The sequence below is a fragment of the Shewanella sp. UCD-KL12 genome, assembly GCF_001957125.1.
GTDB lineage: Bacteria > Pseudomonadota > Gammaproteobacteria > Enterobacterales > Shewanellaceae > Shewanella.
Map to the genome: position 1 here is coordinate 1,152,743 of NZ_MPHJ01000001.1, position 57,671 is coordinate 1,210,413.

A 57,671-nucleotide genomic window follows, 5' to 3' on the forward strand; every position below is an offset into this window, starting at 1 on the left:
GTGAGCTTGCAGAGGCTGGTTTAGATTACTACAACCATAATTTAGACACATCGCCTGAGTATTATGGCGATATCATTACCACTCGAACCTATCAAGATAGACTCGATACCTTGTCCAATGTTCGCGCTGCAGGTATGAAGGTCTGCTCTGGCGGGATAGTAGGTATGGGGGAGCAAGCAACCGATCGTGCAGGTCTTTTGCAGCAGCTGGCCAATATGGAGCAGCACCCAGATTCTGTGCCTATCAATATGTTGGTAAAAGTGGCGGGAACGCCATTTGAAAACCTTGATGACTTAGACCCTCTTGAGTTTGTGCGTACGATTGCTATCGCGCGCATCACCATGCCTTATTCGCGCGTTCGATTATCTGCTGGCCGTGAAAAAATGACCGATGAGATGCAAGCTATGTGTTTCTTCGCAGGTGCAAACTCCATTTTTTACGGCTGTAAACTGCTGACGACGAATAACCCGGAAGAAAATGAAGATATGACCCTGTTCAAGCGTCTGGGTTTGCATCCAGAGCAGGGGAAATATGCCACGGTTGAAGATGATAAAGCCGTGTTTGAAAAGGCGACGGCGAAAGGTCGTGCCATTGAAGATAAGAAGAGTGCAGCCTTTTACGATGCTGCGGCGCTCTAACTTTTATGTCTGAGGCGCATTCATTAACGGACAAGTTGGTTAAACACAATGCAAAGGTAAAGCAGCTTGGCTTGTTAAGAGAGCGTAAGCGCGTGAATACCTGCGTACATGAAGCGCAAGGCGAAGGCTCTGATAACAGCTCTGTGTCTGGAAAGCTGCCGAGCAAGATGCAGTTTACTCATGAGGGAAGGGAGTATGTGAATTTCAGTAGCAATGACTACTTAGGACTTTCACGCTCTGCGCAATTAATAGAAGCACAACATCAGAGCGCAATAAGCCATGGTGTTGGCAGTGGCTCTTCCCCATTAGTGACTGGGTACAGTGATGTTCACTTAGAGCTAGAGCAGGCGCTTTGCCAGTCTACTGGTCATGAAGCAGCATTACTTTTTTGTTCAGGTTTTAGTGCTAACACAGCGTTAATGAAAACCCTTTTTGGCAAAGGGGATTTTGTTGTCGCAGATAAGTTAGTTCACGCATCAATCATAGATGGCTTAAAAGATAGCGAGACTCAGTTTAAACGCTTTATTCATAATGACATGGACAGTGCCAAAGCTTTACTGACTAAGCATAAGGCACAAGCAATAGTGACTGAGAGCATTTTCAGTATGGACGGTGATATTGCGCCTCTATCTTCACTTTCTAAGCTGTGTCAACAACATGGTGCCTGGCTTATAGTTGATGATGCCCATGGATATGGCATTTTGCCCACTTCACTTATCAGTGCTGAAACTGTTGATGTGCAGGTCGTGACTTTTGGCAAAGCCTTAGGTTGTCAGGGGGCCGCGGTATTAGGCAGTCAGGTGTTAATTGATTTTCTCGTATCCAATGCCAGAGAGTATATCTACTCAACCGCGCTATCACCAAGTAGTGCTGCTACGGCATTGGCTGCAGTACAACTTGTTTCACTAGATAAGAGTCGGGCAAGTACCCTGAATGAGAATATTCAGTATTTTAGGCAGCAATGCGTTAACGCAAACCTTAAGTTGAATGATTCAACAACTGCCATTCAGCCGTTGATCATTGGTGAAGCAGATGACACCTTACGGGTTGCTAATCAGCTAAAGTGCTTAGGTATTTGGGTGGGAGCGATAAGACCCCCGACAGTGCCAAAAGGGACGGCGCGATTAAGAGTCACTTTAACAGCATTACACACTCATCAAGAGATTGATCGACTCATTAATGGCTTGAAGCAGGTGATGTGCCTAACTTAACGACATTTTATCTTAAAGTAAAAATGAATTGATGGAGCCCAAAGAAGTGGTAAATGGGGTAGCACAAAGTGTCAATGATAATCGAGTTGCCGAGGGCTTTTCTGCAGCGGCAAAAAATTATCATCAACATGACAGATTACAAAAAATGTCAGCGGCATGTTTATTTGAAGCGATGCAGCCCACTGGGACTTTATTGGATATTGGTGCAGGGCCAGGTACTGACTTTAGCCAATTCGAACACATAAATCAGGTTATATCGCTCGACCTTGCGCTAGGAATGGTTGAGCAGGTAAAGCTGTCGTTTCCTCAGTATCAAGCCATCTGCGCTAATGCGGAAAAGCTGCCATTGGCAGACAATAGTATCGATAGTGCATATTCAAACCTTGCGCTGCAGTGGTGTAGCGATCTTAGTGCGAGCTTTACCGATACCGCCAGAGTGATGAAGCCTAACGGGGAATATCATTTATCTATAGTGGCGAAAGACAGTTTAGCTGAGCTTGATACCTTAGGGTTCAGGGTTAATGGCTTTCGCAGTAAGGATGAAATATTAACCCATGTCGATACTGCAAAGTGGCATATTAAAGCGGCTAGGGTTCAAGAGATCACTGTTTACTTTCCAAACTTAAAAGCACTGCTGTATTCGATTAAAGGGGTTGGTGCCTCGATTAATGCTAATCAAGTCTCTACTGATAAAATTCGTGGTAGAGGTGATTGGCAAAAAATAATGGCGCGTGCAGAGAAATTACGTTGTGAGCAGGGTATACCTTTAACCTATCAAGTAGCCCAACTTTGTTTGATGAGAATATCTGATTAAGCGTTAAATGATGCTACCTGTACACCAGTACAGGCATTATACCAATCAGCATAAGAAAGTGATCTACTCAGAGTGTTTTTTGGCAACTAATTCAAGGCGAATTGGTGATGGAATGGTTATTCCCTTGTGAGGCTATTCAACGAAGAAGTAGGCAGCCAAAAACACGCCTGAAAGGCGAGTTTTAGCGCTTCATATGCTGTGTTAACGAGCTAGAACGTAGAATAACTATGCCCTTCACTCATTGCAAAGAACATGGATGTTCTGAATGTCATTAATGCACGATTATATGGATATAGGAGGTAGGGTAACGCAGGAGCGGTTACCGAGGAGCAATTAATGACCTTGCCTCTGAAGCGCTAAACTCTCGCTGAGCGATCACATCTTTATGCTGATTGGTATTAGATAGTGTTCCACTTGTATTTAAGTATTTTGATAAGAGACTGATAAATGAATTATTTTGTGACAGGTACCGACACAGACAGTGGTAAAACGCTCATCTCATCAGCCATTCTTTGTAAGCGTCTGCGCACTAGCCCTAAGCATAATACCTTAGGGTTAAAACCTATTGCTTCAGGTTGTGAAAAAACCGCTGAGGGGTTAAGGAATTCAGATGCGCTTAACCTTATCTCACAATCTAGTATTAAGTTGGATTATCAATTCATTAATCCATTTTCTTTTTTGCCTGCAATTGCGCCGCATATAGCTGCAGAGCAGACTGAGATAGATATTTCACCTGCTGAAGTATTAGCTCAACTTAAGTTAAGTTTACAAAGCGCAGAGCTCGCCTCAAAGGATACCTGTTTAATAGAGGGGGCTGGTGGGTGGCGTCTACCGCTTGGGGAGGGGAAGTTTCTTTCGGAAGTTGTCGCCGCTCTGGATTTGCCTGTGATTTTGGTTGTTGGTGTTAAGCTGGGTTGCCTCAATCATGCCGTGTTGACTCAGGAGTCCATACTCGGTGATGGGTTAAAGGTTGCTGGTTGGGTGGCCAATATTGTTGAGCCAGATACAGCTTGTTTAGAAGAGAACTTAGCCAGCCTATCAGCGTTAATGCATGCCCCTTGTTTAGGTGTCGTGCCTTATCTGCAGGATGCTAGTGCTGAAAACGCCGCTGACTTTTTAGAGTTGGAACATGTTTTTTTTGATGACTAAGGTTAATCAATAGCTAAGTTCATTCGAAAATAAGCTCACTGAAAATCTAAGTTCATTCGAAAATAAGCTCACTGAAAATCTAAGTTCATTCAATAGCTAACTTCATTCAATCCCTAAGGTAAACAGCGCATTTTTCATCAACTCCTCCTGTTCAATTAAAAATTCAGTTAATTGCGCTCCTTCAAGAAAGAGGGGTTGCCACTGGTAGCTTACTCTTTTCTCTTGCCATTGCTTTGACTGGTTGAGCTGCTCGAGCATAGCTTTATAATGCATGATTTTATCGGCAGGGGTACTTGCATTGACAAAAAAACCTCGCCAATTTGAAAACTCGACATCTATGCCTTGTTCTAAAAATGTTTTAATTTCGGGAAAGCTGTTTAGTCTTTGGCTACTGGTTATACCTAGTATCTTAACCTCTCTGCGTTTATAGGCGCCGATAACTTCCCCAAGTCCGCTGATTAGCGCAACGCCTTTCTCTCGTTTTAGTAACTCCATGGCATCACCGCCACCATCGGTTGGAATATAGCGCAGTTTGGGTATTGATAGTTCTGCTGTATTGGCAATCAATGCCAAAGTGATATGATCTAAGCTGCCCATCGATGAACCGCCCAGAATGGGGTTGCGCGCAGGCGAATTAGCCAGCGCTTCAATAAGATCTGAGACTGTATTAAATTTTGAATCTGAAGGTACTACGAGTGCCTGGTACTCGGCAATCAATGTGCAGATGGGGATCACATCTCGATACCCAAGATCGATAACACCGGTTAAATTTCTTAAAAGAAGAGGTGTTGACTGTATCATTAAGGTATTGGGGTATTTATTTGGACTTTTCACAAAATCCATGAGTGCACGCCCACCTCCCGCGCCCACATAATTATTAAAAATAACGCGCTTTGCAATCCCTGTGGTTAATAATGCATTGCCTGTTACTCTTGCTGTGGTATCCCAGCCACCCCCTTCGCTACCAGGAATTAAAAATTGCACCACCTCATCGTGAGTGACTGAAGCAACACTATGAGCGCAATGAAGTATCAGCAAGGTAAGAATGATAAAGGTTTTGCAATAATGTATTACAGCATTACCTGGTTTCACTTTCTGCTCCATGCTGATAGCTTGCTTCATTTTAAAGGCATCATAATGAGTGACTGATTTACAAAGTGTAGCGCTTATTTAAGTTGGCTAGTTTTGATTGAGTGACTATCTTTCAATTAGAGGTAAGTGAATGAACAAAGATTAATTGGATCTTCAGCCATCATTCAGCGACAGCCTCCTTTTTTAATATTGACTTAATGTAAGCCTCCTAGACTGCATCTCCTTAATTTTTTGTGAGTTTAAAGAGAGCCCGAATTGAGTTGAATTTGTTCAGTTGTACATTTTTTTACTTTTCTCCCCTTGTATTCTCGCTTTTCGGACATATTATGTCTTTAGAACGCAACATCAGGTACCTAAGTACCACACAGGAGTTTATTTAATGCGAATTTTTCTATTGATTGCGACCAATATGGCAATCTTACTTGTGGCCTCTATTGTGATGTCACTACTGGGGGTTAATACCTCTACGATGGGCGGACTACTTGTCTTTGCCTCGATTTTTGGTTTTGGTGGCGCATTTCTTAGTTTAGCAATCTCAAAGTGGATGGCTAAAAAGACCATGGGCTGTGAAGTGATCACAACCCCACGTGATAACACAGAACGTTGGTTGGTTGAAACCGTTGCTCGCCAAGCCGACAAAGCGGGTATTAAGATGCCTGAGGTGGCTATCTATCAATCTGAGGAGCTGAATGCTTTTGCTACAGGTCCAAGTAAAGATAATGCACTTGTTGCTGTAAGTAGTGGCCTTCTTTACGGCATGAGCCAAGATGAGATTGAAGGGGTACTTGCACATGAAGTGAGTCATGTCGCCAATGGTGATATGGTGACTCTGACACTTATTCAGGGTGTTGTTAACACCTTCGTTATTTTTGCGGCCCGAGTGGTTGCAGGGATCATCAACAACTTCGTAGCTAGTAATGACGAAGAAGGTGAAGGTTTAGGTATGTTTGCTTACATGGGTGTCGTTTTTGTTCTCGATATGCTGTTTGGTATTCTTGCCTCAATGATCGTTGCTTACTTCTCACGTATTCGTGAGTTCAAGGCCGATGAAGGCGCTGCCCAACTTGCAGGTAAAGAGAAGATGATTGCAGCACTTGAGCGTCTACGTCAGGGACCTGCTACCGGTGCTATGCCTGCACAGATGTCAGCGTTAGGCATTAATGGTAAGAAATCTATGTCTGAATTGATGATGAGTCATCCTCCGCTAGAGAAGCGTATCGCTGCTTTACGTGCGAGCTAATCACTCGGTAAGATAGCAAGACATTGAAAACGGGAGCTTAGGCTCCCGTTTTTATTTTTAGTTCTGCACGCTATTCTACTTCTACTTCTACTTCTACTTCTCCAGCATAGTCACTTGTTACTCAACCGCTCTTTACTAAGAGTAGTGAAACATTCTAGTTGCTATTCGCTTATCGATTATCTAACCGCAAATGCTTTTAGTCATTTAGGTTGATCTTATGGGGAGATGCACCATAGTTAATTAATAGGAGTGGCATTAATGTGTATGGGCAATGGGTTAAGGTAACGGTCTTAAATCTCATAGTTAATGAGTATTGTTATCATTAACTATGAAAATATTCTGCATAATTATGATTGTTTTTTAAACTGTGAGCTTAGCACTTAAAAAAGTCCGCCTATTCAGTTTCGCATAAGGTTTATGTGATAAGGCTCACTATATGACTGAATTCAGTACATAAGTAAGAGCGTAATTTGATTAAGCTCACAGTTTATTGCTTGTTTTGACGCTATTCTCACTTCAAGAAAAGTTGCGTATTTGCAGTTCCTTAGCTATTTTATGCAATGTCGTGCTAAGACTGTTGAGAGCAAGATGGGGTTAATCAATAAATCTCCACTATGCTGTCTTTAAAAGAGGATATGATTGTGAGCAAAAAAATACTAAGTGCATTATTTGGCGCTGCTATGGCAGCATTGGCATTATCACCAGTTGCTATGGCTGAGCCACAAGAGCTTGCAGAGATGCATGCTGAAATGGATGGCTGTGAAGCTTGTCACGCTGATGGTGAGCCTTCTGCAGATGGCGCCTATGAGTTTGAACAGTGCCAAAGCTGTCACGGTACCCTAGCAGAGATGGACGGTGTTCACCCTGCACATGATGGCAACTTAATGTGTGCTGATTGTCACGCACCACATGACATGAATGTTGGTGATAAGCCAACATGTGATAGTTGTCATGATGATGGTCGTACCGCAGACTCTGCTCAGTAGAGAATATGTGTTGACTAGCTAGTTATACTAGCGCTATCGACTCAAAAAAACGCCAGCAATTGCTGGCGTTTTTGTGTATGGAACACTTATGAAAATTTACCATGGGTCCTTGATGTTCCTGACATCAACTGGACATTCCCTACGTCCGTGTAGGTCAAGGTATTAAAATTTTCGTTGTGTCTGGCTCTCTCTTGTAAGGAGTTATGCTCAAGCTTATAAAGAAGACCAAGGGTCCTTAATACTCCAGACATAACTAGACATTCCCTACGCTCATGTTTCCTCCCCATTGCCCGATCTTGGTGCAAACTCTTGCACATTGTGAGTTCATTCTCGAAAAGATAAAATAATTAAAATAACTTTACCGTTTAATATCAGTGGCTTAATTGTTGGCGCGCCCGTTGCACTCTAGAAAAGATAGTTATAAGCAGACTGGTAGGTAACTGATGAAAAGTGCTGAAATTGTTGAGTTGAAAGATGCCATAAACACCAAAGAACTGATCTCTTCGAGTAAGCATGCTCATCTGCAGAAAGTTGCAATTGTGGGGGCTGGCTGCGGCGACATTGAATTACTAACAGTCAAAGCTACAAGACTTATCTCAGCTGCTGATGCCATTATCTATGACAGCTTGGTCAGTGAAGATATTCTTGATTTAGCATCGAGTGCCTGTGAGATGCACTTTGCCGGTAAACGCTGTGGGCAACCTAGCGCTAAACAAGCTGATATTAATCAACTAATACTAACCTGTGCAAAGCGGGGCTTGAATGTGGTCCGGTTGAAAGGAGGCGATCCTAATGTATTCGGCCGTGGCTGTGAAGAATCGCTATTTCTCGCACAACATGGTGTTGCCAGTCATTTTGTTCCAGGCGTAACCGCTGCACTTGGCTGCGCTGCGAGTGCGGGGATCCCGCTAACGCACAGAGGTGTCGCTAGATCTGTCACTTTGGTAACAGGAACGGTTGTGGATGGGGCCGCTAAAAATGGTGTTCATTGGCAAGCGCTTTTATCGATTAAATCGACATTGGTGTTTTATATGGGTAAAGAGCAGGCAGCTCATATTGCTCATAGCTTATTAAGTGCAGGTGCCAGTACTGAATTACCTATGGTATTTATCAGCAGTGGAGCTCGCAGTGAGCAAAAGCTCACTTTTGCTGATTTAGGCACTATGAGTGATGCTGCCAGGCAGCTTGAGGTGCTGGGTCCTACTTTGATGATCGTTGGTGAAGTGGTCAATGTCGGTCAAGGGTTAGCAGAGCTACTCAGTCAGATTGAGCCGCACAGTCTGACTGATAAAGCTTTATGTGAGTCGGCTTAAGCGCACGATGAATAGGTATAACTACAAATGGCTGTAGACGCTATGAGCAAAGCATATCAAGGACTAGTAAAAGCATTAGGTCGTGGAGAGAAGGGGTCTCGTGCTTTAACCATGAAAGAATCTCAATTTCTCATTCAGGGTTTTTCTCAAGGTATAGGCACTAAGGCTCAGCTTGCTGCGGCGTTAATGCTGATGCGAGTGAGGGGGGAGACCTGTGAAGAAGTTGCAGGTGCAGCATTAGGTATAAAATCAACAATCAGCGAGCAATGGTCAAATCTTGATGTGAGTATCGACTGGCCCTGCTATGCCGGTAAACGGGAGTTATTGCCCTGGCTTCTGCTTGCAGCTAAAGTGCTGGCCGGTCAAGGTGAGAGGGTATTACTGCATGGCGACCCTAAGTCATTAAGCCATAGAAAACATATTGGGGCTTATGTTGAGGCTATTGGGATCCCTAAGGCTACTACACCTGTTGAGGCCAAGTTGGCATTAGAGACTAGCGGGATCTGCTATGTCGATGCTGACAGTTTTACCCCTTTGGTTGCACAATTTCGAGCGTTGCATCAAGAGTTAGGTCTTAGAAGTTTATTCCAGACTGCAATTCGTTGCACCAACCCGGCGAATGCTGCTGTGAGCTTACGCAGTTACTTTCATCCAGGGGTCGATACCATGCATCTAAACGTCGCTAAATTGATGGCGAAGGTGTGTTTAGACCCACAGCTGATATATAGCGATGAAGTTGACACAAGCCAAACTGATATTTTTGCAGTTAAGAGCGCTGAAGGTAAGCGTACGGAAGGTAAGATCACTGAGGGTAAGAGAACTGAGGCTAAGAGCGCTGAGATTTGCAGTGAGTCTGAGCTAAGTCAGCGTCGATACGCTGTGCAGGCATTTGCGCTTAACGGCCGAGTCGGTATTTTTAAAGGGGTACAAGGTGAAACTGAAGTTAACCCACGTATTTCAACGCATTTTAGTATTACTTCAAACCAAAAGAGTCTAGGTATGTTGCTTCCTACACGACTCGAAGGCTTGGTAGGAATTAGTACATTATCATCATCGCTAACGCTTTTACCCAAGCAAGGGAGTCAATTATTGAGGCAGATATGGGATTCAGATTCTGATGAGGATTTACGTGTTCTTGCTGACGGTGAAGCAAATTGTACGAGCGATAATGAGATCGCCCTTTGTGATGCGACCCTAAAAAAGCTGAGATGTATTGCCAAAGCGAGTGTTATTAGTACCTTGACAGCGGTTTATCTGCTGCAGGCAAAAAGTCAGTCCGTAGCTGAAGCTGAATCGTTGGCGGAGATGGCATGGAGAGAGAGATGACACTTTTTACCTGCTTCACTGAGCAAACTGATAAGTTTCTTATCACTGATACATTCAATGAGTATGACGTTACTCATTTAATTAAGTTACAAGATATTGAGCGTATGACACTTTCAGATGAGGAAGATGTGCTTATTTTTACCTGTGTTGAAATAAATGATGTCGCTCTTCAACTACTGTTACGTATTATGAAATTCGCCCCCATTCCTATCATAGTTCAGGCTCAAACTTATCAGCAAGAAACCTTAATGAGGTTACTTAAATGTGGCAGGGTAACATTTGAATTGGCAGACTTAGATCTAGCAAGCGTAGATCTCGATAGGTTAGCGCAGCGCATAGAGCTAGCCAAATTAAGGTTCAGCGTTGCACATGTGCAGCAACAGAAAATTGAGCAACTAGAGTCAGCTCTTGATGCACAAAAACTAATTGCTAAAGTAAAAGCAAAATTGCAGCTAAATGGCTTAACAGAACCTCAAGCCCATAAACTGTTGCAAAAACAAGCGATGGAAGCTGGCATTTCTGTTGAGCAGTTCATACTTCAATTCCCCCTAAACTAATTCCCACCCAAATTGGTGCAATGGCGCCTTGCTTGTGCGTTTACTCGGCTTTATCTCTCCTAACCAATATTGAATCCATCATTAAAACAGTGGTTTACATCATTATTGTTTTTGGCATAGTCACTGCAATGTAAACAATAAGTAAAATAAAAATTTATGTTCTGACTGGCAATGGCGCCATGTTCTCTTTTGAGAGCATGGCGCCTTTTGCTTTTAAAGATAGGTAAGTTTAAAAGAGATAGGAGTACGTTATGGGGTGTGCAAAAACAGATTTGGAGCGTAAGCCTAAGCTTTTGGTCGTGGGAAATGGCATGGTTGGCCATAACTTTATAGAGCAACTGTGCGATCTTGGGATTAATGACCACTTCCAGGTAGACGTATTTGGCAGCGAACAACTTGCCGCCTATGACAGGGTGCAACTGTCTAAATACTTCGATACGGGCAGTGCCGATAGCTTAATGTTGGCGAATGCTGAGGCATATGCCAAGCAGGGAGTGACCTTACACCTTGGCAAAGAGGTGACAAGGCTCGATACAGATAACAAGTGTTTACACACACAAGATGGTGACTTCTGGTTTTATGACAAACTGGTGCTGGCAACCGGTTCTTACCCATTTGTACCACCCATAGAGGGTAAAGATAGGTCACAATGCATGGTCTATCGCACAATTGATGATCTAAAGCAGATACAGCAAGCCGCAGAAAAGTCGACATCTGGAGTGGTGATAGGTGGTGGTTTATTGGGGTTAGAAGCCGCTAATGCCTTATTAACATTAGGGTTAGATACTCATGTGGTTGAATTTGCACCTCAACTTATGCCTGTACAACTGAACGATAAAGCTGGAGACCTGCTTTGTGAGAAAATTGAAGCACTGGGTGTTTCGGTACATACCAGTAAGGCTACAACAGGGATAATCGCAGGTGAAACATCACTCCATCGGATGAACTTTAGTGATGATACCTATCTAGAAACTGACTTGATTGTCTTTTCGGCAGGCATAAGACCTCAAGACCGTTTAGCAAAAGAAAATGGCATTGAAGTGGGCGAGCGTGGTGGAATTGTTATTGATGATAACTGTCTGACCTCTGCCGATGACGTCTACGCCATCGGGGAATGTGCACTTTGGCAGCACAAAATATTCGGTTTGGTGGCACCGGGTTACCAGATGGCGAGAGCCGCCGTATCTCATATTGCGTCGAAAGCAATTAAAGAAGAACCATCAAGTGCTCTGGTTACGTTCGATGGGGCAGATATGAGCACTAAGCTTAAATTGCTTGGCGTTGATGTCGCTTCAATCGGTGAAAGCCGTGGTTTTGACAATGCACAATTTGTTGAACTTACCGATAATCAAGCGGGTACCTATAAGAAGCTATGGCTTGATGAGTCAGGCCGCTACCTGAAAGGGGCTGTGTTGGTCGGTGATGCGAGTGATTACAGTGTCTTGCTCAATCAATATCTATCAGGTGATGCACTCGATATACCTGCAATAGACTTGTTGCAGCAAGAAGAGGGCGCGAGTCTAGATATGAAAGATGATGCGATTATCTGCTCTTGTCATCAAGTGACTAAAGCAGACATAGTGGCAAGCGTCGAGGCTGGGTCTCACAGTCTGGCTGAAGTGAAAGCCTGCACCAAAGCGGCTTCAGGTTGTGGCGGTTGTAGTGCTTTAGTTCAAACCGTGATCACTCAAGCCATGGAAGCCCAGGGACTAGAGACCGAGAAGGGGATCTGTTGTCATTTTGAATATGATAGGCAGGAGCTATTCCACCTCTGTCAGCTAGAAGGGATAGGCGACTTTAATACGCTAATTCAAACCCATGGTCATGGAGACTCAGGTGTATTGGGGCTAGGTTGTGAGATCTGTAAACCTGCAGCAGCCTCCATTTTTGCCACTTTACATAATGAGTATGTACTCAATATTCAACATGCCAACCTACAAGATACCAATGATGCTTACTTAGGCAACCTACAAAAAGATGGCTCTTACTCTGTGGTGCCTCGAATTGCTGGTGGTGAAATTACGCCAGACAAACTTATAGCACTCGGGGTCATCGCTAAACGTCATGATCTCTATACCAAGATCACTGGCGGTCAACGTATTGACTTGTTTGGTGCCCAACTATCTGAGCTACCGATGATCTGGCAAGAGCTGATTGAGCAAGGATTTGAGACTGGGCATGCTTACGGAAAATCATTGAGAACGGTTAAGTCTTGTGTTGGAAGTACTTGGTGTCGTTATGGCGTGCAAGATTCAGTGGGCTTAGCTATAGATCTTGAGAATCGTTACAAAGGTTTGCGCGCCCCTCATAAGATTAAATTTGCCGTGTCTGGCTGTACTCGTGAGTGTGCCGAGGCCCAAAGTAAAGATATCGGTGTGATAGCCAGTGACAAAGGTTGGAACCTCTTTGTTGGCGGTAATGGTGGCATGCGTCCAAGGCATGGTGACCTGTTTGCGACTGACCTTTCAACCTCTGAACTTGTTACTTACATAGATCGTATTTTGATGTTTTATGCCAAAACTGCAGCCCGTTTACAGAGAACCTCTGTATGGCTTGAGACGTTGGAGGGAGGGCTTGATTACCTTAAGTCGGTGGTTATCGATGACTGCCTTGGCGTTACCAATGAGCTGGAAGCACAGATGGAAAAAGTGGTCGCAACTTATCAGTGCGAGTGGCGAACAAGTCTTGAAAGTCCCGAGTTCCTTTCTCGTTTTAGTGAGTTTGTTAACCCTGAGAAAATGCCTGACGTCGATGTCGAGCAATATCGTTATAGTCGCGGACAAAAGTTCCCAGCAGCTGCTATTGGCAATATTGAGGTTATTAACCTGCCAGTAGATGCCATCGTTGAAAATACAGATGAATTAGTTAAGTAGGGCCATTGGCTTAAAGGAGTTTTAATATGAATTGGGTCATTATTTGCGAAGAGAAAGCACTGCCTAGTTTTGGTGGGGTAGCGGCTTGGTTTGAGAACAGAGCGATTGCCATTTTTAACCTAGGCGAACGGGGTTTATTTGCATTGGATAATACCGATCCCGCCACTGGAGTGAGCGTGCTGTCACGGGGGCTTATTTGCGATCTTGAAGGGGGGATATTTGTCGCATCTCCGCTGCATAAGCAACATTACAGCTTACATAACGGCTCCTGTATCGAAGATGAGTCATTACGCGTCAACGTCTATCAAGTCAAAAGTGAAGATGGACGGGTATTAGTGAAAAGTGCTGGTAAATAGTCATAGATATAAGGTGGTAATGATGAGTTCTGACAAGTTTAATATATTTTCTTTCTCGGGAAAGATGAAAATCATGCACTTGAGTTGGATGGCATTTTTCATCAGTTTCATGGTGTGGTTTAATGCCGCGCCATTAATGAGTGTGATAGCCCAAAGTTTAGGGCTGACCAATGAGCAAATTAAGACATTGCTTATTTTAAATGTGGCACTAACCATCCCTGCGCGGATCATTATAGGCATGGTGACGGATAAGTTTGGTCCAAGACTGACCTACTCGACATTGCTTATCTTGTGTAGCTTTCCCTGCTTCATGTTTGCGCTAGGTAATACCTTCGAGCAACTAGCGCTAGCTCGCTTTCTACTGGGTTTTATTGGTGCAGGCTTTGTCATCGGTATTCGTATGGTGAGTGAGTGGTTTCCGGCAAAAGAGCTAGGGACTGCAGAAGGTATTTACGGTGGATGGGGCAACTTCGGCTCCGCAGCTGCAGCGTTTACCTTACCAGTAATTGCACTTGCTTTTGGGGGAGAGGATGGCTGGCGATATGCCATAGGATTTACAGGTATTTTGAGCTTTATGTTTGCCTTTGTCTATTATTTTAATGTCTCAGACACGCCAAAAGGTTCAACCTACTTTAAGCCCAAAAAAGCCGGTGCACTTGAAGTGACCAGTAAGGGAGATTTAGCGTTACTGATAGTGATGAAACTCCCCATGTACGCAACCTTAGCACTGCTAGCTTGGAAGTTATCACCTGCTGGTGTGAAGATGTTCACTCAGGTGGAGGTCTACGGAATATACGCTATCTTGGTTGGCGTTCTTATGGTTGACCTGTATCAAACTTATCAGGTGAATAAGCATATATTTTCAGGCCCTGTGCCTGAGTTTGAGCGCTATCCTTTTAAGCAAGTCGCTGTATTAAATGTTCTGTATTTCTCAACATTTGGCTCTGAGCTGGCGGTTGTTTCTATGTTGCCTCTGTATTTTGCCGAAACCTTTGAGCTAGGACTCGCTCAAGCAGGTTTGCTGGCTTCAAGTTATGCTTTTATGAATTTGGTATCAAGGCCTGGTGGTGGCTGGATAAGTGACCGATTTGGTCGTAAGCCAACCTTGATGATTTTGACTGCGGGTTTAGCTTTAGGATACTTTGGTATGGCACAGATATCCTCTGACTGGTCATTGCCTCTGGCCGTATTGATGGTGATGACGTGCTCTTTCTTTGTTCAAGGCGGCGAGGGGGCAGTATTCGCTGCAGTCCCTTTGATAAAACGCCGTTTAACTGGACAAATTGCAGGAATGACAGGTGCCTACGGTAATGTCGGCGCGGTATTTTTCTTAACCGTGTACTCTATGGTTTCAACGCAGGTATTCTTTTATGTGATTGCAGCGAGTGCATTACTTGGCCTGGTGAGCTTACTGTTTTTAACTGAACCCAAGGGGCATATCGCTGAAGTGAATGAGCAAGGTGAAGTGACCTTAATTAATGTGAATTGATAAACATTAATTGAGCAATCTATACCGACCTTTGTTCATTACCATAGCGCCTAGGCCAAAGGAGTTAGGTGTTAGATTCTAGCTGCTAGGCGCTAGATTAAAGAATATCCGGCTAAAAAAGGAAACATTAGATGTCATCAGCGATTGGGAGTACAGCTTTAGAGGAGGTAACGGCCAAGTCTGCTAGTGCTTCGGCTGCATCCCATAATGGTCAACTGGCAGTGAATTCAGACTTGCCTTTGAATGGAGAGCTTGGAATTGCTGCGGGGCAATTTTCAGCTCAAGGGGCTAAGTCGACCAATGAAGATGCAATCGGCATTCGTATTCCAGATGGCATGATGCTGACAACCAAAGGTGCAGTATCAATAATTTGTGACGGTGTGAGCGCCGCAGAGGCCGCTGAAAAAGCCAGTTATATCAGTGTCAGTAATTTTATCTCGGATTACTACTCTACCCCAGATACCTGGAGTGTTGAAAAGTCCAGTAGCCAAGTACTCACTGCTTTGAATCGTTGGCTATATGGCCTAGGTCAAGATTATCGAGAAGCGCAGCGGGGTTATGTGTGTACCTTTACGGCTTTAGTTTTTAAATCTTGCAGTGCTCACTTGTTGCATGTGGGGGACTCAAGAGCCTATCGATTCAGAGCTGGAAAAATTGAGCGACTCAGCCGGGATCATGTCACCGTACTTGGTAAAGGCAAACGCTATCTGGCAAGAGCGCTAGGTTTAGATGTTAATCTGGATGTTGATTACCAAACGTTTGAGCTACAACAAGATGACCTGTATCTGTTGACGACCGACGGGATCCACGATGTTATTAGTGATCAAGAGTTAGCGGCAAAGTTATTGAGGTTTAGCCGTCAAGCTGTCTCAATGAGAGACTTCGATCAATTTTGTCAGTCATTGTGCATTCAAGCTACCGATGCAGGTAGCTTAGATAATGTCAGCTGCCAGCTGTTATCTATCGATATGCTGCCTAAGCAAAATATCGATGATCTCTATCAGCAGTTATCCAAGTTGCCTTTTCCACCGCCTTTATCTGAAGGGATGAGGTTAGATGGTTATACCGTTGAGCAGGTACTGCACCAAAGTCAGCGGAGTCAGGTGTATCTAGTATCAAACAGCGAAGGTAAAAAGCGATGTATTAAAACCCCCTCGGTTAATTACATTGACGATGGCGCTTATATCGAGCGGTTTATGCTCGAGAGCTGGATAGGCCACAGAATAAGTAGCCCTAATGTGGTTAAGTTATTGGATAGAGAGCGGGAAAAAAGTGCGCTGTATTATGTGACTGAACATCTTAATGGCATCTCATTAGCCACTTGGATAGCGCGTAACCCTAAGGCGTCGGTGCAGGAAGTACTCTTGCTGTTAAAACAGATAGAAACAGGGGTGAGGGCATTTCATCGTAAAGAGACTATTCATCAAGACTTAAAGCCTGACAATATTTTACTGACTTATGAAGGGCAAGTAAAAATTATCGATTTTGGGTCATGTTATATCAAGGGCATTGCCGAAATAGCCACGCCGCTCGAGCGAGACATTATTTTAGGTACTGCAGACTATTCTGCCCCTGAGAGTGTACTTGGATACCGAGTCACGAATAAGGCTGATCTGTTTTCGATGGCAGTATTAACCTATGAGATGTTGACAGGTCAACTCCCCTTCAAAGGTAAGCTAGCACAATGCCGAACTAAATCTGATTATCTTAACTTAGAATATGTGCCCTGTTATGAGCTCAATCCGTTAATCCCATTATGGATGGATCCCCCTATAAAGAGAGCACTTAATTTCGATCCCTCAAGTCGTCAGGATGATACCAGTGAACTAATTTTTGAGCTTAAGCAACCCTTAGCTAATTGGGATAAACCTGAGATGGGACGTTCATTGTTAGAAAGAGACCCGGTTAGGTTCTGGCAAGGTATGACACTCATTTTTGGCATCACCACATTGCTGTTATTACTCAACTAATCTTATAACCAACTAACCTTATAACCAACTGATTATATGCCAATTAAAGCCACTAACTATACTAAGGGATACTTGCCAGCTTGGGGTTTTTAATATAGGTTATTCTTAAATTAAGTTGATTTTGTACTAATAAATACTCATGGAGTTGGAGTTCTATTATGTGTCGTACTGACCGCAGTAGCTTAAGATGGAGTTTAACTCTGCTAGTACTTATATTACTGACAGCATGTTCAAGTTCGCCTTCTAAAAAATTAAATCTAAAACCGCAACTCCCACAAACCAATCAACAGCTTTTTCAGCTACCTGATGAGCAAGTTCCATCACTTAGCCAATTAACCTCTCTTACTCCAATACAAGTGCAAGAGATTGAGGTATTCGTATCTCAGCCTGACATCAGAAAACTACCGAAAAATAAGCAAGTATTTGAATATTTATCAAAAAAATTGGTGAACTTTAATTATGAAGGCGTCAATTATACAGCGAGTGAAGCGATGGATAATGCGGGTGGGAACTGTATGTCACTAGCACTATTGACCTTTGCTGTTGCAAAACAGCTCGGGGTAAAATCGGCATTTCAAGTAATGCATACTGAGCCTATGTTGCTTGAGGTAACTGAAAATATTGCGGTGACCTCTGATCATGTTCGAACCTATCTGTATGAAGAGAGTAATGAGGTACAAAGTGCCACGACTCTTTTTTTTAACCGAGACTATGTAATATTAGATTACTTCCCAGGACGTTACGATAGAACCGGCAAAGTTATCAATGAGCAACAGTTTTTTGCTATGTTTTATAGGAACCTTGCTGCAGATTCACTATTAGCGGGAAACTTTGACCTCGCCTACCAACTATTGGAGAAAGGGCTGAGTTATGATGAGTTGTATGCACCTCTTATCAATATGATGGCGATAATTCATAGGCGCAAAGGTGATGAAGATACTGCAGAACGGATTTATCAATATGGTCTCGATGTAACGGATTCAAAAATTAGCTTATTGAGTAATTATTACTTCCTATTATCAAAACAGGGCAACACTTTAGCCGCTGAGGAAATTAAGAAACAGCTGTTACAACTTGAAGATAGCAACCCCTATGATTGGTATCTGATAGGGAAAAGTGCAATGAAAAATGGCGATTTTAAAAGCGCTGAAGTCTATTTTAATAAATTTTTGAATAATACCCCCTATTATCATCAAGCTTATTTTGACTTGGCTAAAGCACAATACGCCATGGGTAGAGAAGTATTAGCGAAGAGTTCAATCAAGTTAGCGTTAGAATACGCTGAGCTACCACAGAGCCAAAAACAATACCTAGCAAAACTGAACTGGCTGGAGCAGATGTAAGTCTGGTTAGTCGATGTTGAGTTGAAGCTTGATAAAAGTCATCATTCCAAAGCGTTAGTCATTTATTTCCTCTTTTATAGCTTCTAGGCTTGTAGGTATAAAGTTTTATAAGCCCTAGTTGTTTAGTCTATTCCCCCCCCTCAAAAACGATCCCTTTGGTTAAGAGTTGTTAATACTCTAGAGGGATGATGTTGACCTGTTTACTCCTCATAATAGCCTGCAATTAAACTTGATAATCATAATTAGACAGGTTGAATATAGCGAGATGATGGGTTTAACCTTCTTATTTTACTATCAAGTTAATTATGTTTGGAAGTAAGTATTTCAATATGTTGTTTGTCTAGATAATGATTCGGTATGACCTAGTGAGTTCGCTACATAGTGATAACGCTTTGTCAGCCATTAACTAAGCTATGGAAAAGGAAGTCAGGGAAATGAAACATTCTAAAATTGCGCTATTAGTTTCGGCTGCACTATTTGCATCATTCGGAGCAAATGCAGACAGTACTGAAAACAGAGCTACTGTTGACCAAAATGGTACAAGTAACTCTGCAACAGTCACACAAGTTGATGAAAGTGTTAATAATGACGTGACAATCAATCAAATTGGTACAAGCAACGTTGCAAACGCAACCCAGGCTCGTACTTCTGAATCTACCGCAGATATTGACCAAGATGGTGAAAGAAACTTAGCAACTGTAGAACAGTCAGATGCAACTCAAACTTCTGTTGCGACAGTGGATACTATTGGTTCAGACAATAAAGCTTATGTTACACAGAAGCTAAATAACGCTCTTGCTGCTACTGCAACAGTGACCCAAAGAGGTGATACAAATACTGCAACAATTACTCAGAATAACGGTGATGCAGCGGTCTCTACTATCACTCAAAATGGTAATGGTGATATTGCAGAAGTTGATAACTTCTGGTCTGATAATGCAACCGCTACAATCGAGCAAAACCTAGGTACGGGTAATAGTGCGATTATTTCTCAAAATGATTCAGATTCAGCAGCGGCCGACCTAACTCAAACTGGTGCAGGCAACATAGGTTCAATTACTCAGAACACTGGCAACGGAATGCATAGCGCAGGATCTGATACAACTAACGCTTCATTAACTCAAACTGGTAATACTAACAATAGTACTGTTAGTCAGACTGCTATGTACAACAGCGCTGTTGTACTACAAGAGGGTGACTTAAACACGGCTAATGTAAAACAAAGTGCTGAATCAAATAGCGCTGATGTCTTTCAAGGCGGTAATTCTAACATAGCTAACGTTGACCAAACAGCTACAGCTAATACAGCTGATGTTGATCAAGATGGTAATGAGAATGAAGCTGATATTGACCAAACAGGTGCCAGTAACAGTGTGACTGTTGCGCAAACAAGCTCAGGCAGTTTTGCAAAGGTTGCTCAAATAGGTGAGAGTAACGGAGCGACTGTGGCGCAATCAGGCGCTGATCACAAAGCGACAATTACTCAAAGTGATTTTTCGAATATAGCTGGTGTGACTCAGTCAGGTTTGAATAACTCACTGACTTTAGTTCAAAGTGGTAGCGATTTAGGCTTAGGTAATACTGCTACAGTCTCTCAAGGTGGTACAAATGATATTGCGACGCTAAGTCAGATTGGTAACTCAAACCAAGTGGTTATAGCACAAGGGGCCGATAGTCATGATAATACTATCTCTGTTAGTCAATCTGGCCAAGAAAACTATGTGGGTGCAGCAAGTTTTGGTGGCGGTAACAGTGTAACAACAATTACTCAAACGGGTGATAGAAACAGTGTTTCTGAAAACCCAAATGCAAGTAACATACACGGTAGTGGTGTTGGTTCAGCTACTTATGGTTCAGACAATACGTTAAATATAGCTCAGAGTGGTGATGACAACACGGCTTATGCAGACTCTTCAAATGACGGCTCTATAGTAGATATTGCACAAGATGGTGAGTTTAATGATGCTGCAGTAGAATCTTGGTGGGGTAGTGATAACGAGATATTTGTCTCTCAAGTTGGTAATAACCATATAACTGATGTGTTTGTAGATGGTGGAAGTAGTAATCATGTTAATGTGACTCAAACTGACTCATACAACACTGCAACTGTTACCAGCGTTGGTTCTTCTAACAGCGTAACAATCACGCAGGGAACTGTTCCTACAATATAAACTTTTTTATATTGAGGTAAAAAAAGGGCTTCGGCCCTTTTTTTCTGCCTTAAACATCTTGTATAGAGAGTGGATATGAACTTATTACTTATCTCTATATCAGAGCAATGTCAGTTTTATAGTTAACTCTGAGAATTAAGTGGGTATTGGCTATCTATACTGTTTGTCTTTTTTATGGGAGTAGGTTGCACTGCTTTATGTTTGTAGTTCTGTTTTTTACACTGAAATCAATAAGTTTGGTGGAATAATTTAATAGTATAAAAGTATTATTTCAGATCGAAATATACAACTTTATGATGTCTGGGTTAATACTTTGAGTGGACGCTGCTAGTAATTTATCCCTACATAATCAACACCATTAATAAAACACTGGTTTATGAGTTTTGTTTATGGACAAGCATTCGCACGGACAGCGTAATCAAGGATACCCCCTAAAAGCTAAAGCGCTAACTCGTTTATGCTACATCTTCGTGTTCTTTATGCTTCCTTTCTACATCCATGCTAATCCAGATATAAGTTCCCATGATGAGCTATTTAGTCAGGATAACTCAGTCTATAGCGTACAAACCGGTAGCAATCTAAATACTTGGGTTGACCAAAATGGGCAATCTAATCGAGCGTTTGTATCGCAACAAGGCTCGGTGAGTTCATTTGTTGTTGAGCAGCAAGGGCTCTCAAATCAAATTTATTCAAGCCAAACTGGTGCCCAAATCGAAGCGCATATCTTACAGAGTGGAATTGGTAACCTTGTTATTTCGAGTCAAACAGGGACTGGATTAATGCTTGATGTTTCACAAATTGGTTATGGTAATCAGGCATACATAGCACAAACAGGACATGAAAATTCAATCCTCATTCAGCAGTACGGTACTGGTCATACGGTCAGTGTTGCTCAGTGGGGGAGTTCGCAAACAGCGGTGGTGACCCAAGGTCAAGCATCGGATTAAAGAAAGGGAATAGGGAAATGAAACATTCTAAAATCGCACTATTAGTATCGGCAGCCTTGATGGTATCAACAGGCGCTTTAGCTGAAGGCAGCACAGATAATTTAGCAACCGTTAATCAAGATGGCACTGGAAACTCTGCAACTGTTACTCAATCGCTAGAGAGCTCACTTAATGATGTGACAATTGATCAGATTGGCTCTGGTAACATTGCTTCTGCGACACAATCTAATACCCAAGATACAAGTGCAGATATTGATCAAGATGGCGCGGATAATAGAGCTTATATCACACAAAAAGATACCGCCGATACATCACTCGCAACAGTTAATACAGTGGGAGATGGTAACTTAGCAACAATTCTTCAGGAAAATGGCACTGAAGAGGGCGCTCATGCCTTGATCACTCAAAATGGCAGCGGTAACGTCGCTGAAGTTTCTCAGAACAGTGCCGATGCATCGCTTTCTAGTATCGATCAAAATGGTAGTGGTGATGAGGCTAGAATTAATAATCAGCAAACTGATAGGGCTGTTGCAACCATTACCCAGAATATTGGAGGTGGTAACTACGGCTTTATTGGTCAGACAGATTCTGACTATGCATCAGCAATTGTCACACAAACAGGTAGTGGTAACTCCGGTATTATATTTCAGACAACGACCGCTGATGATTGGTCAGAAACTGATGATACTCAAGCGACAATCACACAAACTGGTAATAATAACGTTGGTGATATAGAGCAGAACGCTAAACATAATGACGCGACAGTGACTCAAAGTGGTAACGGTAACTCAGGCACCATTGCACAAAATAATGAGAGTAATCTTGCTGAAGTCACTCAAACGGGTGATAGAAATATCACTTATGTTACACAGTCAGATGGTAATACTGCACAAGTCAATCAAATTAGTGATGACAGTAAGGTGTTAGTGATGCAGCTCTCTGCAGATAATCTAGCAACTGTTGATCAGTCTGGAACTTTCCAAACGGCTAATGTTTATCAGTATGGTGGTGGCAATAGTGCCGATATTGATCAAAGCAATAATGGTAACACGGCTAATGTGTCTCAAACGGCTACCGATCCTGGGTTTGGTAACTACTCGAAGGTTGAACAATACGGTGATAGCGACACATCATCTGTTGAACAAAACGGCACGAGTAACAATACAACGATTTATCAAGGTTTAGGCAGTCATGACAGTGAGATCACGGTTAGTCAAACAGGTGATGCTCACTACGCTGGTGTAGTTACCGCCTTTGGGGGAGATAACACTGTTAGTGTTACCCAAACTGGTGAAGGCCAATCTTTGACTGGTTCTATAGGTTACTCTGGAACTTTAGGTGACAGTAACACGCTAACAGTCAACCAACATGGCACAGACAATAGCGCAGAATCAATCTCCGGTTTTAGTGGTTCCAATGTTGATCTACTACAAGATGGGCAAGATAACTTTATCAGTGCCGTTGCCCTTGGTGAGCAAAACATGATTGATGTAGACCAGATTGGTTCAAATCATAAAGCCAATGTCTTTGTTGGGTATGGCCTAGGTAACAGTGCAACAATTCATCAATATGATGCAAGTAACACTGCAACTGTTTCGAGTATTGGTGCTGGTAACACGGTTGTAGTTACTCAAGGTTCAATTTAAAACGTTAACTCATATTTACCGACTAAATTGGAGAGGGTAAGTACCTCTTCAATTTAGTTTTACCCCTATCTCTTTCACTTCCTTTTCTTATAGAGCTTGTGAGTCACTATTCCTATCGTTTGAATATAAACATGACTATTAGTGACTTAGTCGTTATCAACGAATCACCTAGTAATATATCCAAATCCTTGTCTGTGGGTGTCCTTTCAATAGAGCATATGAAGCAAAGTTGGCTATCCAGCTTTAGTGTCAACAGTACTGTCACTTTGGTTGTAGTAGTTAAGTATTAGTACACCATGCAGAATACAATCTTTGTGTCATTTCCCTTCATACTTTTGGTTGATGATGTTGAATCCAGTTAACGAGATACTAGCGCCAATTATTTGACTTAGTTCAAGCAGGATGCGAGATGTTAGCTAAACAGGGTTGTCAACGAAATGCTAAACAAAGCAAGAAGAACTACAGTGCGACTTTTCTTTTTGTAGGCCTACTTTTTTCTCCACTATCCCATGCTGATGAAGATATCAGTTCTTTCGATGAGCTGTCTGGCGGCGATAACCTAGCATCGGTTAGTCAAGTCGGCGATAGCCACTTTGCAACCGTAAGCCAACAAGGTCTGAGTAACGAGTTATACCTGAGTCAAAGTGGGTTTAATAACTCTCTTACTGCCAGTCAGCAAGGTGTCGGTAACGAACTTTTGTTACTTCAGTCAGGCTCAGATATCGAAGCTAGCATTGTTCAGATAGGATACGGAAATTTAGTTCAAGCTAGTCAATTAGGTACCGCTTTAGCGCTTGATGTGACCCAAAACGGTTACGACAACCAAGCCTATATTCATCAGACTGGATATGAAAATTCAGTTTTGATCCAACAAAACGGATCTGGTCATGTAGTCGGTGTGGCTCAGTGGGGCAGTTCACAAACTGCGGTTATCACCCAAGGCCATACATCTAACTAAGGAAAGGGAAAACACCAATGAAGCAGACTAAAATCGCACTTGTAGTATCAGCTGCAATCTTAGCCTCTACGAGCGTTTATGCAGAGGATAGTACTAATAACTCAGCCGAAGTCAATCAACTTGGCGGTGTTCAAAACACTGCCACTGTTACCCAAGTTGATGAAAGTTCGGATAACATTGTGAATGTATATCAGGAAGGTTCGAGTAATACAGCTACTGCGACACAAGCTAGAACGACTGAAACGGAAGCGCGTATAAATCAGCAAGGCGATGGAAACACTGCAACTGTAGATCAGCAAGATGCAACGTCAACGGCGTTAGCGACAGTTGATTCTATCGGTAATGAAAATACGGCTTCAATCGTTCAGAAGCTAAATAATGAGCAATCTGCGCACGCATCCGTTGCACAAACTGGTAATGAAAACACGGCGACAGTGACTCAAAATAATGCTGATGCTGCGGTTTCAGCCGTTATTCAAAATGGTAATGGCGATACAGCTGAAATTGATAATCACTGGTCAGATTATGCTACTGCGACTATTGAACAAAATACTGGTACAGGAAATAGCGCGTATATTTCTCAAAACCGCTCAGATGGTGCATCAGCCGAGCTTACTCAGACAGGAGCTGGGAACAAGGGCGATATTTTACAAGAAACGGGTAACTATGCAGAATCTGATAATGACATCACCCATGCGGCTATGGAGCAGTCTGGTAGTGACAATATTGGTTTAGTTCAGCAATTTGCTAAAAAGAATAGTGCTTCGCTTATTCAAGGAGGCGATCGAAATGATGGCCATATCCGACAAACCAAAGCAAAAAATACTGCGTCACTCGATCAGCTTGGAAATGATAATACTGGTTTTATTCGTCAAACAGCTAAGAGCAATACCGCTTTTGTAGTTCAAGGTGGTAACAGTAACGACGCTACAGTAAAGCAGAGTGCCCGCCATAATACTGCTGATGTTCAGCAAAGTGGCCTGAGTAATATCACAGATGTTCAACAATCAGCTAGGCATAATGAAGCTATTGTTAATACTGAAGGTGATGCTAACCAAGTTTACCTTGTTCAGTCTGATTCAGGCAATGCGGCCGAGATTAACCAAGTGGGTGATTTAAATATTGCCAATGTAGATCAAACTGCACAGGGGAATATTGCCCTTGTTGATCAACTCGGTAGTGGTAATACTTCTGATATCGACCAAACAGGGGCTGAAAACCTTGTTTCGATTGATCAAAGTAGCTTAGGAAGCTCAGTAACTGTACTTCAATCTGGCTCATTTAATGGGTCAGAAGTATCACAGACTGGTGATGAGCAGACTGCAAACGTGACACAAAATGATTTTTCTAACATTGCCAACATTGACCAAAGTGGCGCGAATAACTCGTTAACGCTTACTCAAGGTGGCAGCCTAGAAGGAACTGGTAATACTGCTAATATCAATCAAGCTGGATTAAATGATACGGCATTAGTGACTCAGTCCGGTAATTCAAACTCTGTGCTTATTGACCAAGCTGATGACAGCTATGGTAACTCCATCAGTGTGACGCAGACAGGTTCTGATAACTATGCTGGAGCTGCCTCTCAAGGTGGTAACGGTAGCGAAATTACTATCGTTCAGTCAGGTACAGGTAACCGTGTAACAAACAGTGATACTGCTAGCAACTGGTATGGTAATGACCTCGGTGCGGGTACGTATGGTAATGATAATATAATCAATATTACACAAACTGGTACAGATAACTTAGCTTATGCAGATGCGGCAGATAGTGGATCACACATAGATATCGCACAAACTGGTGAGTTTAATAGTGCTACTGTTGAGTCATTCACAGGGGCTGGTAACGACATAGATGTTGTTCAAAATGGCAATAATCATGTCACAGACATTTATGTGGAAGGTGGTGCTGGCAATATTGTAAACGTGAGTCAGTACGATGCACACAATAGCGCAAACGTAACGAGTTTTGGTTCCAATAACCAAGTAATGATTATGCAAGGAAGCGTACCGGAATAATCTGTTTGTTTAAATAAAAGGGTGCATCTGCACCCTTTTATTTACTTATGTATTCCTTAGTAAGCCATTTTTAAGTGAAATACATGGATACGTATGTTGTATTAATGTAACTTCTTGGTGGCTGTCATAAGGTTTTCGTGATTATTTAACTGTGTCGACATGGAGTCAGCCGTATGTTCAAAGTTATAAATTGGATAGTAGTTTCTCGCTCTCAAATGCTGAGTGATCTTTTGGACACTCGTTGGCCTCAAGAATTTTTGGTTAAATTGGTTAAGGTTACTCCAGAGCAAGTTGAAACAGAGATTAAGGAAGGGGTGTTTTCTCTTGTTGTTATAGACCTGTCAACTGTCGATGTTCAAAAAGCTTATCAAATCCAACGTTACGTTGAGAAGGAGTATGCTGCAAGAGTGGTATTCCTTCATTATCCCAAGTTGATAGATGCGCGTTTTCTGATACATCCAACGGTCACTGCAGGTATTTTTTATAGTGATGCTTCGCTAGAAGAGGTTGGGGAAGGCTTAGGAAATATTTTAAGAGGGAAATCAGTTATTCCAGCACAATTAACTCAGCCAAATAGTGATGATTTGGTGAGTGTTGAAGGTAGCGATAATCTGACGATTCGTGAGCGTGAAGTACTTCAAGCCTTGTTAAGTGGTAGTACTAATGTCGATATAGCTAACCAACTATTTGTTAGTGAGAGCACAATTAAGACCCACCTTTATCGTGCATTTAGAAAAATTGGGGTGTCAAGTCGAGGCCAAGCAATAGCTTGGGCTCAAACACACCTTCATGAGGTACACCAGTGAAGCACTACTGGTTAATTATCTTATTACCTCTATTGCTTATCTATGCAACAGATACTAGCGCAGAAGCACTGCGTGAGGCTGAAATAAAAGCTAAAAAAGCATTAGAAGCTCAAAGCATTAGTGATGCTTTACCAAAACAAGAAACAGACCTGGTTGATGGACTTATTCTAAATCGGGCAATGACGCGTGTTGGTCATCGTTTTTACCGTGAATTCGTTTCTGCTTATAGAGACATTGGTGGTTACTCATCCCATTCCGGTCTCAGTATTGTCGAGCGTGCTACTGCGCGTAGTGGTAGTAAAGTGACAATTTTACATAACCGAAAACCTATATACATCACTGTAGTTTCACCTGCGAGTCGAAATATCGACGGGCAGGCTGCTGCTGCAGCATCAAGAGTTAATCAGACTCTTAGGCAAAATAAGAAACAGGCAAGTTGGGCACAGTTTTTAGACCCAGACCTTGCACCAGATGAATTTTAGACAGGGATCGCAAATGAATAATTTCAAATTATTAGGAAGTGGAATCGGCTTATGTCTACTGGCTTTTTCCAGTAGTGCAACGCAATTAATCTATACACCAGTAAACCCCAATTTCGGTGGCAGTTATCTAAATGGCTCATACCTGTTAGCTAATGCGTCGGCTCAAAATGACCATAAAAGCAGCTCAGGTTACGTCGCTCCTACAGCACTTGAACGCATGGCTAGCTCTTTAGAGTCCCGCTTGATGAGTCAATTGTTTAATGATGCTGCTAATGGTGGTGAAGGTTATTTAAAGACAACTGATTTTGAAATTAATGTGGTCAATGAAGATGGTACTTTACTCGTGCATATTATGGATATTGCGACAGGTGAAACCACTGTGATTGAGGTGGGTGGCTTGGTCGACACGGGTACGGAGGGGGGCTAGACATGAAAAAGTTATTAGTAAGTGCCGCCATACTATTGTTATCTGGGTGCTCATCAACTGGAGAGTTTGACGACATCGAGTCATCGAGCAGCTTGATGCCGAAAGCGGATACCTATTACGACCTTATTGGCTTACCTCATCCTCAAGGGAGTATGGTCGCAGCCGTTTATGATTTTCGTGATCAAACAGGCCAATATAAGCCTATCCCATCGAGCAACTTCTCAACGGCAGTGCCTCAGAGTGGTACTGCTTTCTTAGCACAAGCGCTTAATGACTCTAGTTGGTTTGTACCTGTAGAGCGAGAGGGCTTACAGAACCTATTAACAGAGCGAAAAATTGTAAGAGCCGGCCTTAAAGGTGAAGTTAATCAATTGCCTCAGCTCAACTCAGCACAAATTTTAATGGAAGGCGGGATCGTGGCTTATGATACCAACATTAAAACGGGTGGAGCAGGAGCGCGTTATTTAGGCATAGGTGTTAACTCTCAATTTCGAGTCGATACCGTTACCGTTAACTTGCGTGCTGTCGATATCAGAACGGGCCGCCTGCTTAGCAGTGTGACCACGACGAAATCAATATTGTCTAAAGAGCTATCGGCGGGCGTGTTTAAATTTATTGATGCCCAAGACTTGCTTGAATCAGAGCTAGGCTACACATCGAACGAACCTGTGAGTATCTGTGTTGTACAAGCGATTGAAAGTGCTGTAGTACACATGATTGCAGATGGGATCTGGAAGCGGGCATGGAATTTAGGTAGCCCTGAGACAGGACTTAAAAATACAGTACTGCAAAAGTATTGGCTTGAAGCGCATTCTGAGGCGCGTGTGAGTGAACGAATCAAGCAAGGTTAACTCAATTTACCTGATTAATTAAAGCGCCAATTGGCGCTTTTTTTGTGCTCAGATTATCTTCTTAAGTTGTATATTTACCATAATTTTAACTCTGTTATGCAGCTCAAAAGTTTGCCTCTCGACTTAGCTTTCAGGCTTATGTTTCAAATCTAGCTTTCATTGTAGTTTTTACTTTCTCAGAATTGTCCTATTAGCCACTAAGACTGCACAAGATGATAAATCGTTAATCTGTATTTACATAGTGAATAGTCACCTGTATACTCTTATGTGTTTATTGTTTAGTATGAATCCGTTCGATGGTTTGAGCCTGAACTTTTATATCACTATTTGAGGTCGTTATGTTCAAGATAAATACATTCGTTGCAGCTATCACCATCACGCTTGTCGGTTTAACGTCTACAACCGCTAATGCTGCAACCGTAGGTTGTGAACGTGCTGGTGGTATAAAATGTCAAAAAGTACATAGCAAGCGGGTTGTAAGAACCCCCGTGGTCATTGTTCCTAGCCATCACCACCATTACAACGCCTTTCATTCGCCAATGTTAACAGCGCTTGGTATCGCCATAGTGCTAGATGCTGCTGGTAATGCGGTGACTGAGAAGGGTCAGCAAGTGGTGGTGTTGGGTGAAGGCAATGAAGTTAAAAATGTCTACGAGAAAGATGGCGTTGTGTATTTAGTCAAAGCGTGATCAGTGATGGAAAATAAGGTTAGCGATTTTTCACGTGTCATAGGCCACCTCGACGTGGCGCTGACGGCTTTGTTGGCACTGCTCACCATAGGTGGAGGGCTTAAACTCTTGGTCAGTTTCGAGCTTCACGACTCTATCTGGGCGGTCGTTGGCTTGCTGGCTATGGCATTCAGCCTATATATTGTTAAAGTACTGTTGATTGGGATTGCGAACACCTTGCTCTTGATCGCACAAAATAGTGCACATAGCACCAGTGAGGCAACTATCAGCAAAGATATGGTGGCAAATACAAGCGATGGGCTACATATCATCAAGGTACGTAGTTTTGGCTTATGCAGTTATTGTGATGAGTTCGAAACCAAAAACACGTTAGCTGGTCGCTATATCTGCTCAGAGTGTCAGCGAGTCATCATCAAGTTAAATCGTGCAGAACTGTCGTCAGTGACGGCTTCAAGGTAGAAAAAGGGGCATGACACTTAATGAGTGTGATGTGCCCCTTTAATTGCTAAATAAAACCTCGTGATTGCGCTGATATATCGTAAGAGTAGGAGGTTTATTTAACCTAAATTAACTATGCGTCTTTCTCGGCACGTCTCTCTTTATCTAAGTAGGCAAAACCTTGCTTTAAGAAAGAGAACTCTTCAACATCCGGTAATGCTTCCACACACTTGAGCATGTTAGTAAACGCTGAATCTATCATTAAGCGATCAGATAACTTCAAGTAGTTATATACCACTGGTCTGAGTACCACAGTAAAGTCACCACTTAACTCTTTATATCTCTGCTCTTCAAGCGCTAAGGTGTTTTGTACAAGCTCGCGCATACACAAAGCCGCTAAAAGAGAATTTTTATCACTAAAAGACTGATATTGAGCTGCTCTAGAGTACCCAGCCTTTTTATGCACATCAGACATGTTCAAAGCAATCATGCCCTTTTCTCGAATGAGATCAGTTGCAGCGTCGAGTAAAGCTGTCTCTTTGTTTGTCAACATTTGATACATCCCTTATTAATTTATCCGTATTAAAAAGGGTTTAATTGCTTATGTCAATTGATTTGTATATACATATGTGTAATTTGTTAACTCTCTGTGGGTATTGTTGGATTTTCACTGTGGATACAGCGAGTAGCTGGTTGCTTTTAGAGCTGGTTTTACATTTGAAGCAAATCTTTGACTTAAAATTAAAAGATTGTTTTTTAGTCTGTTATCTAGAGGATTTTGCTTGCTGAGCTCACAAGTTAATATTTTTTGAGTATACTGTGGCAACCCTACTAAAAAGAGGACAGCCTGATGTCTGAAGAAACTATTTTTAGCAAGATTATTCGACGTGAAATTCCCGCTGAAATTTTGTTCCAAGATGACCTTGTCACCGCATTTAGGGATATAGACCCTAAAGCGCCAACGCATATTTTGATTATTCCTAATCATCTGATCCCAACCACCAATGATGTTAAATCGTCAGATGAAAAAGCGCTAGGGCGCATGGTGACTGTTGCCGCTAAACTTGCTCAAGAGGCGGGTATTGCAGAAGACGGTTATCGCATCATCATGAATTGCAACAAGCATGGTGGGCAAGAGGTTTATCATATCCATATGCACTTAGTGGGTGGGCATTTCCTTGGCCCTATGTTGAGCCAAGACAGATAATAGCGAGCGAAAAGTCATGAAGGTCAACTCAGATTTTTTCCCATTGACACAAATCGCAACACGCTTTGTTGATCAATTGGCGCAATGTCGACGTCTCAAGTTAAAAGTTCATGAAGCCAGTGAGCATCATGTACTGATTGAATTACCCTATAACAGTGAGCTTATTGGTTACCCTGACACTGGCGTTATTCATGGTGGAGTGATCACGACCTTGATGGATACCGCCAGTGGTAGTGCTGTGGTTTGCTCTATTTATGATAAATATCAATCGTTAGAGCTATCACCTACGTTAGATCTAAGAGTTGATTATATGAAACCTGCACAGCCTAATAAGCCTGTCTATGGTTTTGCAGAGTGTTATAAGATCTCATCGAGCGTCTCTTTTACACGTGCTATCGCTTACCAAGACTCTATTGACGATCCAATCGCGCATGCGGTGGGATCATTTATGCGTATTAGCCCTGATATGATAGGCGATGAGTTTCGCCAAGCCTTGTTGGGCCAGCAGCCTGGTGAGGATGAAGGTTCACATGTAGCTAGCCTAGCAGTTGATACGCTTTCTTTAGATACGTTTGACCTAAAACCTAAGGACATCAAAGAGTTAGATGTAAAAGAGATCGTTAAACAAGCTACTGAGCTTAACGATTTTGGCCACCTGTTAGGCCATGTCCCCTATACTAATTTTATCGGTATGAATGTTGAGCGTTTTGGTGATGAGCTGGTTTTTAGGCTGCCATTAAAAGATGACAACATAGGCAACCCGATATTACCCGCTATTCATGGTGGCGTCATTGCTGGATTTATGGAGATGTCAGCAATCGTGCAGCTTATGGTGTTTATGAATACCTCTAAAGTACCTAAAGTTGTCGATTTCTCAATTGACTACCTAAGGGCGGGATACCATAAAGACAGCTTTGCCGAATGTAAGATCACTAGGCAAGGTCGCCGAGTTGCTAATGTGAGTATTAATTGTTGGCAAACTAACCGGAAGAAGTTAATTGCGACGGCAAGGGCACATTTTTTAATAGATTAATCTGGGTTTTCAATCCATCTTTTGAGAGAGCACTAGCAAGTTCAGCTTACTGTTTGCTAGTGTACTGTTTATAAGTGTAGTGTGAATTAAGTGACAAGGTTTGACTGAAGGGAGCCGGAAGTTATGATTAAAAAATTAGTGTTAGTGCTTATGTCGGGATTACTGTTTGTTGGTTGTGCGCAGCATACTGCAGGTATGATGGCCAGCTCTAGCGGTGAGGTGAGAGTCGACAATACAAGCTTTGCGCGTGAGGTTGCAGTCGAGCAGCTTAAAGCACGTCAGCAAGGGGATTTTTTGCAGGGATCTGGTGTGATTTTGAGCAAAGTATCTACCGACCTTCGTTTGCAGTATAAGTTTACTTGGTTCGATATTAATGGCTATACCATTGAAGATGAAGCGAGTTCGTGGAAACCATTAAAACTGCATGGCATGCAACGTATGCAAGTCAATGCGCTCGCACCAAATGCACAAGCTGTACGCTATGAGTTGTATGTCAGGAAAGCATTTTCAAACTAATGCAGTGATAAATTTTTGATTCTCTTCTTAAAGCGCCAGCTAGTCTGGCGTTTTTTATTTCTATTTTGTATGTAAATTAGTCAAACGATAGCATATGTTTGTCAACAATTTGTATGATTCATGTATAATCGCCCTCGCCAAGGGGTGAGACTTGCACCATTAATGTTGTGATAGTCTCTGAGATGTCTTTTGACAAACCCTTTGAACCTGATCCGGCTAATACCGGCGTAGGAATGGGCCAATAGGTTTGATGAAGATAATCATGTTCAGCAAGAACACCCGCAATCAAACACACTAACCTTTCTCGCTTCTTTTGTTGCCGGATCTCAAAATATTAATTTGGGGTCCTATGAATACTAATAAATCTTTCTCTTTAAATTCCATGATGAAAAGAGTCTCACCAGTGGCGCTTGCCGTCTCTGCGGTGTTGACCAGTCAATACGCACTCGCAGCTGATAATGACGTACAAGCCAGTTCTCAGGTAAGCAGTGAAGCTAAGGCTAATGATGATATGGAAGTCATTGTGGTCACTTCTGATTTTCGTCGCTCAAGCTTAGATAAAATGCCATCGAGCGTTAGTATCATCGATCAGCAACAGATAGAAGATGAAGGCGCGCAACACTTTGAAGATGTACTTAATTCGATTGCAAATTTTAACTGGTCTGGCGGTAGCTCTAGGCCGAAGTACTTTCAAATTCGTGGTGTCGGTGAGCAGGAGGAGTATCAAGGCGCACCTAACTCATCTGTAGGTTACATCATTGACGATATTGATATGTCAGGGCTTGGTATGGTCTCTAGTATGTATGATCTGCAACAGGTCGAAGTACTTCGTGGCCCACAAGGCACTCGTTACGGTGCCAATGCACTTGCAGGTCTCATCTATCTAAAGAGTAATGATCCAACTGATGTGTTTGAACACGGGGCTGAGGTGTCAGTTGGCGATGATAACCTAACCACTTTCAGCGGTTTTAGCTCAGGGCCATTAACCGACTCAGGTAAACTGCTCTATCGTGTCTCTTTACAGCAACATCAGCAAAATGGTTTTCAAAATAACCTTTATCTCGACCGTGATGACACCAATGCGCGTGATGAGTTTACTGGCAGAGCAAAACTTCGTTGGTATGCCACAGATGATCTATCTATCGATCTAACAATGCTCCATGCCGACTATGACAATGGCTATGATGTGTGGACTTTAGACAATAACGGCGAAAATACCTTAACTGATGCGCCGGGTGTCGATAAACAGCGCACCACAGGTAGCTCACTTAAATTTACCTATTCAGGTGCTGAGCAGTTTGAACTTGTGTCTCTTACATCTTTCGCTCAATCTGAAACACACCATAACTACGATGGCGATTGGGCAAACCCTGATTATTGGGGCGGATTAGATTGTGGTGGTGAGCCTTGTCAGTATGATTACACGTGGGACAAACAAGGCGAGAGACAGACATTAAGTCAAGAGTTTAGATTAAGCTCGACTGAAGCGGGGCGTATTTTTGCAAACAGCACCGATTGGTTGTTAGGTGTTTATGGAATGCGCTTAACTGAAGATAATGACACCGTTGAAGATTATAATGGCTGGCTTGATACATTAACGGCTGAATATGAAGCCGTTAACAGCGCTATTTTTGGGCAGTTAGACTCAGATCTCGGTGCCGGGTATGCACTTTCTTTCGGCTTAAGAGTTGAGCGTCGTGATAGTGAGTACAGTGATAGCGCTGGTGATGAGTTCAACCCTGGTGAAACCATGTGGGGTGGACACATAGCGCTGAGTAAAGCATTGAGTGATGACCATGAGACTTATGCCAGAATCGCTCGTGGTTATAAAGCAGGCGGCTTTAATATGTCTCTGCCCACTGAATTGTCTGATAAGAAAGAGTACGATACCGAAACGCTATACAACTACGAGATAGGGCTTAAATCTCGCTGGCTTGATGGTGACGCTAGTACTAATTTCTCTGTGTTTTATATGGATAGGCGCGATCAACAGGTGTCTGCATCGCAACAGAATCCTGAAGAGCCACAAAAATTTATTCTTTATACGGAAAATGCGGGTAGCTCACATAACTATGGTGCTGAGTTAGATGCTAACTGGTATGCAACGTCAAATTTGAAACTGTATGCAAGTCTGGGTTGGTTAGAGACAGCTTATGGTGATTATCAATATCAAGATAAGTATGGTGGAACGGTTGATTTGACAGGTAGAGAGCTGGCTCACTCGCCTAATTTTACCTATAGCGCTGGTGCGACTTACCGTACTGATTCAGGGTGGTTTGCTAACCTAACGACCAGTGGTAAGAGTGAGTTTTACTACTCAGATAGTAATGAATCAAAATCTGAGTCTTATATCATCTTTAATGCCCGACTTGGCTATGAAACGGATGTATGGTCAGCTTATTTATGGGGTAAAAACCTCACTGATGAGCAATACGGAACACGAGGTTTCTATTTTGGTAATGAACCTGATCAGGACTGGGCTGATAAGCAATATATCCGCTATGGCGACCCACGTCAGTTAGGGTTAACGGTTAACGTCAAGTTTATGTAAGTCTACATTCACTGTCAGAGCAAGTCAGTGAGTTATCTATTCTTTAATTGTGGTGGCAGCTCAAATTGAGCGTGCCGCCAGAGGTCAATATATGAAATTAACAGCAGAAATTAGTTGCTACCCTTTGCAAGACAACTATCTCGATCCCATTTTATGGTTTATCGACCGTTTAGATAGTTATCAGAATATTGAGCGTAAAACCAATGCGATGGCAACACAAGTGTGTGGGGAGTATAGCGATGTCATGGCTATGCTAGCCACAGAGATGCAAGCGGCCCATGAGAAGTGGGGCAAAGCGGTATTTGTGTGTAAGTTTATAGGTGGAGAGCTGGATCTATCTCACACTCAGTAATTGCTATCAAAAGGTAAAATAGACAAGTCTCACCCGACTGATACCTTAGGTGAGACTTTATACTCTTCGTTGAATTTGGATAACTTATAATGACAGACTTTTGGTCTGCTTTAGTCAGTACAATTAATGCCGCAATGATAGAAGCGACTGTGCTCACTGCATGGGAAGCTGTTGCAGTCGTGCTTGCTGCTGCCTATCTAGTGCTAGCCATGAAGGGCAGTATCTTATGTTGGTTTGCCGCGTTCGCGAGCACAGCCATTTATACAGCGCTATTTTGGGAAGTGTCACTGCTGATGGAGTCGGTGCTTAACGTCTACTATATGGCTATGGCTATCTATGGCTATCAACAGTGGTCTAAAGGGCGCTCAAGTGATGACAGTATTGCCGTGGTTTCCTGGAGCCTGAATAGGCATATACAGATAATTATTTGTACGGCACTTATATCGGTCTTAGTCGGCTACTTAATGTCAACTTATACTAAAGCATCCTATGCTTACCTTGATGCTGCAACGACCTGTTTTGCTGTGATGACAACCTATTTAGTGGCGAAAAAAGTACTTGAAAATTGGCTCTATTGGGTCGTTATCGATTTTGTATCTATCTATTTGTATTTACAAAAAGGCCTGATGCTGACCTCATTGTTATTTATTTTGTACGTAGGTATGGCGATTGGTGGGTACTTCTTATGGCGAGCATCCATGCGTGAACAACGAATATTGGCTCAGTCATAATGTGCAGGCGATAAGGGGAGAGGGTGAAGCAAATAGACTCGGCTCAAGTTCCATCAACGCCAGTTCAATCGATTCCTTTTCAATCGGTAGTGTCCAACCTACCAGAGGTGATTAAGGCTGAGCTTGAACTGGCCGGCGTCCCCTTGTCTAATTTACTTTGCGTTGAAAAGCTCTCCCATGGGCTTAGTAATCAAAATTACCTGTTAAAAAGTCGTGAACGTAAATGGGTGCTACGGATAAATTCAGTCGCCAGTAGCCACATCTGCAACCGAGATTCAGAAGTAACTAATTGGAAGATTGCAGCAGAGCAGGGGCTTGCACCTGAACTGCAATATGTGAGTACAGATAATAAATACTATTTAAGTGAATATATTGAGCAAGATGAAGCGAGAGATTGGGGAGCACTTATTACCGCTCACTCAGCACTTCCTCTGCCTGATGAGCAGGAGCATTGGCATAAGGCCGATACAGCACTTCTATCACTACTCAATCACCTAGCTAGACTGAAATGCCCAGATAATCTACTGTCGGTATCAGAGCAATGGCGTATCTACAGTAACGCGCTCACTCGAATCAATACCGCTAACGCAGAGCAGAGTGTAGCGAATGAATGGCAAAGAGGTTACTCACGATTACTATCAATTCAGGAGACGATCTCTCACTGGTTGATGGAGCTAGAGTCCTGCGCATTAGCTGAGCAATACAGCCATAGAGATCTTAATCCGCATAATTTGCTTTTTAGTCAAGGTAAGCTTACGTGTATTGATTTTGAATATGCCTGTGGCTCACATCCACTCTTTGATCTTGCAGGTGTCTTATCTAGCCATGCACTGTCGACAAGTCAGCGGTCTAATATCATTGATGGCTACTTAGATAATCACCCTAAATTAACGCCAGATGCTAAATCTGCCTTGCCAGCTGCTATCAATATCTATTGGGTATTTGCTGCGTGTTGGGCACTGTTGATGGCAGCAGAAACCGATAATAAAGCAAAAGATAAGTGTGAGTTACAACATTCCCCACAGACGCGCGCTAAGTACTTAGATTGTTTCAGCCAGTTTTTCTCTCTCATCGTTAGCTAGCTTATAGCTATCATTCGAACGCTCAATATTGAGTGATATTTTCGTTTAAAAAGTATCTTTATATTCGGTTGAAAGATAATTACCCCTCCTATGGTCTATTCTGTCATAAGTGATATAAAGGAGTCGTCATGCTATTTGTTAATGCCTATCAAAAATTCTTAGATGCTGTGCAGTACTTGTCAGGAGTTGCCCCTCTAGCCTTACGTTTATACTTAGCCCCTGTGTTAATGCAGGCTGGATATAACAAGCTGTCCCATTTCGATGACACTGTCGCTTGGTTTGCTAACCCTGATTGGGGGCTTGGGCTTCCTATGCCTGAACTAATGGTGACCTTAGCCGCAGGGACTGAATTTGTTGGCGGCTTTTTGTTGATACTCGGTTTAGCTACTCGTCTAATTGCCATTCCTTTATTAGTGACCATGTTAGTCGCCGCGTTTGCTGTGCACTGGAATAATGGCTGGTTGGCTATTGCTGACGGAGGTTCTTGGCTTGCTAATGAACAGGTTTTAGCGGCAGGCGAGAAGCTTAGCGCAGCTAAATCAATATTACAGGAACATGGAAATTATGAATGGCTAACCAGCTCTGGTAATTTTGTTATTTTAAATAACGGTATAGAGTTTGCTATAACCTACGCCATTATGCTGTTGGCTTTGATTGTGCTTGGTGGTGGGAGGTTTACTAGCCTAGATTATCTGATTGAACGTTACCTTAACAGCCGAACAGCGAGTCACTAAGTGAGTCGTTTGGGGTAAATGAGAGGGATTTTTAACTATGTCTTTGTTATTCTGATCATCTTGCTACCCAAAGGAGAATGACTTGGACGCCACAGAATTATTGCTCACACGACAATCTTGCCCACGATTGCTTGATCCTGCGCCTAATGAATCACAGCTTAAAACGATCTTAGATGCGGGTGTAAGAGTCCCCGACCATGCGGGCCTTACTCCTTGGGAGTTTATTATTGCCCAAGGTGAAGGGCTCAATCGGTTGGGTAATGTTTTTCTCAAGGCTGCAGTAGCTTCTGGTGCAGATGAAGTTAAACAAACTAAAGTGAGCGGCATGCCACTTAGAGCGCCTATGGTAATTGTCGTGGTGGCAAAAACTAAGGCTCACAGTAAAGTGCCAGAACTGGAACAATTGATTGCTGCAGGTTGCTCTACCATGGCGATGCAGCAGGCGGCTTTCGCTTTAGGCCTCGGTGGTATCTGGCGTACGGGGGAGTTGGCTTTCGATAGGCTAGTGCATCAAGAGTTACAGTTAGCAGATTCTGATCAAATTGTCGGTTTTCTCTATCTAGGCACGCCAGCGGTGAAGGCGCCGATTAAGTCAAGTCGAGCGGGCTGTGACTTTGTTCGTTACCTGTGAACAAGCCAAATAAGTGTTAGCCCAACCCATATAGGGTTGGGCTGATTTTCTATAATTAGCTATTCGTATTTTCATATTAGCGATTAGGTTTTACCGATTGGAATTAGATTGCATTTCCAACATCAAGTTTTTCAAACCAATCTAAAAATTGCCCCACCTGCTCACCTCTGAATATTCTGCCATGTTGAGGGCAAAGGTATTCGATATCGAGTTTACGAACTCTACTCACCCAATCATTTTTAGCATGATTAGACGGCATCCATCTTTGATGAAAGAAGGCCATCTTTTTAGTATGAGCTTCAAAATCATCGACAAAAATATCGGCATTATTATCTTCTAGTGCAGCTCCCACATCACCTGACATTAATATCCTTGCTGCTGGATCATAAACATGGAAATTACCTGAAGCATGAAGGTAGTGAGCCGGAATAAATTGCACTTCTACTTGATCGAGTACTAAGCGGCTTCCCTCATCAGGGATAGCCTCAAAGCAGATATTATTCATACCAAAATGTCTGATAAACCCCTCCCACAACCACGGAGAATAGAGTTTGGCATTAGGTAAGGTCTGATCCCATAATCCAAGAGAGGAGATAATATCTGGGTCTTGATGTGATGCAAAAAGGTGAGTGAGCTTCTCAAGGGGGATGTGCTTAACAATGTTTGCCAGCATGGGCGCAAATAACTCAATGCCGCCAGGATCCATTAGTAATGCTCTATGCTCAGTAACCAGCATATATTGATTGGTATCGATAATTTTTTCAGGCTTTTCAGGATCCCTACCGAAATAGATCCATTGGTGAGTGGGGGTTTCAACAATTAGCTGACTCTTCATCTGTGAGGTTCCCTGTCTGATAGATGAGTGTGATTAGTGCTTGTTTTTAGGTTCATTCAGTGTTGAACAAAATGACTTATGCGGCCTCTTTCGCAGAGGATGTATCAAAAAGAGCAATGGCATTATCGACACGCTGCCTGATAAGGTTAGCGACGTTATCGACTCTATTCGCTACGTCATTAAAAGTCGCTTGGTTAGCCACATCGACTCTACAAGCTTCAATTCTGCAGATAGAGGCGAGAATATTTGCGGTTCTCAGGTTTCTTTTTAGCTCATGCAGTTGCTGCTCCATCTGGTTAATTAAAACCTGAAATGAATTTTGGATCTCATTGTAACGGGCAACTGTTTGCTCGACGGCTGGTGCGATACTCTGTGAATATTTTGCATCAACAGCACTTAATCTTGCTTTCTCAAAATGCTTTAAAGCCGTTGCAGCTCTTGCTGTGTCGGTGGCCATTTTACTGGCCGTATGAGCCAGAGAGTTGATGTCAGTCGCTGCTTTCATGGTGTAGCAAGCGAGATCATCAATAAAGCCGGTGAGCGCTTTAAATCCAAGCGCGGCATTACCGACTCTAGAGGATGCAGCTTGGGCATTACTCGCAGTTAGGTTGATTTGTTTACAATAAGTTAGCGTATGGTTTAACTCGGCGGCGACAACGGCTGCAATGACGTAGTATTGGCTGACTTGGCTGCGATTCCTTGACATAGTATCTGGCTTCCTCTGCGTGACTGAAACAAGTATAGTCGATATAAATGGCTTTAAAGGGATAGGTAACAAATTGATTGTTTTAGAAACTTCTAGACTCAATTTACGGTGGGCAAGCTTAAAAGATGTTGAGTTTATTTTGAGTTTATTAAACACACCAGGCTTTCTCGAAAACATCGGTGATAGAGGCGTACGGGACTTGATGCAGGCTGAAACCTATCTAATTGATGGGCCTATTTTGAGTTACCAACAAAATGGCTTTGGCTTGTATGTTGTTGAACTGAAAGATACAGGTGAAGCGATAGGGCTTTCAGGTATGGTTAAACGACCTATGTTAGATTATCCTGATCTGGGCTATGCTTTTTTACCTCGATTTTGGGGAAAGGGCTATGCTGTGGAGTCTGCTAAAGCCGTTGTTGAGCATTGCAAGTCACTGGGTTTTACTAAGCTACTCGGCGTTGTGAGTCCTGGTAATGACGCTTCTATCTCTGTATTAGAGAAAGTTGGGATGTCATTTGATTCGACCATGGTGTGGGATGAAGATAACAGCGAGGTGTTGCTTTATCAGCGAGAAATCAAGTAAGTTTTTCTGTTGCAGAGACTTTTATTGATGACTGCGAGTATTGGCTGTCGCGAATATTTAGCGACATAGCTAGTCGCTTTACGGGCAATGATAAATTAAGGAGAGTTAAAGTGAGCAGAGTCTCAAGCGAAGAGTGTTTTACCGGGCAATATATCGTGCTTGAACCCTTAACCTTAGCGCATATTCCAGCGCTGTCAGTTGCCGTTTCCGATGGCGAGCTTTGGCAACTCTGGTATACCTCTGCGCCACACCCTGATGACATGAAACAGTATATTGAAACTGCACTAGAGGCTGAACAGTTAGGGGAAGCGCTAGCCTTTGCAGTGAGAGACAAGCATTCTGGCGAAGTGATCGGTTGCACCCGAATCTGCTCATGGGATCAAAGTAATCGCCGTTTAGAAATTGGGTACACCTGGTATGCCAAGCGTGCCCAGAGAACGGCAGTCAATACAGAAACAAAGCTTTTACTCTTGAGCTACGCTTTTGAGACGTTAGATGTTATGGCTGTGGAGTTTAGAACGCACTGGCATAATCAAGCTTCGCGAGAAGCGATCACTCGGCTTGGCGCTAAACAAGATGGCGTATTAAGAAATCATAAACTGCTCGGCGATGGCACAGTAAGAGATACTGTGGTGTATTCAATTATTGATAGCGAGTGGTCAGCAGTTAAACAAAACCTTGAGTTTAGACTGCAGCAGTATTAATGGCGACGATGCTGTGGCTTTAAATGTGAGGGGAAACTCGCCAGTTAAGTCATGGCTAATTAAGTTGTGCTTGATTAAGCTTCTTGGGGTCAATATAGTCTAATTAGATTTTTACAAACGCTTCTATTTACTGATTACTAAGAAAGGAATCATCATGTTGAACATGTTTACTTGTGTGCATTTACCCTATCAAAAGTTAGTCCGTCGTTCATTAATCGTCCTGTCGAGTGCACTGGTATTGGTTCAATTTAATGTAAGTGCAGCGCCGAGTGAAGCTGAGACACAATTTATCGATGAGGTGCTAGAGTGTGCATCTTATTATCAGATTAGCTCTGAAACGATTGCGGGAATGAACGCACCACAGATGAAGCCTGTTGGCGAGAAACTGAAAATTTCATCGGTTCAAGCACTTTCATTAGCACAGAAATACCAGACAAAAGATCTTGTTGAAGCGCGCTTCGCTAAGGTAGAAGAACAACAAAGAGCCTCATTACCTAAGAATAATAATCTAGGCCAGTTGATGGGCAAGTATAAAGATCGTTGTAAAACACTACTTGCTGAACCTCAAAAGCGTTTAGATTATTGGATAATGGCAACCATGTAGCGAATACATTCAGTGGTTTTCCTGTGGGTGTATGCGTAAAGTTCGCGACTTAATTGAAAGAAAATCGTGCTTTTGCCTGTCTAGTTTATTGAATAAACGAAAGATACATACACCTAAAGGCCATTCATGAATTACTACTTTATCTTAGCTGCATTATTGGGCCTTGTTACCTGCGTCGGTCATTTTAGTTATGGCATAAAACATTATCTAAAGCCGATGCTTTCAGCTTCCTTCGACCCTGTTGCAAAAGCGGTCATTCACTGTGTTTTTCATTATATCTCTGCATTTTTAGTGCTCTCAACACTCGTTCTGACAGTATGCGGTTTTGAGTGGGTGTCCTATATGCAGGGCATCAGCTTAGTGCTCTTTATTGCGTTAAATTTTGCTATTTTTGCGGTTTGGCAGATCTATATCGCCTTCTTCTCCGACATTAAGTCCCCGTTTAAGCATCTTTTTCAGTGGGTGCTATTTTTGAGCATTTCAGTTTTTAGCCTCTTGGGAGTCTATTTGTAATCAAAATTAGAAGAAGTACGAAGAATTAGTGCAATAAATTGTGCCTACATCAAGTTAATCTCACCTCAATTCAATATCCGTAATGTTTCATATCTGATACCTTTGCAAAGTTAATTAAATTCAATTGCCTGTACGCTCACGTGTCTGGCACTGTAAGTGTCGGTGAAGCAGGCTGAACTTTATCAGCTGTCTGCTTACTAAAGAGAATAACAATATAGAGATGTCATCATTCTAAGGATGGAATATGTGTGTGGGAAAAAGAGTAATATGATAAAAGTCAGCGGATTAACCAAAGAGTATCAGATGGGTGATACCTCTGTGCTTGCCCTGCGTGGGGTAGATTTTACCATTAAGCACAATGAGTTTGTGGCTATCATGGGGCCATCGGGCTCAGGAAAATCAACCTTAATGAATATCATCGGCTGTTTGGACAAGCCAAGTGATGGCAGTTATCAGTTGAATGGACAGGAAGTTGCGAGTTTAGATGATGACGCGCTATCAGCCGTTCGAAATAAAGAGATAGGTTTTGTTTTTCAGAGCTTTCATCTGCTCCCTAGGCTCAGTGCGCTGCAAAATGTGATGTTACCACTAAGATTTGCCACCCCGCCAAGCGATGATACGCGCTATGCCGATACCCTGCTCACCAGAGTTGGCCTTGGAACTCGGCAAGATCATAGACCTAATCAACTTTCCGGCGGGCAAAGACAAAGGGTGGCAATTGCACGCTCTTTAGTAAACAAGCCCGCCATCTTGCTTGCTGATGAGCCAACAGGCGCACTCGATAGCAAGACATCGGTAGAGATCATGGAGCTGTTTACTGAACTGCACCTTGCTGGGCAAACCATTATTTTGGTGACCCATGAAGAGGAGGTTGCAGCCTATGCACAGCGAGTGATCCGTATGCGCGATGGCGAAATTGTTGAGATAGAGGAGCGTGGTGTATATGCAGCTTAAACGTATCGCTTTTCTGTCAGTAGTGAGTTTTGCACTGCTGAATTTTACTTCTATCCCCTATGTCTCTGCTGAAGAATCAGCACAAACAAGGAGCAGCGAGCAGCTTGCAACTAACACTCAAGTTAGTCAAAAACTGTTATTAACAGGACAGATCTCATCAGTCAAATCTCAATCTTTTATGGTGCCTAAGGCTGGCGATGCCTGGCGATATCAGATCCAATGGATGTTACCTGAAGGGGCTATTGCTGAAGTTGGACAAACCGTTGTTATTTTCGATAAGAGCCAAATTGCTAATCAAATTGAGCAGTTAGAGGCAAGCTTACTCAGGGTTACAGCGCAAGAGCAAAGCCAATTCATTGATCTTAACTCAAGTGTATTACAGGCAAAGTTCGACCTTAAGCAGAAGCGAACAGAGGTTGATAAAAGCCAATTAGATGCATCTGTACCAGCAGATTTTATTGCTGCAAAAGATTACGCTGAAAATCAATTTAAGCTTATGCAGGCCCAAAGTGAACTCGTGAAAGCAGAGCAGTCGCTGAAAGAGGTCTTAGATAAACAAGTTGCCAGTAATTCCCAGCTGGCGATCGATAGAAAGCGGGCTCAACTTGAGCTACAACAGGCACTGAATGGCCTAGAGCAGCTTGAGTTAAAAGCTGAAATTAAGGGCCCGGTACTCTATGGTAGCGATCCTTGGAACAGTAAAAAGTTTGCCGTAGGGGACACAGTTCAAATAGGCAGACAGGTGGCAACGGTTCCTGCGATGGAGGAGCTAGAAGTGATTGCTTGGGTCAATGAAGTGGATGTCGACAAAATTCATGTAGGCTCGCCAGTGGAACTCAGATTAGATTCTCAGTCATCAAAGCCATTTAACGGCGAAATTAAAGGCATTGGTCGCCAAGCTCAAAAGCAAACTGCTTGGGGGCAGAGCAATTGGTTTAAAGTTGAAGTCAGCTTTAGCGCCTCTGATAACATCAAAATCGTACCCGGTATGAGCGTACTTGTGAGTGCAGAGGGAAGGTCATGAATTCAGTCTATTTAAATACGCCACTGCGCACTGGCATTTTTGCGCTCACAGCGTTAATTTCAGCAGCTTCATTAACCGCTTGCAATGGCGCTGCCGTTACCCTTGCCCAAAAAGGTGTGTTAGATCAGAGCATAGAAGCAACGGGGGAACTAGTATCGGCTGACACCATCTCTATGATGCCGCCCTCTATTCGCCGTGTCTGGCAGTATCAAGTTAAGCAATTAGCCCCAGAAGGTTCAAAAGTTCAAAAGGGCGATATGGTTGCCCAATTAGACACTTCAGAACTGTCTCAACGCCTGTCAATTAAGTCCGCAAAACTTGAGGCAACGATGCAGGATATTGAGACCTCTAAACTGCGTAACGCCAAGCAGTTAGAGGAGCTGAGGCTAGAGCTAGCTGAAGCTAAAATGAACTTTGAGAAAGCGGAGCGAAAATTTAAGCTCTCCGATGAAACTGTCGCTGCCATCGATAAAATTAAGTATGAAAAAGATGCTGAGATTGCGAAAGACAGGTTACAACTTACTGAGCAAAAATTTGAACTTGAAAATCAAAGTGCAAAACAAAGACAAGCTATGTTGCTAGGCGACAAACAAAAGTTTGCCTCTGAAGTTGCCGCGTTAAAACGTGGCATAGACTCGTTAACCTTGATTGCACCAAGGGGCGGCATGGTCGTGTACGGCAATGACTCGCAAGGCAATAAAATTAAAGAGGGTCAGTCAGTGTATATGGGGGATGCCGTGCTCAGTATCCCTGATCTGACGCATATGCAGGTTAATATGGTGATTCCTGAGGTTGAAGCGAGCCGGGTTAAGTTAGGACAACGTCTCAAGATTAGACTCGATGCCAACCCTGATAAAGTATTCAGAGGAGAGATTATTGAGTTAGGTGCTGTTTTTCGTCATAAAAACCAAGATGTACCTCTTGTGGTTTTTGATGCGGTAGCAAGTATCGATGAGGCTGATACAGAGCTTATGCGGCCTGGAATGACCGCAAAAATAGCGATTGATCTTGCTAATGACAAGGAGGAGTTATTGCTCTCACTTGATGCTGTTCATTATGAAGCAGGGCAGGCTTATGTGATCACGCCAGGCTTATTTAGAGACAGTAAGCAAGACGTGACAATTGGGGCCATTGGCAAGGAGCTAGTATCGATACGTTCAGGCTTAGATGCTGGCCAAGAGGTACTACTGCCATGAGTATGATAATAAAACATCCGCTGTTCATCGCTTGCTTGCTATTGCTAAGTGCTTGTAGTCAGCAATCGAATGATGGCGTACTGACCATGGATGTGACTCGCGCCAGCTTTGCTGTCGATATACCGGCAGTCGGTGAGCTTGAGGCGAGTCAGTCAACCGCCGTGACGGTGCCAACAGGCTTGCGTGGGCCACAATCGCTTGCGTGGATCTTGGAAAACTTCTCAGAGGTAAAAGCGGGGGATGTCGTCGCTAGAATGGATCCTACCCGTGAGAATTACCGCCTCAAGATGGAGCAGTTTGACTTTGATAAGCTGGGCTTTGATAGCTCGATGCAAACAGAGAAAGATAGAACCATCAGTCAAACGCTTTCAGCTGGCACTCAAGTGACCAGTCAGGAGCGAGATCTTGCTGAGCGTTTTTTCAGTGAGGATGAGCGGGTATATACCAAGATAGAGATTATCGATCAGATGCGTAATCAGGACTATCTCGTTGCCAAGATGCATTATTTTGATTGGGGCTTAGATCAGCATGGCGAGCAAGCTGATGCAGAGCAAGAGCTCATTAAGCTGAAGCAAAAAGGCCACTCAGCCAAGATAAATCGCTATGAGAATAATCTTAATCAGATGGAGATCATTGCGCCCCATGATGGCTTGTTTGTTTATCAGGCTAGCTGGGATGGTACTTTTCCTGTTGTAGGAGACATGATGTGGTCAGGCTTTTCGATAGGTTTACTGCCGGATACTTCAGTGATGCAGGCAAAGTTATTTGTGCAGGAATCAGAAGCGGCAGGCCTTGCTATAGGAAAGACTGCGACTGTGTATCTAGATGCATATCCTGACAAAGCATTCAGTGGCACAGTCACGCAGGTCGATGCATTAGCTAAACCCAAAGAGAAAGACAGCCCAGTTAACTATTTTCAATTTACCATTAGTTTAGATAAAACCTTAGTGGACATCATGCAGCCTGGCAGACAGGTACGTGCACAAGTACACCTGCTCGACCTGCAAGATGTATTGACGATTCCTAACCAAGCCCTGTTTCAAAAAGAGGGCAGTTATTGGGTTTACCTTAAGACACGCGCAGGTTTTGCTAAACAGGAGGTCACTCCAGGAAATCGTAGCCTCAACCGCACAGAGATAACCCAAGGTTTAACCCAAGGCGATATTATAGCCTTAACGACACCGCCTAAAAGGAGCCGGATATGAACTTGATTAAGGAGAGTAGAGTTTATATTGAGGGAGTAAAGCAAGCGTTTGATGAGATGAGGCATCATAAGCTGCGTACCGCGCTGACTTTACTCGGAATGATTTTTGGTGTGGGCGCTGTCATCGCCATGTTAAGTGTTGGCGAAGGGGCAGAGCGTGAAGCCCTGAAAATGATAGAGTCGATGGGGGTAAGAAACTTAGTTGTGAATGCGAGGCCGGCTGATGGAGAGGCGCTTAAATCTATTCGTGAACACAGTATTGGCTTGAGCTTAAGAGATGTTCAGAGCGCTAACGATACCTTACCCTTTGTGGAGCAATGGAGCGCTGAAAAGCAGGTGAAAACCTTTAGTCTCTTTAGTTTAGAAGGGCGAAGTGATGCGCAAGTGAAAGGGGTAACGCCTAGCTACTTTGATCTCAGTGCACTTAAGTTAAGCGAGGGCAAGGGCTTTACTCAAAATGATGAAGCTCACTATCAGCAAGTCGCTGTGTTAGGCCCTGAAGCGGCTAGAAGTCTTTTTCCTCAAGGCAAAGCCATTGGCAGTGTGATCAAGATAAACCATCAATGGTTTACCGTTGTTGGCGTGTTAACCGATGCGCAGAGTGGCAAGTCAAAAATTCAGGGCGTTAAACTTGGCGGTGAACGAAACCAAGTGTTTATTCCTTTAGCTACCGCGCTTAAGAAGATGAACTTTAAAAGCTTAGAGGATGAACTTGACGCGTTTAAAGTCTCAATCTCTGAAGGTGTAGAGCCATCACTTGCGGCTAAAAGTTTGAGGCATTTGATTAATCGTCGCCATGGTGGTGAGCAAGATTACGATATCGTTGTTCCTGCAGATCTTTTAGCTCAGCATCAGAAGACCCAGCAGATCTTTAATATTGTGATGGCCTGTGTGGCAGGGATCTCCTTGTTGGTGGGCGGGATTGGTATTATGAATATCATGCTGGCGACTATTATGGAGCGCACCGGTGAGATTGGTTTGTTAAGAGCCTTAGGTGCGAGACGCAAAGATATTGCTCGCCAGTTTTTGATTGAAAGTATCGCCATTTCTGCAACAGGTGGACTTATTGGTATTGGTGTTGGCTTGCTGCTAGCGGTAGTGATCTCAAGTGCTGCAGGTTGGCCTGTTGCCTGGTCACCTTTTGCCATTATTCTCGCTTTAGGTGTGTGTATGACCATAGGTGTAGGCTTTGGTTTGTATCCAGCTAAAAAAGCGGCAAAGCTTGACCCGATTGTTGCGCTGCAAAGGGACTAATTTTTCATTGCATCCTGCTTGAGTCGTCATACTTAAGTGGCCTTACCAAAGTAGACATACTGCCCTAGTTAAATAGGGCAGTGTTTTTTCAAGCTAGTCTGCGCTATTTTTACCTCCCTCTCTTTTTCTTCTAGATACAGCTTTTAGCTGATGCCAACGAATCATTTACAAGGCAATAGCACTCAATATACATGTGTGGCTAGACATTGAGCACTGGCTTAATTAGTGGTTGGTAATTCGGCATTAAGATAATTTAATCAGTGTTTTATAAGGTGTAAGCACTATTTTAATGTATGATCGCGCTCCCATTTAATCTGTATACAGTTATACCAGTGGCATTAACTAATCCAGATATCATCAAGGCGAGCACTCGCTCATAGAGATAGAAACCAGAAATGTTTTACAATCAAACCCTGCCAGTTCGTTTCCCTAAAGGGAAGTTTGCCATGTGGAGCGTATATAGCTTCACCGGTGCATCTATTTTTGCTTCAATTATCTTCTCATTACTGCTTTTCTTATCGATAGATGATGATCCCATCATGCAGTGCCTGTTTGGTGGTCTAGCTGTTATTTTTGAGCTCGGTAAATTTTTTGCTTGGTATGAGGTCGGTGAGCGTCACGCTAGGCGCAACTATATGGGCATGTTTTCAGCATTAGGTTTTTATGTGGTGCTAGCAGCAATTTCAATTGGTGGCTCCATTGGCGGGATTAATAGTGCGACGAACAAGGCGCAAGAGCATGTAAACGTGCAGCAAAGTAAGGTTAATACCTTCAATATGCAGATAGAGGCGATTGAAAAGCAGATAAGCTTGAATAATGTGGCCGCCGAGAAGTATATCCAGATGGAACGTATCGCTACAGGTGTGACTCGCATTCAAAAAGAGAATAATAAACTGCGGGAAGAGCAGCAGCACTTAGCGGCGCAAAGAGATAGCATTCCAGTCGTGAGCCAAGGCTCTGTGGTTGGCCTGATTGAGAGCCTAGCGACATCATTGAATATCACCGTTGTTACAGCGCAGCTGGGCTTAGTGGTGTTTCTCTCTGTATTATTAGACTTCTTTGCGGCATTTTTTGTCGGTTTGATCGGCGAAGAAAATCGTTTTCGTCATCAGTTTCGTAATATGAACCCAGTGACGATAGAGGGATATACACCTTTAGCTCAACAGGACACAGAGCGGTTAAGTCATTTTTCCAAACTTGATGAATTGGAGGACGCAGAAGGCCCTTCAGAGCCTGCCATGACTCCCTATGAGCGAGTTATTAACGCATTAAGTGCCAATCAAGTTAACTGCAGTAAGCGAGCGGTAAGCCAGTACTTGAGTATGAATAATGATGAGGTCGATGAAATCTTTGCCCAGTTGTTTGATAAAGGCATAGTGAGTAAGAAGGCTAATAATCATTATCAGTGGCATGGTGTGGCTGCTGAGGTTTAGCAACTGAGCTTAGAAAGGGCCAAGCAAAAGACTTAACAAGAGGCCCAGCAAAGCGCTTAGTAAAGAGTGACCAAGTTAACGCTGGGCTTAATAATGGATAGCCAGTGCCTAACCGATTGTCAGCGAGATAAATAGATGTATGCTATTCATTTGCTTAGTCAACAATATGAGGATATTGAGTGAAAACAATTGGCATGATTGGTGGAATGAGTTGGGAGTCAACGGTGAGTTACTACCAAGCAATTAACCAAGGGGTTAAGCGTGAGCTTGGCGGCTTGCACTCAGCAAAAATAGTACTCAACAGTGTCGACTTTGCTGAAATAGAGCGCCTACAACATAATGGCGATTGGGAGCAAACTGCAACCATACTATCTGACGCAGCGCGCTCTGTAGAAGCTGGCGGGGCGGATCTCTTTATTATCTGCACTAATACTATGCACAAGGTTGCCGACAAAGTGCAGCAAGCGGTTAAGATCCCACTGCTGCATATTGCTGATGCAACTGGCGAGCAGTTAGTTGCAGATGGCATAAAAACGGTTGGCTTACTTGGCACTCGATTTACCATGGAGCAAGATTTTTATAAGCAAAGGCTTAGCGAACATTTTGCCATTCAAACCCTCATACCAGAGGCTGAGCAGCGTGAGCTTGTGCATCGTGTTATATACGATGAACTCTGTTTAGGGGTGATTAATGAGCAGTCAAAACGGGTTTTCTTGGCCATTATTGACTCACTCTTCGAGCGTGGTGCGACAGCCGTTATCTTAGGTTGTACAGAGATAGCACTGCTTGTAGGGCAAGCTGATACATCAGTGAAGCTATACGATACAACAGCGATTCATGCACAAGCCGCGGTCAATAAGGCACTTTAAAGTAGAAGGGGGATAGCGCATTTGCTAGAATCCCCGTTTATTTTTGGTTGGCGCTTTGGCTGCCATACTGTTCATGGTGCAAACGGTTTTAATATTGACTGTTTCGCAACCTTGATCTTTTGTACAGACTTGATTTTTTGTGCAGTGTACTGACGTTTTACTACCTAAAGGCAGGCTATGACCGTTCTTCTAATGACCCCCCCTATGACACAGCTGAATACGCCTTATCCGGCAACAGCATACTTAACGGGGTTTTTACGCTCACAAGGTTATGAGGCGGTTCAGCGAGATCCTGCTATTGAGCTTTTCCTTGAGATGATGACGGCGCCCGCACTGGAGATTATTCGTCAGCATGTGGAGCAAAACTTCGAGCACCTTGAAGACAGTGAATTACCCGCTGCAATTTTTACCTTTTTGACTGAGTTTGACCGTTACCAACTGACAGTTGAAAGTGCGATTCGCTTCTTGCAGGGAAAAGATCCCAGCCTAGCAATGCGAATTAATTCTCGCCGCTTTTTACCCGAAGGCCCGGCGTTTGATGCGATTGCACAAATGGAAGCGGTATCAGGCGATGTGTTGCAAGCCGCTTTTGGTAATCTCGGGGTACAAGATAAAGCCAAATACCTCGCGACCCTGTTTATTAATGACCTCTCTACTGTTATTACTCAGGGCGTGGACCCCTACTTTGAAGTGAGTCGTTACGGCGAGCAATTAGCGGCGGCTAACCCAAGTTTCGATAACCTCTACGATACCTTGATGGATGAGCCTAGCTTTAGCTCAGAAATTTTAGAGCAATTGGTTGAGTTGTATCTAGAAGAAACTCAGCCTAGTGTCGTCGCGTTAACCGTGCCTTTTCCCGGCAATATGCTAGGTGCTCTACGTATTGCACAAACTTGTAAAGCCATTAACCCCGATATTCCTATCATTATGGGTGGTGGTTTTATTAATACTGAGCTGCGTGCGCTCAAAGACCCAAGAGTGTTTGAGTTTGTTGATTTTATCTGTCTCGATGATGGTGAGCGTCCTCTAATCACGCTTCTGGAATACTTCGAAGGAAAGCGTGGGATAGACGACTTAGTGCGTACCTATTTTCTCGTCCAAGACAGCGATGGCAATGACAGTGGCAATAGTTCTGGTAACAATAGTGATAGTGGCGAGCCTTACGTACACTTCAATGAAAACAATGAGCTACAGGATATTCCACAAACTGAAGTTGGTGCACCAGTATACGATGGGCTGCCATTAGATGAGTACCTGTCTTTATGTGAAATGCTCAATCCTATGCACCGTATTTGGAGTGATGGACGTTGGAATAAACTGACCATCGCCCATGGCTGTTACTGGCGTAAATGCAGTTTTTGCGATGTCAGTTTAGATTATATCGACCGTTTTGATGCTGCAGGAGCCGATGCGCTAGTAGACAGAATCGAGGCGCTCATCGAGGAAACTGGAGAGACTGGTTTTCACTTCGTCGATGAAGCCCTACCACCAAAGCTATTGTTTCAGCTTGCAAAGCGGCTCATTGAACGCAATGTGATAATAAGCTGGTGGGGCAATATTCGTTTTGAAAGAACTTTTAGCCAAGCCCGTTGCCAGTTGCTGGCCGACTCTGGGTGTATCGCCGTGAGCGGCGGTTTAGAGGTCGCATCAGATCGTTTGTTGAAACTCATGAAAAAAGGCGTGAGTGTTGAGCGCGTCGCCCAAGTAACGAAAGCGTTCAGTGATGCCGGTATATTGGTTCACGCCTATCTGATGTATGGCTTCCCAACACAAACAGAGCAAGAAACTGTTGATTCACTAGAAATGGTGCGCCAGTTAATGAAACATGGCTGTTTCCAGTCTGCCTACTGGCATCGCTTTGTGGCCACAGTACACAGCCCTATTGGCATCAGTCCTGAACAGTTCGGTATCACCTTAGCTGAGCGTCCTGAGATACTATTTGCTGAAAACGATGTGGACTTCACCGACCCAACCGGTACCGATCATGAGATGCTTGGCGAAGGACTTCGCAAGGCGCTCTACAACTATATGCACGGTATAGGCTTCGACCAGCCGATGAGTTTCTGGTTTAACCAGAAGGTTGCACGCACTGGCATGAAAAAAGACCTGATATCAAAAGCGATTGATGACTTAATTGCTAGCCAATAAAGTTAATTTGGGGCGTTCAAAAGTCAACGATAATTTTATTTTATCTTAATCAATATTGGAGTTGCAGAGCATGTGCCATGAGTCTTTGCGACACGCCGCAAGCACAATCCCTGTGGGCTCTGCGACATCATCTGACCTACATGGTCTTAAGCGTTCCTGACGCTATAAAGACATTCCCCATATCCCTATGGGTCAGAGTAGGGAATGCCGGCAAATGTACGACTGAAAGGATTCAGGAGGTAGAGCAACGCAGGGAGCAGTTACCGAGGGAACATTTTCGGCCTTGAAACCGAAGGTCATAGCCGCGTTCACACCTGATGATTTATTTCTTCGATTTAGATTTATTGGTAGCTAAGTTGTTTTTGAACATAAGCCGTTTTGGCTAGCTCATACAGCCAAAAGCAAACAGTCTAACTTCAATAAAATGCAGCTCATCTGCTATGTCCCTTTGCAAGTCGCCGTAAAATCATCCCTGATGGCTCTACTAAATCATCCTGATTTAGAAGCTTGCACGTCCCACAGCAGATTCTCTGCCAGCAAGTTCAATGTAGAGCCTGACATGTTTTTGGACAAAAGCTTGTTAAAGCATTAGGTCTGGACATACTGACATTGATTAGAAAAAGTAACTCATTTAATCTGACCCTAATTTCACTTTTATCTTCATATTGGTACTTCCGTTTCTCTATATCTAATAAGAGCTCTTTCTTAACACTTTCGAGTTCTGTTGCATGTTTAGTTATGATTTTTTGCTTTGCACTTTCTAGGGAGTGAATATCCTCTCTTAATGCTTTATTCGTACCTTGTGTCTTTGTATAAGCAGTAAAATACAGCGACAAAGCTCCAATAATGAAAGCCAAACCATGTGTAAACATATCTGTTATATTCATCTAATATTAAAACCTTCCATTAGAGTGCTAACGCCAAATTAAGGTGCACCGTTGGCTTCATCTGGAATTTTTTGTTACAGGCCGAATGCACTTAGGTCGATAGGTGACCAGCAGCGTAGCCGACTCCAGTAGCCCTAGTTGTTTCGAACATAGAACTAAAAAGAATGCGAGCACGAGCTTTGAATGTTTCTACCATAGACTCCTCCTCATGTTTGTCTGCCGTGGTTGACGAAACCGGTTGGATACTTACGTAATGTAAAAGCACAAAAATAAGGGCCATGGAGCCAACAAACGCCCAAGGAATCGAACCTTGGCCTACCTCCCTATCAGCCTAAATACACTCAGGGATGTTTATTTTACCTTAACAAAACGAGAAAGGTTACGACCTTTGTTAATTTCCGTTCCGTATGTTTCAGGAATTCCTGCAAGTTTTGCTATATTTTTCGGTGAAGATGAACACTCTGAAATTTCTTTCGCGTACTTTATACCAAATAAATGAACCATTGTAGCCGTCTCACCTTTTTTTGATTCAAAATACATTTCTTTAAGTGCTTGCGCTAGATCGATTTCGTTCACTCGATTTCTCCTTTAAAGTCTTGTTATGTTTATATTTAGCGCCATAAATCTCTATCACTGGCTTTGGTGTTTTTTCTATATTTTTCGTTATCTCTATTAACCTCTTCTTCCAACGCTAACTCAAAATCAGTCTTCGGTTGTTTTTTCTCGGTGAACGCCTTGTAAATGGCAAATAAAATAGAAAATGCGATAGCTACGGCTAAGCCCCAAATTCCAGCTATTCCAATAATAATCAAGACTACTATTACAGCACCAATTATTTCACCAATTCCTCCAGTGAAGATCCCATGTTCATTTTCGAAATTATCTCCACCTTCTGACATTTTAACCTCCAAACTATGAAACCACTTTTTCTAGTTGTTTAATGCTCCACAGCTAGACAATAAACATAACGCCGCATTAAGGTGTGAGCAATGCTACCACCTAACCTAAACCAATACACTGTAAACACAAAACCCTACCTTGAACTAAAAATGCCAAGCGTTGCGAATCACTCGTAAATGTTTTGTTAAATGGCTTTACTGGTGCTCTCTTATATCTTTGCTGGCACTATACGCTGTGCTTATTACTTGTTCTGCTTCTTCTTTTAAGTTGGAGATCCATCTTTCAAGACTACGAGGACCTTGATCTACCAATAAACTCTCCGCATCCGATAAGCGCCTTTGCAACACTTTGTATAGAAAAACAAAAGCAGCCAATGCTAAATCGAGTTTGGGAAAGTTTAGAGAAATAGAGTCCTGTGATAAATCGGTATGCGAAAAGAACTGGTTTCTCAAAGCGAGAACGTCTTTCAGATACACAACAAACTCACCACTATGAGTATTTAGGTCTTTAAACATCTCTTTACGGAAACTTTCTTTTTTTACATCTAAATGTTTCCAGTGAGTATCTTCACTTTGCTTGCCAAAGCACTTAGCCCAAGATTCAACGAAATGACCATAGTGAGCGTTACAAGTTGATATCCAAAAATAGTTATTGCTATTTTTAAGCACATCAATTTGGCGAGCATAGCTCAAAGACCTTATTCCTGAGCGAATTACGTCCATTTGAGCTGATATTAACTTTAATTCTTCATCGTCTGATTTTTCAGACTTAAACTTTGTAACTATCAATGTTACCTCCAGCCATTTAAAAGCTTATTCAATAGCAGCACGATAACGTTCCAGGCTACTCAATTCACATACCAAAGATACCATCGCTAAGTTGTTGTTGTAAATGGAATATTCCTCGTAAATAGACAAGCAATGCTCATAATACTGCCGGAGAAAGAATGCGTCTTTGTTTACGAGGTCTATACAACACTTTTCAATACTCCTTAGTAGATTGATATGTATAGGCTTTCTTGAATGTTACAAAGTTATCGATGCGTAGAATGCTCATTTTGCGCATTCTTTGACGCCAAAGTTATCTGAATTTGGAGCAAATAAGTTATACCTGTATAGAAAATCAGTCTTTTGGGCGGCAAGTAAAGTGGGCAAAACGATTAGAAAAAGTAAGACTCTGTTGACTGGAACTGGGTCGCCTCGTTGTTCTTGATAACACGTATTGGGGCAATAATGGCTTAGATTGATCACTCTAAGCCGTACCTGAACAGAAATCCGTTTCGGAAAACCTTATATTAGGAAATCGCTAATTAGTTTAGATTCGCCAAATTTGGCGGACGCTGCCTATCAATAGGATGTCTTGTATCGTATAGCTTTTTAAAAGGATATGGTTAGATGTAGAATAAGGGCAACTAGATGCAATATCAAAAGCATACCAATAACTTGGGGTCGTGAATGATCGATGAAAAGGTTAATTTTTCCAACGAAGACAATTTTAAGTCATTTATGGCTCAATATGATCCTATTGCAGACCTAGACGATATCGAAGAGAAGTTCCCCGATGGTACTGAAATCGCTGACTATGCGATAAGGGATGTTGTTGTCATTGAACTGAAAACTCTCAAAGAAGATCCAACTCAGAAGATGGAAAACTTCTTTCATGAGATCATGAAGCGCCCAGACTTTCCTGCTATCTACGGTGAACTCAATTTTCGTCGAGTTGTTAATCTATTACCTGATGGTGAACAGAACATTCGGAAGTTCGAAACAGTTGCTTTTCGTCAAATAGAAAGCATTATGAGCAAAGCTAATAAGCAGGTTGTATCTACCATTGACCATCTCAAAATGGATCCTCAAACGTCTGGAACGCTCATCATCATTAACGAGTTTGCAGACTTCTTTGAACCAGATGTATTGGTTAACTATATAAGCAAACGCTTGGGATCAAAGAATGATAAAGGGTTGTTAAGATTTTCGCATCTTAATCACGTCATTCTAATTCAAGATACCCATAAAGTAAGAGACGCAAGTCAAAGTGGCATCGTTATACCTGTTTATTACATTGCTAACGATAACATTGCACAGAATGAAGTTAATAAGAAAGCTTATATAGCTTTGAGAGAGCTAATTAAAAACTATTCTCACTTTAACAAATGCAACCACAAAGTATATGATAATGTTGATGAATCACTCGATATTGAGAAATTACATCAACCAGAAGTGAAAGAGCCATTAAAAGGTCAAGAATGGATTGAAGATCAATATCGAAAGAATCGATATATGAAAGACTTCACTGATGAACAACTAATCGAATTTGGTTCAATGGTGATGTCAGTGTGTTATTCGATGGTATTGAAAGAAAACCCATTAGTCTTAGAACACCATAAAAAGATGCATCTATTCAAGACTCAGATCGAACTTTTTGAAGAGAGTAGATTAAGACCATTTGATTTAAGAAGACTAGATATCGACCCTAGAAAATACGCCCCAAAATAATCTATCAAGGAAATACCTCAACCTTTAGGTATTTACAAGTATGATGCATGTTAGTCAGGTATTAGGAAAAATATGTCAAATGATGCTTTGATGAAATGAGTAGTCAATCTTTTGAAACAAGGAATGGGGCATAAATGAGTTTGACGCTTCGATGAACTCGCTAGCAGCCTGTGAGCTGAGTGGCGTGCAAGCTTCTAAATCAAGGATGATTTAGCAGAGCCTACATGGAGGTATCCACGGCGGTTTGCAAAGACACAAGCGCATTGGCTGCGAAACGTTGAAGTCAGCTTTATCTCACTATGGGGCAGATGTTAGTCGAACGATACCATGCACTCGCTAGTTGCCTATGCGCTTTGTGGTGTGCAAACTTCTAAATCATGGTCAGAAATGTTCCCTCGGTAACTGCTCCCTGCGGTATTCTACCTCCTGAATCCTTTCAGTCGTACATTTCTTGGTATTTCCACCAATCCTTGGCAGTCAGATATTTAGTAGAGCCATCAGGGCCAATTTCGTTCCATACAAAATTTGGCATTTCCTCCATCCCTGGAGGTCAGAAGATTTTACGGCGTCTTGCAAAAATATTAGCGCATTGGCTGCTGATCAATGCTGACTACTACAATACATAGCGAAGAGCACTAGACTCCGGCCCAGAAGCATTGCCGGAGTGACTAGGTTAAATGTCACTGAAGCTTTTGATGAGATCAAAAGCCATAGCGTTTCGCAGAACTCTCTCAA

The 57,671-nt window shown here is 42.7% G+C and carries 55 protein-coding genes and 1 riboswitch (1 of these 56 cut by a window edge); of the genes, 47 read left to right on the top strand and 8 right to left on the bottom strand.

Translation table 11 applies throughout. The annotated features are described in order from the left end of the window. The 4 genes from bioB to bioD form a co-directional block, all read left to right on the top strand. Positions 1 to 638, top strand: the 3' portion of a protein-coding gene (gene bioB / locus BM736_RS04845; protein WP_076409263.1) for a biotin synthase BioB. It extends 427 nt beyond the left edge of the window; 638 of the gene's 1,065 nt are visible here — the last part of the coding sequence; its start codon lies off the left edge, out of view; it ends in the stop codon at positions 636 to 638. A 5-nt stretch (positions 639 to 643) separates the two neighbouring features. Beyond that, the gene (locus BM736_RS04850; RefSeq protein ID WP_076409269.1) at positions 644 to 1,849 is read left to right on the top strand and encodes an 8-amino-7-oxononanoate synthase; all 1,206 of its coding nucleotides are present in this window, start codon (positions 644 to 646) and stop codon (positions 1,847 to 1,849) included. A gap of 31 nt (positions 1,850 to 1,880) precedes the next feature. Then, the gene (locus BM736_RS04855; protein ID WP_076409271.1) at positions 1,881 to 2,663 is read left to right on the top strand and encodes a methyltransferase domain-containing protein; all 783 of its coding nucleotides are present in this window, start codon (positions 1,881 to 1,883) and stop codon (positions 2,661 to 2,663) included. 447 nt (positions 2,664 to 3,110) lie between these two features. Next, positions 3,111 to 3,812, top strand: a complete 702-nt coding sequence (gene bioD / locus BM736_RS04865) for a dethiobiotin synthase (protein WP_076409273.1) — start codon at positions 3,111 to 3,113, stop codon at positions 3,810 to 3,812. 102 nt (positions 3,813 to 3,914) lie between these two features. Here the strand turns inward: bioD and BM736_RS04870 are convergent, their stop codons facing one another. Next, entirely contained in the window at positions 3,915 to 4,934 is a 1,020-nt protein-coding gene (locus BM736_RS04870) for a tripartite tricarboxylate transporter substrate binding protein (RefSeq protein WP_083699838.1), read from the bottom strand. Between the two features lie 349 nt (positions 4,935 to 5,283). On the opposite strand from BM736_RS04870, the gene htpX reads away from it, so the two are divergent. The 21 genes from htpX (at position 5,284) to BM736_RS04975 (ending at position 29,811) form a co-directional block, all read left to right on the top strand. Further along, positions 5,284 to 6,144 (top strand): protease HtpX, encoded by an 861-nt coding sequence (gene htpX, locus BM736_RS04875; protein ID WP_076409275.1) that lies wholly within the window; start codon positions 5,284 to 5,286, stop codon positions 6,142 to 6,144. A gap of 641 nt (positions 6,145 to 6,785) precedes the next feature. Then, entirely contained in the window at positions 6,786 to 7,130 is a 345-nt protein-coding gene (locus tag BM736_RS04880; protein ID WP_076409926.1) for a cytochrome c3 family protein, read from the top strand. Between the two features lie 443 nt (positions 7,131 to 7,573). Continuing rightward, on the top strand, positions 7,574 to 8,443 hold the full coding sequence (cobA, locus tag BM736_RS04885) for a uroporphyrinogen-III C-methyltransferase (protein ID WP_076409277.1): 870 nt from the start codon (positions 7,574 to 7,576) through the stop codon (positions 8,441 to 8,443). A gap of 42 nt (positions 8,444 to 8,485) precedes the next feature. Continuing rightward, positions 8,486 to 9,769 carry a glycosyl transferase gene (locus BM736_RS04890; RefSeq protein ID WP_076409928.1) on the top strand — a complete coding sequence of 428 codons (1,284 nt, stop codon included), beginning with the start codon at positions 8,486 to 8,488 and terminating at the stop codon, positions 9,767 to 9,769. Beyond that, entirely contained in the window at positions 9,766 to 10,326 is a 561-nt protein-coding gene (locus tag BM736_RS04895) for an ANTAR domain-containing response regulator (protein WP_076409280.1), read from the top strand. Before BM736_RS04890 ends, BM736_RS04895 begins: the two co-directional genes overlap by 4 nt. Before the next feature lie 251 nt (positions 10,327 to 10,577). Further along, positions 10,578 to 13,199, top strand: a complete 2,622-nt coding sequence (nirB, locus tag BM736_RS04900) for a nitrite reductase large subunit NirB (RefSeq protein WP_076409282.1) — start codon at positions 10,578 to 10,580, stop codon at positions 13,197 to 13,199. Between the two features lie 26 nt (positions 13,200 to 13,225). Continuing rightward, positions 13,226 to 13,555, top strand: a complete 330-nt coding sequence (gene nirD / locus BM736_RS04905; RefSeq protein WP_076409284.1) for a nitrite reductase small subunit NirD — start codon at positions 13,226 to 13,228, stop codon at positions 13,553 to 13,555. Between the two features lie 22 nt (positions 13,556 to 13,577). Further along, positions 13,578 to 15,044 carry a NarK family nitrate/nitrite MFS transporter gene (locus BM736_RS04910; RefSeq protein WP_076409286.1) on the top strand — a complete coding sequence of 489 codons (1,467 nt, stop codon included), beginning with the start codon at positions 13,578 to 13,580 and terminating at the stop codon, positions 15,042 to 15,044. Positions 15,045 to 15,175: 131 nt separating this feature from the next. Beyond that, the gene (locus BM736_RS04915; RefSeq protein ID WP_083699840.1) at positions 15,176 to 17,014 is read left to right on the top strand and encodes a bifunctional protein-serine/threonine kinase/phosphatase; all 1,839 of its coding nucleotides are present in this window, start codon (positions 15,176 to 15,178) and stop codon (positions 17,012 to 17,014) included. A 158-nt stretch (positions 17,015 to 17,172) separates the two neighbouring features. After that, positions 17,173 to 18,357 (top strand): lipopolysaccharide assembly protein LapB, encoded by a 1,185-nt coding sequence (locus BM736_RS04920; RefSeq protein ID WP_076409289.1) that lies wholly within the window; start codon positions 17,173 to 17,175, stop codon positions 18,355 to 18,357. A gap of 434 nt (positions 18,358 to 18,791) precedes the next feature. Then, positions 18,792 to 20,528 carry a curlin gene (locus tag BM736_RS04925; RefSeq protein WP_076409292.1) on the top strand — a complete coding sequence of 579 codons (1,737 nt, stop codon included), beginning with the start codon at positions 18,792 to 18,794 and terminating at the stop codon, positions 20,526 to 20,528. Between the two features lie 389 nt (positions 20,529 to 20,917). Continuing rightward, positions 20,918 to 21,475 carry a curlin gene (locus BM736_RS04930; protein ID WP_256717719.1) on the top strand — a complete coding sequence of 186 codons (558 nt, stop codon included), beginning with the start codon at positions 20,918 to 20,920 and terminating at the stop codon, positions 21,473 to 21,475. 17 nt (positions 21,476 to 21,492) lie between these two features. Then, a complete protein-coding gene (locus BM736_RS04935) occupies positions 21,493 to 23,121 on the top strand; it encodes a hypothetical protein (RefSeq protein WP_076409294.1) in 1,629 nt (542 codons plus the stop codon). Between the two features lie 409 nt (positions 23,122 to 23,530). Continuing rightward, a complete protein-coding gene (locus tag BM736_RS04940; protein WP_083699842.1) occupies positions 23,531 to 24,079 on the top strand; it encodes a curlin in 549 nt (182 codons plus the stop codon). A gap of 17 nt (positions 24,080 to 24,096) precedes the next feature. After that, positions 24,097 to 26,097, top strand: coding sequence for a curlin (locus tag BM736_RS04945; protein ID WP_076409297.1), 2,001 nt, complete (start codon positions 24,097 to 24,099; stop codon positions 26,095 to 26,097). Positions 26,098 to 26,270: 173 nt separating this feature from the next. After that, positions 26,271 to 26,903, top strand: coding sequence for a LuxR C-terminal-related transcriptional regulator (locus BM736_RS04950; protein ID WP_076409300.1), 633 nt, complete (start codon positions 26,271 to 26,273; stop codon positions 26,901 to 26,903). Continuing rightward, positions 26,900 to 27,385: a curli production assembly/transport protein CsgE gene (locus BM736_RS04955; protein WP_256717720.1), complete on the top strand. Its 486-nt coding sequence runs from the start codon at positions 26,900 to 26,902 to the stop codon at positions 27,383 to 27,385. The genes BM736_RS04950 and BM736_RS04955 overlap by 4 nt, the downstream gene beginning before the upstream one ends. A gap of 13 nt (positions 27,386 to 27,398) precedes the next feature. Next, positions 27,399 to 27,812 (top strand): curli assembly protein CsgF, encoded by a 414-nt coding sequence (locus BM736_RS04960; protein WP_076409302.1) that lies wholly within the window; start codon positions 27,399 to 27,401, stop codon positions 27,810 to 27,812. 2 nt (positions 27,813 to 27,814) lie between these two features. After that, entirely contained in the window at positions 27,815 to 28,663 is an 849-nt protein-coding gene (locus BM736_RS04965) for a CsgG/HfaB family protein (RefSeq protein ID WP_076409304.1), read from the top strand. Between the two features lie 338 nt (positions 28,664 to 29,001). Then, positions 29,002 to 29,352, top strand: a complete 351-nt coding sequence (locus BM736_RS04970) for a hypothetical protein (protein ID WP_076409307.1) — start codon at positions 29,002 to 29,004, stop codon at positions 29,350 to 29,352. 6 nt (positions 29,353 to 29,358) lie between these two features. Beyond that, positions 29,359 to 29,811 (top strand): hypothetical protein, encoded by a 453-nt coding sequence (locus BM736_RS04975; RefSeq protein WP_076409310.1) that lies wholly within the window; start codon positions 29,359 to 29,361, stop codon positions 29,809 to 29,811. 112 nt (positions 29,812 to 29,923) lie between these two features. Here the strand turns inward: BM736_RS04975 and BM736_RS04980 are convergent, their stop codons facing one another. Beyond that, entirely contained in the window at positions 29,924 to 30,343 is a 420-nt protein-coding gene (locus tag BM736_RS04980; RefSeq protein WP_076409312.1) for a helix-turn-helix domain-containing protein, read from the bottom strand. A gap of 297 nt (positions 30,344 to 30,640) precedes the next feature. Here BM736_RS04980 and hinT point away from each other — a divergent pair, with 297 nt between their 5' ends. From hinT to BM736_RS05025, 9 genes are all read left to right on the top strand, one after another. Next, complete coding sequence (gene hinT, locus BM736_RS04985) at positions 30,641 to 30,997, top strand: purine nucleoside phosphoramidase (protein ID WP_076409315.1); 357 nt, start codon at positions 30,641 to 30,643, stop codon at positions 30,995 to 30,997. 16 nt (positions 30,998 to 31,013) lie between these two features. Continuing rightward, positions 31,014 to 32,030, top strand: coding sequence for a PaaI family thioesterase (locus tag BM736_RS04990; protein WP_076409318.1), 1,017 nt, complete (start codon positions 31,014 to 31,016; stop codon positions 32,028 to 32,030). A gap of 123 nt (positions 32,031 to 32,153) precedes the next feature. Continuing rightward, the gene (locus BM736_RS04995) at positions 32,154 to 32,546 is read left to right on the top strand and encodes a YcfL family protein (protein WP_372828267.1); all 393 of its coding nucleotides are present in this window, start codon (positions 32,154 to 32,156) and stop codon (positions 32,544 to 32,546) included. Positions 32,547 to 32,676: 130 nt separating this feature from the next. After that, a riboswitch (TPP riboswitch) is annotated at positions 32,677 to 32,797 on the top strand. Positions 32,798 to 32,895: 98 nt separating this feature from the next. Beyond that, positions 32,896 to 35,097 (top strand): TonB-dependent receptor, encoded by a 2,202-nt coding sequence (locus BM736_RS05000; RefSeq protein ID WP_076409321.1) that lies wholly within the window; start codon positions 32,896 to 32,898, stop codon positions 35,095 to 35,097. Positions 35,098 to 35,188: 91 nt separating this feature from the next. Beyond that, positions 35,189 to 35,449, top strand: coding sequence for a YkoF family thiamine/hydroxymethylpyrimidine-binding protein (locus BM736_RS05005; RefSeq protein WP_076409940.1), 261 nt, complete (start codon positions 35,189 to 35,191; stop codon positions 35,447 to 35,449). An 89-nt stretch (positions 35,450 to 35,538) separates the two neighbouring features. Continuing rightward, positions 35,539 to 36,180 (top strand): nicotinamide riboside transporter PnuC, encoded by a 642-nt coding sequence (gene pnuC, locus BM736_RS05010; protein ID WP_076409324.1) that lies wholly within the window; start codon positions 35,539 to 35,541, stop codon positions 36,178 to 36,180. A 23-nt stretch (positions 36,181 to 36,203) separates the two neighbouring features. Beyond that, on the top strand, positions 36,204 to 37,262 hold the full coding sequence (locus BM736_RS05015; protein WP_256717721.1) for a phosphotransferase: 1,059 nt from the start codon (positions 36,204 to 36,206) through the stop codon (positions 37,260 to 37,262). A 128-nt stretch (positions 37,263 to 37,390) separates the two neighbouring features. Further along, positions 37,391 to 37,996 (top strand): DoxX family protein, encoded by a 606-nt coding sequence (locus BM736_RS05020; protein ID WP_076409326.1) that lies wholly within the window; start codon positions 37,391 to 37,393, stop codon positions 37,994 to 37,996. 82 nt (positions 37,997 to 38,078) lie between these two features. Beyond that, entirely contained in the window at positions 38,079 to 38,627 is a 549-nt protein-coding gene (locus tag BM736_RS05025) for an NAD(P)H nitroreductase (RefSeq protein WP_076409329.1), read from the top strand. A 103-nt stretch (positions 38,628 to 38,730) separates the two neighbouring features. Here the strand turns inward: BM736_RS05025 and BM736_RS05030 are convergent, their stop codons facing one another. Then, the gene (locus BM736_RS05030) at positions 38,731 to 39,462 is read right to left on the bottom strand and encodes an MBL fold metallo-hydrolase (protein ID WP_076409331.1); all 732 of its coding nucleotides are present in this window, start codon (positions 39,460 to 39,462) and stop codon (positions 38,731 to 38,733) included. A 76-nt stretch (positions 39,463 to 39,538) separates the two neighbouring features. Then, a complete protein-coding gene (locus BM736_RS05035; RefSeq protein ID WP_076409334.1) occupies positions 39,539 to 40,168 on the bottom strand; it encodes a chemotaxis protein in 630 nt (209 codons plus the stop codon). A 19-nt stretch (positions 40,169 to 40,187) separates the two neighbouring features. On the opposite strand from BM736_RS05035, the gene BM736_RS05040 reads away from it, so the two are divergent. The 12 genes from BM736_RS05040 (at position 40,188) to BM736_RS05095 (ending at position 52,654) form a co-directional block, all read left to right on the top strand. Then, the gene (locus tag BM736_RS05040) at positions 40,188 to 40,751 is read left to right on the top strand and encodes a GNAT family N-acetyltransferase (RefSeq protein WP_372828273.1); all 564 of its coding nucleotides are present in this window, start codon (positions 40,188 to 40,190) and stop codon (positions 40,749 to 40,751) included. Between the two features lie 110 nt (positions 40,752 to 40,861). Further along, complete coding sequence (locus BM736_RS05045) at positions 40,862 to 41,455, top strand: GNAT family N-acetyltransferase (RefSeq protein ID WP_076409337.1); 594 nt, start codon at positions 40,862 to 40,864, stop codon at positions 41,453 to 41,455. Positions 41,456 to 41,618: 163 nt separating this feature from the next. Beyond that, the gene (locus tag BM736_RS05050; RefSeq protein WP_076409946.1) at positions 41,619 to 42,059 is read left to right on the top strand and encodes a hypothetical protein; all 441 of its coding nucleotides are present in this window, start codon (positions 41,619 to 41,621) and stop codon (positions 42,057 to 42,059) included. 126 nt (positions 42,060 to 42,185) lie between these two features. Next, positions 42,186 to 42,572, top strand: coding sequence for a hypothetical protein (locus BM736_RS05055; protein ID WP_076409341.1), 387 nt, complete (start codon positions 42,186 to 42,188; stop codon positions 42,570 to 42,572). 267 nt (positions 42,573 to 42,839) lie between these two features. Then, entirely contained in the window at positions 42,840 to 43,526 is a 687-nt protein-coding gene (locus BM736_RS05060) for an ABC transporter ATP-binding protein (RefSeq protein WP_076409344.1), read from the top strand. Next, positions 43,516 to 44,550: an HlyD family secretion protein gene (locus tag BM736_RS05065; RefSeq protein WP_076409346.1), complete on the top strand. Its 1,035-nt coding sequence runs from the start codon at positions 43,516 to 43,518 to the stop codon at positions 44,548 to 44,550. Before BM736_RS05060 ends, BM736_RS05065 begins: the two co-directional genes overlap by 11 nt. Then, positions 44,547 to 45,746 carry an efflux RND transporter periplasmic adaptor subunit gene (locus tag BM736_RS05070; protein WP_076409348.1) on the top strand — a complete coding sequence of 400 codons (1,200 nt, stop codon included), beginning with the start codon at positions 44,547 to 44,549 and terminating at the stop codon, positions 45,744 to 45,746. The genes BM736_RS05065 and BM736_RS05070 overlap by 4 nt, the downstream gene beginning before the upstream one ends. Then, a complete protein-coding gene (locus BM736_RS05075; protein ID WP_076409350.1) occupies positions 45,743 to 46,951 on the top strand; it encodes an efflux RND transporter periplasmic adaptor subunit in 1,209 nt (402 codons plus the stop codon). The genes BM736_RS05070 and BM736_RS05075 overlap by 4 nt, the downstream gene beginning before the upstream one ends. Further along, on the top strand, positions 46,948 to 48,204 hold the full coding sequence (locus BM736_RS05080) for an ABC transporter permease (protein ID WP_076409352.1): 1,257 nt from the start codon (positions 46,948 to 46,950) through the stop codon (positions 48,202 to 48,204). The genes BM736_RS05075 and BM736_RS05080 overlap by 4 nt, the downstream gene beginning before the upstream one ends. A 395-nt stretch (positions 48,205 to 48,599) precedes the next feature. Continuing rightward, positions 48,600 to 49,637 carry a Preprotein translocase subunit SecY gene (locus BM736_RS05085; RefSeq protein ID WP_076409355.1) on the top strand — a complete coding sequence of 346 codons (1,038 nt, stop codon included), beginning with the start codon at positions 48,600 to 48,602 and terminating at the stop codon, positions 49,635 to 49,637. Between the two features lie 179 nt (positions 49,638 to 49,816). After that, positions 49,817 to 50,506, top strand: a complete 690-nt coding sequence (locus BM736_RS05090) for an aspartate/glutamate racemase family protein (RefSeq protein ID WP_076409358.1) — start codon at positions 49,817 to 49,819, stop codon at positions 50,504 to 50,506. A 177-nt stretch (positions 50,507 to 50,683) separates the two neighbouring features. Continuing rightward, complete coding sequence (locus tag BM736_RS05095) at positions 50,684 to 52,654, top strand: radical SAM protein (RefSeq protein ID WP_076409361.1); 1,971 nt, start codon at positions 50,684 to 50,686, stop codon at positions 52,652 to 52,654. Between the two features lie 542 nt (positions 52,655 to 53,196). Here BM736_RS05095 and BM736_RS05100 read toward each other — a convergent pair. The 4 genes from BM736_RS05100 to BM736_RS05115 form a co-directional block, all read right to left on the bottom strand. Further along, entirely contained in the window at positions 53,197 to 53,541 is a 345-nt protein-coding gene (locus BM736_RS05100) for a hypothetical protein (protein ID WP_076409363.1), read from the bottom strand. Positions 53,542 to 53,892: 351 nt separating this feature from the next. Next, a complete protein-coding gene (locus tag BM736_RS05105) occupies positions 53,893 to 54,117 on the bottom strand; it encodes a hypothetical protein (RefSeq protein ID WP_143562320.1) in 225 nt (74 codons plus the stop codon). A 35-nt stretch (positions 54,118 to 54,152) separates the two neighbouring features. Then, the gene (locus BM736_RS05110; protein ID WP_076409365.1) at positions 54,153 to 54,440 is read right to left on the bottom strand and encodes a hypothetical protein; all 288 of its coding nucleotides are present in this window, start codon (positions 54,438 to 54,440) and stop codon (positions 54,153 to 54,155) included. 195 nt (positions 54,441 to 54,635) lie between these two features. Then, positions 54,636 to 55,229, bottom strand: coding sequence for a hypothetical protein (locus BM736_RS05115; protein ID WP_076409368.1), 594 nt, complete (start codon positions 55,227 to 55,229; stop codon positions 54,636 to 54,638). Between the two features lie 666 nt (positions 55,230 to 55,895). Between BM736_RS05115 and BM736_RS05120 the strand changes: the two genes are divergently transcribed. Continuing rightward, on the top strand, positions 55,896 to 56,936 hold the full coding sequence (locus BM736_RS05120) for a hypothetical protein (protein ID WP_076409370.1): 1,041 nt from the start codon (positions 55,896 to 55,898) through the stop codon (positions 56,934 to 56,936). Positions 56,937 to 57,671: the final 735 nt, after the last annotated feature.

Coding starts and splice junctions, on each gene's coding strand:
- BM736_RS04850 (WP_076409269.1), top strand. CDS start 644: ATGTCTGAGGCGCATTCATTAACGGACAAGTTGGTTAAACACAATGCA.
- BM736_RS04855 (WP_076409271.1), top strand. CDS start 1,881: ATGGAGCCCAAAGAAGTGGTAAATGGGGTAGCACAAAGTGTCAATGAT.
- bioD (WP_076409273.1), top strand. CDS start 3,111: ATGAATTATTTTGTGACAGGTACCGACACAGACAGTGGTAAAACGCTC.
- BM736_RS04870 (WP_083699838.1), bottom strand. CDS start 4,934: ATGAAGCAAGCTATCAGCATGGAGCAGAAAGTGAAACCAGGTAATGCT.
- htpX (WP_076409275.1), top strand. CDS start 5,284: ATGCGAATTTTTCTATTGATTGCGACCAATATGGCAATCTTACTTGTG.
- cobA (WP_076409277.1), top strand. CDS start 7,574: ATGAAAAGTGCTGAAATTGTTGAGTTGAAAGATGCCATAAACACCAAA.
- BM736_RS04890 (WP_076409928.1), top strand. CDS start 8,486: ATGAGCAAAGCATATCAAGGACTAGTAAAAGCATTAGGTCGTGGAGAG.
- BM736_RS04895 (WP_076409280.1), top strand. CDS start 9,766: ATGACACTTTTTACCTGCTTCACTGAGCAAACTGATAAGTTTCTTATC.
- nirB (WP_076409282.1), top strand. CDS start 10,578: ATGGGGTGTGCAAAAACAGATTTGGAGCGTAAGCCTAAGCTTTTGGTC.
- nirD (WP_076409284.1), top strand. CDS start 13,226: ATGAATTGGGTCATTATTTGCGAAGAGAAAGCACTGCCTAGTTTTGGT.
- BM736_RS04910 (WP_076409286.1), top strand. CDS start 13,578: ATGAGTTCTGACAAGTTTAATATATTTTCTTTCTCGGGAAAGATGAAA.
- BM736_RS04915 (WP_083699840.1), top strand. CDS start 15,176: ATGTCATCAGCGATTGGGAGTACAGCTTTAGAGGAGGTAACGGCCAAG.
- BM736_RS04920 (WP_076409289.1), top strand. CDS start 17,173: ATGTGTCGTACTGACCGCAGTAGCTTAAGATGGAGTTTAACTCTGCTA.
- BM736_RS04925 (WP_076409292.1), top strand. CDS start 18,792: ATGAAACATTCTAAAATTGCGCTATTAGTTTCGGCTGCACTATTTGCA.
- BM736_RS04930 (WP_256717719.1), top strand. CDS start 20,918: ATGGACAAGCATTCGCACGGACAGCGTAATCAAGGATACCCCCTAAAA.
- BM736_RS04935 (WP_076409294.1), top strand. CDS start 21,493: ATGAAACATTCTAAAATCGCACTATTAGTATCGGCAGCCTTGATGGTA.
- BM736_RS04940 (WP_083699842.1), top strand. CDS start 23,531: ATGTTAGCTAAACAGGGTTGTCAACGAAATGCTAAACAAAGCAAGAAG.
- BM736_RS04945 (WP_076409297.1), top strand. CDS start 24,097: ATGAAGCAGACTAAAATCGCACTTGTAGTATCAGCTGCAATCTTAGCC.
- BM736_RS04950 (WP_076409300.1), top strand. CDS start 26,271: ATGTTCAAAGTTATAAATTGGATAGTAGTTTCTCGCTCTCAAATGCTG.
- BM736_RS04960 (WP_076409302.1), top strand. CDS start 27,399: ATGAATAATTTCAAATTATTAGGAAGTGGAATCGGCTTATGTCTACTG.
- BM736_RS04965 (WP_076409304.1), top strand. CDS start 27,815: ATGAAAAAGTTATTAGTAAGTGCCGCCATACTATTGTTATCTGGGTGC.
- BM736_RS04970 (WP_076409307.1), top strand. CDS start 29,002: ATGTTCAAGATAAATACATTCGTTGCAGCTATCACCATCACGCTTGTC.
- BM736_RS04975 (WP_076409310.1), top strand. CDS start 29,359: ATGGAAAATAAGGTTAGCGATTTTTCACGTGTCATAGGCCACCTCGAC.
- BM736_RS04980 (WP_076409312.1), bottom strand. CDS start 30,343: ATGTTGACAAACAAAGAGACAGCTTTACTCGACGCTGCAACTGATCTC.
- hinT (WP_076409315.1), top strand. CDS start 30,641: ATGTCTGAAGAAACTATTTTTAGCAAGATTATTCGACGTGAAATTCCC.
- BM736_RS04990 (WP_076409318.1), top strand. CDS start 31,014: ATGAAGGTCAACTCAGATTTTTTCCCATTGACACAAATCGCAACACGC.
- BM736_RS04995 (WP_372828267.1), top strand. CDS start 32,154: ATGATTAAAAAATTAGTGTTAGTGCTTATGTCGGGATTACTGTTTGTT.
- BM736_RS05000 (WP_076409321.1), top strand. CDS start 32,896: ATGAATACTAATAAATCTTTCTCTTTAAATTCCATGATGAAAAGAGTC.
- BM736_RS05005 (WP_076409940.1), top strand. CDS start 35,189: ATGAAATTAACAGCAGAAATTAGTTGCTACCCTTTGCAAGACAACTAT.
- pnuC (WP_076409324.1), top strand. CDS start 35,539: ATGACAGACTTTTGGTCTGCTTTAGTCAGTACAATTAATGCCGCAATG.
- BM736_RS05020 (WP_076409326.1), top strand. CDS start 37,391: ATGCTATTTGTTAATGCCTATCAAAAATTCTTAGATGCTGTGCAGTAC.
- BM736_RS05030 (WP_076409331.1), bottom strand. CDS start 39,462: ATGAAGAGTCAGCTAATTGTTGAAACCCCCACTCACCAATGGATCTAT.
- BM736_RS05035 (WP_076409334.1), bottom strand. CDS start 40,168: ATGTCAAGGAATCGCAGCCAAGTCAGCCAATACTACGTCATTGCAGCC.
- BM736_RS05050 (WP_076409946.1), top strand. CDS start 41,619: ATGTTTACTTGTGTGCATTTACCCTATCAAAAGTTAGTCCGTCGTTCA.
- BM736_RS05055 (WP_076409341.1), top strand. CDS start 42,186: ATGAATTACTACTTTATCTTAGCTGCATTATTGGGCCTTGTTACCTGC.
- BM736_RS05060 (WP_076409344.1), top strand. CDS start 42,840: ATGATAAAAGTCAGCGGATTAACCAAAGAGTATCAGATGGGTGATACC.
- BM736_RS05065 (WP_076409346.1), top strand. CDS start 43,516: ATGCAGCTTAAACGTATCGCTTTTCTGTCAGTAGTGAGTTTTGCACTG.
- BM736_RS05070 (WP_076409348.1), top strand. CDS start 44,547: ATGAATTCAGTCTATTTAAATACGCCACTGCGCACTGGCATTTTTGCG.
- BM736_RS05075 (WP_076409350.1), top strand. CDS start 45,743: ATGAGTATGATAATAAAACATCCGCTGTTCATCGCTTGCTTGCTATTG.
- BM736_RS05080 (WP_076409352.1), top strand. CDS start 46,948: ATGAACTTGATTAAGGAGAGTAGAGTTTATATTGAGGGAGTAAAGCAA.
- BM736_RS05085 (WP_076409355.1), top strand. CDS start 48,600: ATGTTTTACAATCAAACCCTGCCAGTTCGTTTCCCTAAAGGGAAGTTT.
- BM736_RS05095 (WP_076409361.1), top strand. CDS start 50,684: ATGACCGTTCTTCTAATGACCCCCCCTATGACACAGCTGAATACGCCT.
- BM736_RS05100 (WP_076409363.1), bottom strand. CDS start 53,541: ATGAATATAACAGATATGTTTACACATGGTTTGGCTTTCATTATTGGA.
- BM736_RS05110 (WP_076409365.1), bottom strand. CDS start 54,440: ATGTCAGAAGGTGGAGATAATTTCGAAAATGAACATGGGATCTTCACT.
- BM736_RS05120 (WP_076409370.1), top strand. CDS start 55,896: ATGATCGATGAAAAGGTTAATTTTTCCAACGAAGACAATTTTAAGTCA.